Below are 57,671 nucleotides of genomic sequence, written 5' to 3' on the forward strand. Positions count from 1 at the left end.
ACCCGCCGCCAGAAGCAGAATATCGTCAATATTCCAGATCGGGCTCCTGTGGGATGACTGAATTCTACAAAATGACCCGAAATTGCCTCAAGTGTGAGAAATCCGCGTCGATTCTGCCCTGAGCGTCAGCCTCATTCTCACATAGTCTACCTAGGCGGGAAAAGGCTGAGAAAGCCTGCATCCAGAGGCTGTTATCAGCCTGCAGTGCGTTAAGGGCTAACACCTCTTCCGGAATGTTCTTACCTACCAGCACCACACCAAGACCATTGGAATGGGTAAACCAGAAGCAAGGATATTGATGCTTTAGATCCTCGAAAAATCTCCAGACGCCGAAATTATTCTTGATGACGCTCGTGTCATGGAGGATTACGACACCTCGATCGGATAGTTTTGGTCGCCATTTTTCGAAATCGTTTTTAACGGCCTCATAGGTATGAAAACCGTCTATGTGAAGAAGATCGATTGACCCATCAGCAAACCCGTCAAGGGCTTCATCAAACGTGGATCGGATCAGAGTGGAAAAATCTGGAAAATGATTGCTGTTATAGGCATCTACTTCACGGAAGATATGACCGCCATAAAAACCACCATGCTCATCACCTTCCCAAGTGTCGACTGCATAGGTTTTTGTATTTAGTCCAAAATTTTGAACTGCGTGACAAAAGTTAAAATAGGAATTGCCGCGGAATGTCCCTAATTCGACAATAGTTGATGGTTTGAGAGCATTTACCACCCAGTATGCGAAGGGAATATGGCCTGCCCATGGACCAGGATAAGTCACATAATACGAATCCTGCAAGGCAGGCATAAGGTTCAGCAATGGAGCGGCCACAATGTCCTCGCGCGTATGGTGCAATAACTTTTATCCCGAATATATCACACAGAACGCGAGGGAAAGATACCTTCACGTTACAACATTAATTCAAATAACATCTAACATACTACCTGAATATTTCTAATCGAAGCCTGACAGCAGGGACAGGGTGCTCTTTCGCCGTCGACAGACTAGAACATTATAGGCGCAGGTTTCTCTTCTTTGCTCAATTTACTATGTAAGAAACTTAAATCGCTCATTGAGTGGTCCACTCGGTCGTGCTTACTGATATATCTATTTAGTATACATCCATGTAAACACGGAAGATATCCCTCAAGATCTTCCCCTTAGTCCCTAGAACTATTAATTTATTGAATTGATCTCACTGTTGTGATCTGCAGGAGCATGAGAAGAGGGATCGCGTGTTTTTGCTGTCCGAGCGCTTGGTGAAGCGGATTAAGCCGCCATACCAGAGGGTCATGCCCCCCCGGCACGGCGGCGTGGATGACTGGCTTTAGGATTGATTCTCAACTTACGGCAATCGCAAGTTGAGAACAAAGCGGGTCTAATAGGCTATATTTAATGAACTTTTTTCGGCACACGCATGACCTCTCACTGAAATAAATACCCCCTGCCCTCCTAAAGCGTGGAGCTTATGCATCCAAAGCTATGTCCGCTTCCGCCCTCGTTGCGGACGCCGAAGCGCAGTCTTGCGTTTCCTTGAAGCGGACGTCACGACGGCGTGTCGTCAGTTAAGGAGGATGATGATTGAGGCGAACTGCACGGCTGCAAGGAAGGTCGATTTCAGTTTATCGTAGCGGTTTGCGATAGCGCGAAACTGCCTGAGTTTATTGAAGAACCTCTCAACATGGTTCCGTTCGCGGTAGAGAGAAAAATCGGTTTTCCGTCGTGTCGTTCTGTTACGTTTTGACGGGATGACCGGGGTAATCCCGCGCTGTATCAGCCGATCGACCAACCTGTCCGCGTCATACGCCCTGTCAGCAAGGAAAGCATCCGGGCCGATGTTTTCCAGAAGCGGTTCCGCCTGGGTGATGTCGGCATCCTGTCCCGGTGTGATGTCGATCTCCACCGGATTGCCCAGAGCGGCGCAGATGGCATGGATTTTTGTGCTCAATCCGGCTAGTGAGCGTCCGATGGCCTGATCCACCCCCCCCCCTTTTTGAGAGCTCCAGCACTATGCTGACGCGCCCGGACAATTGTGCTGTCGATCATCATGTATTCGTTGTCGTGATCAGCGGCCAGATAACGAAATATCCGTTCGATGATGCCGCTTTCACACCAGCGGCGCAGACGCCGGTGCACATTTTTCCAGCCCCCGAAACGGGCAGGAAGGTCGCGCCATGGAATACCCGCGCGATAGCGATACAGCACCGCCTCCACGAACAGACGGTTGTCCGCAGCTGTGCCGCCGATATGACCTTCACGAGACCGGGAAGAAGGTCCTTTATCCGCTCCCACTGGTCGTCGCGTAAACTATAGCGCCGCATTTGTCTGTCTCCCCCAAAAAACGGGAAAACAGTCAGCACACGCAGATACAAAGTACAACCCTTACATACTACACTCAGGGCTTAACTGACGAGACGCCGTAAATATAGGCTGACAGTTCGCGTAGATTGTGATGCCACAGCACCATACCCAAGTTATCAAAAACATCATATCAATATTTCTTATTTATACCAAAATCTGAAAATAATTCGAAATTACGCATTTTGGCAAAAAACTCACATTCAAATTACTCTCTCTTCTGTAGCAAGCTCACCCATACACTCAGATAAACGGAACCAGAAGGTCAAAAAAAACAATTATACTTAACCTGAATGATCGGTCTATCTGTATGATAAGGCACACAGAGCGCCTCAAGTGAGCGCACATTCATATAGTTTCGATACCGAATCGAATTGTGATGAGGAGAGAGACATGTCTTCACGTATCTGGGGCGGGCGTCTTCTGAAGGCCGCTCTCGTAGCCTGTCTACCCATAACGACCTCAATTGCCATGGCGGCAGTGGAATCCAACGATCCGATCGCCATCGCCCAACATGATTGGGCTGGCAGTGAATTCAGTGCTTTGCTGCTTTCCCGACTGCTGCAGACAGCCGGTTACAACACCAAAATTATTACCATCGATGCCAGTTCCGTGAACACGGCACTGGAAAACGGGGATATCACTTTTCAGCCTGAGGCGTGGACCACAAGCCATCCTGAAATTGAAAAGCTTCTGACCGAGAAGAAGGTAACGGAAGTGGGTGAGAGTGGTCTCGTCGGCATGGACCGTTACTGGTACCCGCTCTACGTCAAGGAAAAATGTCCCGGTCTTCCTTCCTATAAGGCGCTCAACGCCTGCGCAGCTCTGTTTGCCACTCCAGAAACGGGGTCCAAGGGCCGTCTGCTGGTTTACCCGGAAGACTGGGGCGGGAATGATGAAAAGCGCGTCGAGAATCTCGGGCTGAATTTCGAAGTCGTGCACGCGGGCTCTGAAGCGGCGCTGCTGGCGGAGGTAAAGGCGGCCGTTCAGCGCCATCAACCCATTCTCACGTGGCTGTACGAACCTCACTGGGCGCCTGTGGCGTTCAAAGGGGAGTATGTGAAGCTTCCGCCCTATACCAAGGAATGTATCGAAAGCGGCAGTTACGCCTGTGAAAAGCCTAAAGGCCCGATCCTCAAGCTGGCCTATAATGGTGCAAATGCGAAATGGCCTGGCGCCTACAAAATTTTCAAGGCCATGACCCTGAATAACCATGAATATGGGCAGGCGCTTGAGGAAATCAGCCTTGATGGCAAGACATCCGATTCCGTCGTAACCGAGTGGATGGATCACAACAAGGACAGGTGGTCAGCCTGGCTGAAGTGAATTCACGATGTCCGTATCCATGATGTCAACAGAACCAAGCGCTGCGGGCCGGTGGAACGGCCGAACTGTGATCCTTCCAGTCGTTCTGCTGCTGATCGTGACGTTGTGCGCGAATGCGGGAAACATACTCCCGCACTGGCTGGTAGTGTGGCCGCGTGAGGCCATGCTTCCCCTATCGACGGCCATCGGGAACGGGTTGGACAGACTGGCGCGATGGCATGTTTTTGCGGGAATCACCGTCAAGGACATGACACGCGCTCTGGCCGGGCTCATTGCCTGGCCAGCCAATCTTCTGGAAGAAATCCTTGTTGATGGCGTGTCCCGCGGGACTGGCGCCGCGAAAGCAGAGGTGGCGCCCCCGCTGTCGTGGCTGGGTGTGTCGCTGGCGACCGTCTGGTTCGGATGGCGGCGTGGCGGCGTGGCGCTGGCCGGACTGGCTTTGCTGACAGCTCTTTATCTTCTGGGATTGGGACTGTGGCAAAGCGCCATGCAGACACTCGCCCTGCTGGGTGTGGCCGTGCCATTCGGCCTTGCGCTCGGGTTTGGTGCTGGCGTGATTCTGTGGCGTCAGAAACGCGTGCAGGCTCCCGCACTCCTGATACTCGACCAATTACAGACGATCCCGATTTTTGCCTATCTTGTTCCGCTTGTCGGATTTTTCGGGTTGGGATCAGCCACCGCCATTCTAGCGACCGTCATCTTCACAGTGCCGATCATGGCGCGCACGACGGTTTCGGGGCTGACCCGTGCGGAGACCGCATTCGGCGAAGTCTCCGATTCAATGGGGTGCCGCTTCGGGCAGCGACTGTTCCTCATCCTTGTGCCTGCCGCACGCCAAGAACTGCTGACCGGCGTCAACCAGGTCATCATGTTGTCCTTTTCCTGCACGGTGCTCGCTTCGCTCGTGGGAACGGCTGGACTGGGATACAATATCCTGATCGCCCTGCGGCAACTCAACATCGGGCGCGGACTGGAAGCCGGGCTGGGCGTCACCATTCTGGCCATTCTGCTCGACCGCTTCTGTGCGACGCGATCCGTGACGCGCGCCTGTGGCGCGGGCTGGCTTGATCTGGGCATAGCCTCGCTGCTTCTTCTTGTTCCTACCCTCATCGGTTTTCATGAAACCGCGCTCACGCATTTTCCCGATAGCTGGCGCTTGTCCTCGGGCAGTGTGGTCGACAACGCTGTGGAGTGGGTCAACGTCAATCTTTTCTGGCTCACGGATGACATCAAGGCGTGGCTTCTGATTCATGTGCTCATGCCGCTGCGCGATGAAATGCAGACGCTCTCCTGGAGTGGCGTGGTGCTGTTTCTCGCGTTTCTGGGCTACTGCGCGCGCGGCTGGCGCGGGATGCTTCTGGTGGCGGCTCTCGCCACATTTCCAGCGGCTGTCGGGGTGTGGAAGCCCACAATGATGACGGTCTATCTGTGTCTGATTTCAGTAGCGATAGCGACCCTCATCGGACTGCCGGTGGGCATCGTGGCCGGAAAGTATCCACGTTGGGGACGCCTCATCCTGACCACGTGCGATCTTCTGCAGACGCTTCCAGCCTTTGTCTATCTCATACCGGTGATCATGTTTTTTGGCTCCGGTGATTTTTCCGCCTTTGTCGCCGTCGTCGTGTTCGCCATGTGTCCGGTCATTCGTTTCACGGCGCTGGGCATCCGCGAAGTGCCTCTTTCCTTGCAGGAAGCAGGACGTCAGCTCGGCATGACGGAGGGGCAGATGTTGCGCAAGGTCGAACTTCCCATGGCCCACTCGCACATCCTTCTCGGCGTCAATTTTGCCGTGAACATGGCTCTGGCGATGCTTGTCGTAACCGCATTGATCGGCACGCGGGACCTCGGACGTGAAACCGTCAATGCCTTGTCGCATGTCGATCCCGGTCAGGGGCTGACCGCAGGACTGGCCGTCGCCAGCCTTTCACTGATCGCCAATCAGATCATTGGCGGGTTTGCGGGTCGGCAGCCGCAGTAATCATGCATCCAGAAGATGGAACAGACGAATGACTCACACCTATATTGTCGTTGGAGCTGGATCGGCCGGATGTGTTCTGGCTGCACGGCTGAGCGAAGATCCGACCGTCAGCGTACTGCTTCTTGAGGCTGGCTCCCGCGATGCTCATCCGCTGATCCACATACCGGCGGCGCTTCCAGCCGTGGCGCCGCGGGCTTCCCTGAACTGGGGATATTATACGGAACCCGAAGCGGAACTGAACGGCCGCCGACTGTTCTGGCCACGGGGCAAGGTGCTTGGTGGCAGCAGCGCCATCAACGGCATGGTGTATACGCGCGGGAATGCCGGCGATTACGATGCGTGGGAACAGCTTGGTGCGACAGGGTGGAGTTATGAAGATGTACTCCCATATTTTCGCAAGAGTGAGACCAACGTGCGTGGCGCAAGCCGGTATCATGGTGCGCGGGGGCCTCTGCATGTCACGCGGGGTGTGAGAACCTCCGAACTGTGCGATCTTTTTATCGAAGCCGGTCTACAGGCAGGATATCCCTACAATGAGGACTTCAACGCAGCCGATCAGAACGGCTTTGGTGATTTTGACGCCACCGTATGGAAAGGACGGCGCTGGAGCACGGCAACGGCTTTTCTGAAACCTGCTCTCAAACGCCCCAATCTTACGGTTGTCACGGGCGCGACAGTGAGTCGGCTTCTGTGGACCGGAAATCGGGCCGTGGGTGTGGAATATGTGCGTGGACGTGATGTTGTCAGGACTTACTGTGAGGGAGAAGTCATTCTCTCTGGCGGCACCATAAATTCCCCGCAGATTCTTCAGCTTTCGGGAATTGGTCCTGCTGATGTCCTGCGTGGACTTGATATTCCCGTCATGGTGGACAGTCCTGAGGTCGGCAAAAACATGCAGGACCATCTGTGTGTGTGCCTGATGTCGCGGATTACCGCGCCGATCAGTCACTACAAGTGGCTCCAGCCGACGGCGGCGATGAAAGCGGTGTTGCATTATGCGCTTGGGCGCAAGGGAGTTGCTGCTCAGGCTCCTCTGTCAACAGGCGCATTTTTCCGAAGTGCGGAAGATCAGAAATATCCTGATATCCAGCTTCATCTGACACCGGCTCTGGTCACCAGCCATGACAGTGGGTGGCCAAGCGAACATGGTATGACCGTCTATATCAACCATGCTTATCCCGAGAGCCGTGGCGCGATCATGATTTCCAGCAATGATCCGCTGAAACATCCAAAAATCATGGCAAATTACCTGTCGGCATCGGGCGATATTGATATTCTTCGTGATGCAGTAAGAAAGACCCGTGACATTCTTTCCGGTTCAGTATTCGATGGTGTGCGTGGCAGTGCGATTACCCTGCATGACGGGAACGTCACGGACGCCGAAATCGATGCCTTCATTCGGGCAGAAGCCGAAACGGTTTATCATCCGGTTGGAAGCTGCCGCATGGGCAGTGATTCCACTGCGGTCGTCACGCCCGATCTGAAAGTACAGGGCGTGGAAGGCGTGCGTGTCGTTGACGCCTCGGTCATGCCGCGACTTATCAACGGCAACACCAATGCGCCAGCCATCATGATTGCGGAACGCGGCGCCGACTTCATCCGCAAGGGAGGCTGAGACGATGCCGCATGTGTCTGAAACAGACATGCCTTCGGCTCTCGCTCCAAAATTGCAGGTCGGGGAGTTGTGGAAGATTTATGGGACCAACGCAGAGAGGCTGGTCGGCAATCTGAACCGTGCTCCGGATGATGCCTTTCTGGAGAAGCACGGTCTCTTCGGTGCTGTGCGCGGTGTGAACTTTGATGTGATGCCCGGTGAACTGATCACGATCATGGGGCTGTCGGGCAGTGGAAAGTCCACCCTGCTGCGGGCCGTCAGTCGGCTGATAGAGCCTTCTTATGGAACGCTATTGATTGACGGGCAGGATTTTCTGGGGGCCTCGTCGCAGGAACTCATCAACATCCGGCGTCACAGGTTGGGAATGGTGTTTCAGCATTACGCCCTGCTGCCACACCGTACGGTTCTGGAAAATGTGGCGCTTCCCCTTGAAGTCCGGGGAGAAGCTCGGACTTCGCGTCTTGAAAAGGCACGCAAGACCATTGATCTGGTGGGATTGGGAAATCTCATTGACCGCTATCCGTCCCAGTTATCCGGCGGTCAGCAGCAGCGCGTGGGGATTGCACGATCTCTGGTGACAGATCCCGATATCTGGTTTCTGGATGAGCCTTTTTCGGCTCTTGATCCGCTCATTCGTCGCGAACTGCAGCAGGAGCTGCTGCGTCTGCAGAAGATCGTGAACAAGACGATCCTTTTCGTGACTCATGATTTTGACGAGGCCGTGCGTCTGGCCACGCGGATCATCGTGATGGAAGCGGGACGCATCGTGCAGATCGGCACACCCGAAGATATCGTCATGAGACCGAAGAATGCATATATTGAAGCATTTACCCGTAATATTCCAAAAGCAAATGTCGTCACTGTCGGCGCGATCGCGCGCCCTCCAACGGAGGAGGTCCTGGCTGGCATTCTGCCCGCACAGGCGCGGATCGTCGAAGTGGCGTCACGGATCCTTGCGTCATCTGGCACATTTGGAGTCGAGACGGCCGATGGGCATCGGGTTGGGATCATCGGAACGACCGACATCCTGCCATTCCTGTTTTCATCACCTGAAACACATGCAGCCTGAGAGGATATTTTCATCATGATGACACACGATGAATGGAAGAAGCGTGTAGCATCTCTCAAATTTCGCAATCAATGCTGGATTGATGGCAGAGCAGTCGATGCCGTGTCAGGCGCCACATTCCCCTGCGTGAATCCGGCGACGGGCGCAGTACTGACCGAAGTGGCGCGGGGAGGAGCGGCAGATATTGATCTGGCCGTGAACGCCGCGCGCCGGTCGTTTGCCGACCGGCGCTGGTCCGGTTTGCAACCCATCGAACGCAAGGACGTGCTGCTGCGTCTGACTGCCTTGATCCGTGATCATCTTGAAGAATTCGCTCTTCTTGAAACGCTTGATATGGGCAAGCCGATCAGCGACAGCCTGCAGTACGATGCGCCCGGTTCGGCCGCCATCCTGCAATGGCATGCCGAAGCGATCGACAAACTCTATGGGGAAATTGCCCCCACGGGCGCAGCGGATCTGGCGCTGGTTCGACGTGTGCCGCTAGGAGTCGTGGGAGCAGTCGTTCCATGGAACTATCCGCTGGAAATGGCGATATGGAAGATTGCACCGGCTCTGGCGGTGGGAAATTCGGTCGTGCTCAAACCCGCCGAGCAATCTCCTCTCTCTGCACTCCGCCTTGCCGAACTGGCCACTGAAGCGGGCCTGCCTGACGGTGTGCTGAATGTGGTGCCCGGTTTTGGCGAAGATGCCGGTCAGGCGCTTGGACGCCATATGGAAGTGGACTGCATTGCGTTCACAGGCTCGACCGCGATCGGAAAACTGTTCATGCGCTACGCGGGCGAAAGCAACATGAAGATGGTGTGGCCAGAGACGGGCGGGAAAAGCCCGAATGTAATCTTCGCCGATGCCGATCTGGAGGCAGCCGCGGCATCAGCGGCCTTCGGGATATTTTTCAATCAGGGCGAAGTCTGCTCGGCGAATTCCCGCCTTCTGGTCGAACGACCGGTCCTGACGGAGATGCTCGAACGCCTCACTGCGCTTGCCGCGGATTTCCAGCCGGGTGATCCACTGGATCCGCAGACGCATGCGGGGGCGCTTGTTGATGGACGCCACACTGACCGGGTCATGAAATTCATCGATCAGGCCAGAAAAGATGGCCGACTTGTTACAGGCGGCGAGCGGCATGTGATCAATGGTTCGGATGCGTTCGTCACTCCCACGATCTTCACGGATTTGCCAGCCGGGGCGGAACTGCTGCGGGAGGAAGTGTTTGGTCCCGTGCTGACAGTGCAGGCGTTCGATACAGAAGAGGAAGCGGTCTCTCTCGCCAATGATACAGTTTATGGATTGGCTGCTTCCGTATGGACGCGCGACCTGAGCAGGGCGCTACGTATGTCGGACCAACTTGAAGCGGGAACCGTGTCCATCAATACGGTGGATGCTCTTTCGGTGATGACACCATTTGGCGGACTGAAGCAGTCAGGCTTTGGCCGGGATCTCTCCCTGCATTCTTTCGACAAGTATTCGGCCCTCAAGACAAGCTGGATCAAGGTAGGCTGAGAACCACCGCAGACCCTGCAAGCGCGTGCAGGACGCTTGGTGAAGATTCTTGAAAAGACACGTTTCACACGTAAGATATCGTGAGGATTTCCGTAATGAACACATGCGCTGCATCTGCGGAACTGAATGAAAATGTGGCCGCTCCGTTCGACCAGGCGGAAGCGATGCCGGTCGCGGTCTATACATCGCCAGATTTTCTCGAACTGGAACAGTCGCGCATTTTCGCCGGAAGCTGGCTGTGTGCCGGCCGTACAAGTTCACTCCCCACGCCAGGCGACTATCTGACGATGACGATCGCTGATGAGCCTGTTATTGTCCTGCGGGATGCTCAGGGGGAGCTGTGTGCGATGTCGAATGTCTGCCGACATCGCATGTCCCTTCTGTTGGAAGGGAAAGGGCATGTGTCCGTCATCACCTGCCCTTATCACGCATGGAGCTACGGACTTGACGGAGCGCTTCGCGGTGCTCCGGCCATGGATCAGAACAAGAGTTTTTGCAAAGAGAAGTTCCGCCTGCCGCAGATACGTTGTGTGGACTGGCAAGGCTGGATCATGGTGACGCTTGATCCCGATCTCCCGCTACCGCAGGAGCTTTATGCGGATGTGGATCGGCTCGTGGGTTATCTGCACATGCAGGATTATGTCCAGACGTTCAGTGAACAGCATCGCTGGAACACAAACTGGAAGATTCTCGCTGAAAATTTCATGGAAAGCTATCACTTGCCCATGTGCCATTCGGGGACCATAGGAGGGTCCACGAAACTGCGCGAAATGGTGTGTCCTGAAGGTTTCCCGGCGTTCAATTATCACCACATCCTCAAGGATGATAAAGTGCCGCTGGCTCTGGCCCATCCGGAGAACACGACGCTGCAGGGGGATGACCGTCGTCGCACATGGTTGCTGGCGATCTATCCTTCACTGCTCATCACACTGACACCCGGTTACTTCTGGTATCTGTCACTGACTCCGGACGGTGTCGATCATGTGAACATTCTTTACGGCGGCGGCCTGTCTCCCGAATTTATGGCCGACCCTCAGGCGCAGGAGCATTTCGCGTCCCTTAAAACATTGCTTGATGAAGTGAACCAGGAAGATCAGGGCTGCACGGAGCGTGTCTGGAAAGGGCTGCAGAGCCGATTTGCCGTGCCCGGCACGCTCTCGCATCTCGAACGACCAAACTATGAGTTCGCCAGCTGGATTTCTCAGAAAGTCGGCATTTGATCGCAACAACTCACGCAACCTGTGGCGTTGTGTCATTTCCCGAAGCGATCATGGGACCTCTGATAAGGGAGGTTCTCCCAAAGGCAACACACACAGCCTCAGAATTTGCACACACTGTCAGTGATCGTGTGGTGTGTCGATAGCAGCCCAAAATTCCAGGGCGTGTCGTCAGTTAAGCGGGAGGATTATGACGCTTGTACTCCTGCCTGATCTGTGATGTTTTTTCCCTGTTTTTCGGGGAGAGTGTGAATGCGACGGTATGGTCTGAGCGATGGACAGTGGGAGCGGATAAAAGATCTTCTCCCGGGTCGTGAAGGTCATGTCGGCGGGACTGCTGCGGATAACCGTCTGTTTATCGAAGCCGTGTTGTATCGTTATCGCGCAGGCATTCCCTGGCGTGACCTGCCTGTCTGCTTTGGGGAGTGGAAGAACATGCACCGGCGGCTGCGTCGCTGGTGTGAAAGTGGTGTGATCGAACGGATTTTCCGGCATCTGGCTGCTGACCATGACAACGAATACATGATGATCGACAGCACGATTGTCCGCGCTCACCAGCATAGCGCAGGCGCCTAAAAAAGGGGGGCGGATCAGGCCATCGGCCGATCCCGTGGCGGACTGACTACCAAAATCCATGCCATTGTCGATGCTGCGGGAAAGGCTGTGGCTCTTTCCCTGACACCCGGGCAAAGGGCGGACATCACTGAAGCAGAGCCTCTCCTGGATGAAATCGATCCCGAGACCTTCATCGCCGACAAGGCTTATGACGCCGGTCCCCTCATCGAAAAGCTGAAGAGCGGGGGATCACACCGGTTATTCCGTCAAAGAAAAACCAATGCAATCCACGGAAAATCCGTTTTTCAATTTATAAAAAACGAAACATCATTGAACGGTTCTTCGCCACACTGAAGCAGTTCAGAGGCATAGCGACACGCTACGACAAGCTGAAATCAACCTTCATCGCAGCAGTGCAACTCCTCTCCGCTGTCATCGGAGCTAACTGACGACACGCCCTAGAGCCCTCGTGTGGCGGGTGACATCAATACGCCCCAGATTAAACTGGCAAAATTAAAGGGGATGTTCGACTGGCACCATCACGAGCATGAGGACGAACTGTTCCTGGTTGTTTCCGGAACATTGCGCATGCATTCCCTGGATCACGAGGTCGACATCGAGACTGGTGAATTCATCATTGTTCCGCATGGGATCGAGCCTTGCTCCGAGGCTTTAAGCGACGAATGTCATGTTGTTCTGCTAGAGCCCAATACGACGTTTAACACGGGCAATGTGACCACTGACGGGACCGTGCACACGCTGTCGCGGATATAATCTGAGCTCCCACTACTGAGCGTGACAGTATTGTCTCAGAAAACTTACGATTATCTCTGGGTGAAGTGGGCCAAACATATGTCCGTTTCTACCCTCGAATGACCCAAAAGCAGATATTCCGCTCTCCCCTCCCTAACTGTCACTCCAAAAGCCGCGGGAGATCGACGCAAGCAAGCATGCCATCTGACAAAGACTTCTGAAGACACAGAGCCTCTGCCACCGGTGCATTCATCCAAACATCCAGTTCATCTGGTTGCATCAGGATCACTGGCATGGCCTTCGGATGGATCGCGCCCACTTCCCGATTGGCCTCAGTGGTCAGAAAACCGAACAGGTCATCCGTCGTCTCCCCGTCCGCCAGTTTCCGCACCGACGTCCACCGGCACCAGATCCCGGCAAAGAAAGCCAGCGGCTCACCGTCGCTGCGGACAAACCACGCAGGCCGTGATTTGCCATTAGGCAAACGCTCCGGTTCCGAAAAGGCGGTCAGCGGCACTAGACAGCGATGCGCCACCCCTTCCCAGCGCTTCCACCATGTCGAGGTCGGATTGCGGATATTGGTCATACCGCGATCCACTTTATGGCCTTTCAGGTAACCGGGCGGTGTCGGCATGCCCCAGCGCGCCATGACCAGTTCACGGCCATTGTCTCCATTCCGCACAACCGGTGCCATCGTGTTCGGGTAAATCTCGGGCAATGGCTGGAGATTCCCCGTGCGATCCTCGAGGACTTTTGCAACGTCCTTGATCGCCTGTGGGTTGGAAGTCATGGAATAGAGATTGCACATCTGTCTGCTCCCTTACGACCACATGCCGCGCAGACGGGCTGCCATGTCGATCCGCACGGACTGCACCGCCTCCTGCCGGGCCTGCTCTTCCGGTTTCACGACCGGCCAGGCCATGGACTGGAACAAAGGCAGCATGTCCCGGTCGATGAAGCGCGTCCGCGAGGCATAGACATGCCGGTCGCCCCGGCTGTGCTGGCCATGCACGTAAAAACGCTGCGGTACCATGATATCGAGACTGTCCTTCGCCCGTGTCATAGCCACATAGAACAGCCGGCGCTCCTCCTCGATGTCGTCCTTCTCACCAGTGGCCAGATCAGACGGAATGCACCCATCGACCACGTTCATGACGAACACATTCTTCCACTCCTGCCCCTTGGCGGAATGAATGGTGGAGAGGATCAGATAGTCTTCATCCAGCAACGGCACGCCGGCCTGGTCGGATGTGGCATCCGGCGGATCCAGCGTCAGTTCGGTCAGAAACTTCTCTCGTGACGGATACCCCCCGGCGATCTGCTCAAGCTGCACCAGATCGGCCAGCCGCGTGGAGGCGTCCTCATGCAGCCGCTCCAGATGCGGCTCATACCAGTACCGCACAGCCGCGATCTCGCCCGGCCAGCCGACCTGATGGCTGCCGAGAGCTGTCAGCAGATTCACAAACCCCGTCCAGGCCTCGCCACTGCGCTGCGGCGCTTTCACATCCTTCAGCGCCTCGAACGGATGCGCACTCTCGCCCATCGTATCCAGCACGCGTCGGGCCGAACCCGGCCCCACGCCGGGGAGAAGCTGCAACACCCGAAAGCCCGCGATGCGGTCGCGTGGGTTCTGGGCAAAACGCAATAGCGCCAGCACATCTTTCACATGCGCGCTGTCGAGAAATTTGAGGCCACCGAACTTCACGAACGGAATATTGCGCCGGGTCAGTTCCACCTCCAGCGTGCCGCTATGGTGCGAAGCCCGGAACAGCACGGCCTGCTGCTTCATCGGTGTTCCCGCCTCCCGCTCTTCCAGCACCCGATCGGCGATGTAGTTGGCCTGCGCCGTGTCGTCCCAGATGGTGACCAGTCGCGGCTTTTCCTCCGAAGTCCGTTCGGTCCACAGATCCTTGGTGAACCGCTCGGCCGCCTCACCGATCACGGCATTGGCCGCATCCAGAATGGGTTTCGTCGAACGATAGTTCCGATCCAACGTCACGATGCGCGCCGGGGGATCGAAAGACGCTGGAAAATCGAGGATGTTGCGCACGGTCGCGGCCCGGAAGGCATAGATGCTCTGCGCGTCATCACCCACCACCGTCAGGCCTCGACCGTCCGGCTTCATGCCCAACAGGATATCCGCCTGCAGCCGGTTGGTGTCCTGATACTCATCGACCAGCACATGATCCCATTTGCCGCCGATGTCAGTGGCCAGAACGAGGTCGCTAACCATCTGCGCCCAGCACAACAGCAGATCGTCGTAATCCAGCACGCCCTGCTCCTGCTTCGCCGTGACATAGCCGGCGAAGAGCTGTTTCAACTGGGCTTCCCAGCCCGCGCACCACGGATAGTGCTTCATCAGCACATCGGCGAGCGGCACGCCGGAATTCACCACACGGGAATAGATGGCCAGACACGTGCCCTTGCCGGGAAACCGCTTTTCGGTTTTTGAAAACCCGAGATCATGGCGGATCAGATTCATCAGGTCAGCAGAATCTTCCCGGTCATGAATCGAAAACGCCGGATCCATACCGATCTGCTGCGCATATTCCCGCAGCAGCCGCGCACCGATGGAATGAAACGTCCCGGCCCAGGCCAGCACGTCGGCCAGTGGACCGGTCTTGTCGCCCAGCACGGTTTTGCAGATGCGCTCCACCCGTCGCGTCATCTCGACACTGGCGCGCCGGGAGAAGGTCAGCAGCAGGATGCGGCGCGGATCAGCCCCCGAAGCGATCAGATGCGCCACCCGATGTGCGAGCGTGTTGGTCTTGCCCGATCCGGCGCCAGCGATGACCAGCAGCGGAGATGAATCCGCCCCGCCTGCCGAGACTCCGGTCCCATGCGTGACGGCCTGCCGCTGCGCGTCATTCAGACGGGACAGATAATCGTCGTGGTCCAGGACGGGAGAAGTCTCTGAATTCAATTCCTTAAGGTACCTTCACCAATAATTCCGGGTGGTTATGCGCCCTGCATCATGCCTGAGGTGGTGCGAATTTGCATTGACTTCCATCGCCCCATCAGAACAAATCACGAACATATAATCATGAAATCCGCCTGCACAAGGGACATCGAGCCGTGACATGACTGCTGAAACCCATAAAAAACCCGGTCTTGAGACGCTGCGGGCCGCGATCAGCCGTCTCGAAGGACATAGCGACCGACGCCGCAGGATGCTGCCTTTTGGCGTGCGCGAGATCGACAGTCGCCTGCCCGGTGGCGGGCTGGCGCTGGGCGCCCTGCATGAAGTGGCCGGTGGTGGCAATGATGCCCTGCACAGTGCCGCCGCCGGTCAGTTCTGCGCCGGGATTGCGGCCCGCACGCGCGGCAAGGTGCTCTGGATCGTCACCCGTCAGGATGTGTTCGCCCCTTCCCTGAAACAGGTCGGGCTGTCGGCACGGCGAACCATTTTTGTCGAGGCCAGTTCGGACGTCGATGTGCTGGCCTGTTTCGAGGAAGGACTGCGGCATGGCGGCCTTGGGGCCGTGGTCGCGGAAGTAGCCCGCCTGTCCATGACCTCCTCACGTCGCCTGCAACTGGCGGCCGAGACATCTGGCTCTCTGGGCATCGCGATACGCCGCTGGCGACGACAGACGGATGCTGCGGATTTCGGCCAGCCGACTGCCAGTGTGACCCGATGGCGGGTGTCCGTCCTGCCGTCTGTGTCTTTGCCGGTGCCCGGTGTGGGCCGTCCCCGCTGGTTGCTGGAACTGATCCGTGCCCGTGCGGGCGAATGTGCCGATTTTGAAGTGGAGGCCTGTGATGGCAAGGGTCGTCTCTCTTTACCTGCCGCTCTGGCCGACAGACCGGATCAGGAAGCGGCTTGGACCAGACGCGCCCGCGCCTGAAACGCCGCTGGCGCTGGCCGGACGGGAAGGACGACGCCGGGTCGTGCTGTCGGTCGATCTCTCCAGATTCTATTATTGTTTCAATGCAAAAAAATCCTAATTATGTTAACTGCCATTACTTTCTCATGTAGTGTCCAAGATTTCCTCGCGTGATGCATTTAACAGAATAGTTCTCGCCTCACACGCAACCATGGGGACATACATAAAGAAGCGTCCCCATTTCGCTACAAAGCTATCTCGCTAATGAATGAGAAAGAACGTTGCCCACAGAATGGCAACGCTCGAGACTATGAAGGTCACCATACCCCAAGACAGAAAAGGAACACACGCCCGCCCACGGCCGGAGGTGGACGGCAAAACACCCACAGGCTTTATAAGCGCCAAAACATCCGCCAGTAAAAACAGTGTTTTGCGCCCGAATTTGTATTTGGTGAGCGCCCCCGCGGCGACATAACGATCAATTGTTTTCACGTGGCAATGGAGGTGAATTGCCGCCGCCTCCTTCCGGGTAACAAACGCCCCTTTTGGGACCGATATGTCTGTACCGTGCATGATACGCACTCCCAAGCCTGACGGCTGACGGCCAGCCGTCTTGTCGAAACCACCATGCTGAGGAGCATCAGGTGATCGGAGCTGTCTTGGGGAGATGTCGTACTATGACAAAGTTATCTTCGTTGGGAAGGTATGAGGATGACGTGGAAGGGTAGTTAAAGATAAAGCTCCTCAGCAAAATCTCGTTTTGTTCTATCAGAACCCAGCTCTTATTACCAACATAAATTATCAGGAGCGGTTCTTACGCCGCCCGACGCCGCAGGAAACCGCAAACCATAAGATGGGATGCATGATGGGACCAATAAGAAGATGGTCCATAACTATTTGTTTTTATTGGAAAATTTATCACCTGATGGCGGATGGGGTGGGATTCGAACCCACGGAACGCTTGCACGTTCGCCGGTTTTCAAGACCGGTGCCTTCAACCGCTCGGCCACCCATCCAAAGAAGAAACGCCATACGGTGACGGGCTTATGCGACAAAAACCCGTCAAACGCAATAACCAGATCGGAGGCTCATTTTGCCGCGTGAGCCCGGACCTTTTCAGCCGGAAAAAACTTCACTTACCCGGCTGGAAAATCACGAACAATCCCGTTCTGCTTCTCATATCCCGCATCATACAACGAGAATATCAACAAGCGGTATATCTGTCCCCACCACGATCAGAACTTGGCGGAAACATTCAGCGAGCCATAGTTGAACAGACCAGAGCGGGCCGTCGTGAACTCCTGAGTCTGCCAGACCTGACTGTAGGATACTCTCAGACCGTAAAACATGACGGCGACACCGGCATGAATTTCGCCCACATCCCATTTCTTGTTCACATGCGGCGAGTTCTTCCGGAGCGTGTTGCCTTCCAGAGTCGCATCATAAGCAACGGCATTACCGGTCACGCCACCGAAGAAATACCACGCGACAGGGCGCGTCTGCTTGTAGGCATCCGTGCCGTCCGTTCCCGCGCCAATGGTCGGAACACCGAAATCACTGTCGAGTCCCTGACCGAAGCGGAATGTGTCGCCGATGGTGCCCGCGATACGATAATCACCGATACGGGCCGCAGCAGACGGCAGCATGTCGAAAGACAGCCCGTTGGAACCACCAATCGTTCCCAGCGGCAGTCGCCAGGTCCGTCCCGCCTGAACCTGAAAGATGGGCTGGTTGGCGAGCTGATGGTGCCATCCCAGATTGGAGGTGTCGCCAATGGCGCCATGGAACCCGTTCTGGAGCTGTCTGCCCAGTGCGCCCGGTCCCATAATACCCAACTGAATGCCAAACACGCTCCGCGACAGATCCGTGTCGTTGATCATGTTGATGGTGCCAAGCAGCAGCCCGGCATAGGGCCGGTCACGCGGAGAGGGATTCGGGGTCTGCGTGTCGCTTGGCGTGAAGATCAGCTGCTGCACACCCAAGCTCATGCGCTGCATTCCCTCACCGAGAAGCGTTCTGTTGATCAGCGCGAAAGGCCCCGGCAGGTTGTCCGTGCCCGAGGTCCAGTTAATCCTCAGACCACTGGTGTAATACTGGTCGGAAGTCCCCTTCAGGGTCGTGACCGCATCGTTTTCGCCCTGCAACGTCCAGGTGCCCTGCTTGTCCTGAAGCGGTGTCGCGTGAGCGCGGGAGAAACCTGATGCGCCCAGAGCTGTCCCTATCAGAAGCGCAAGAGGTTTCTGAAGAGAAAGACGGCGAGCTGGACGAGAGAGCATATTTCCGATTCTCCGCATGACCGCTCATCGCAAACGGTATGGTTGGGCTTTTCTTCTCCTTGTGTGCCGTGAAAAATGTCAACACAAAAGCCCTCTCAGCTATTTTGCCTCCCGAAACTCACGTTTTCGTGTTTACCTGAGACGCCAACAAAGGCATTTTTCCGGTTTCAGAGCCCCGAAAAGGTCATCGTTGCAAGAAATTCATCCCGAGGAAGGGTAAATTCGCAAAAAGGCAGTAGCATTCGCCTCTGTCCTTATGCTTTTCTTCTTTCTGTTCAGACCGTCTTTCGGCGGTGTGGGCGCCGGACCCAGGATGAGACATCGTACATCAAAACAGAGCACCGTATCTGGCGCGCTGTTTCTCCCGACCCGGTTTTATTCACAGGGCGATTTAAAAAAAATCGCCAGTCAGACCTCGGGATCAAGACCGTTGAGAAGTAACAGGACCGACCGCAGCTCCCGCTCCCCCCGCCGCGGCGGATTTGACGACGATTTCATGAGCGCGCCGTCGCCATATGATCGTGGAAACTCATCCCCCTATGGTGGTGGTGACCGCGGTGGCAACAGTGGTGGTTATGGAGCCCCCCGTCGGGCAGCAGGACCGCAGGTGATCGCATCCGGACCGGAAATTGAAGCCACCGTTAAGTGGTTCAATGGCGAGAAAGGCTTCGGCTTTGTCGAACTCGCCGATGGTTCAGGTGACGTATTCCTCCACGCCAACGCACTTTCACAGGCTGGTCACGACAGTGTCAGCCCCGGCGCCACGCTTCAGGTCCGCATCGGACAGGGCCCCAAGGGCCGTCAGGTTGCTGAAGTGATCTCCGTTGACGAGAGCACGGCCCAGCCAGAGCGTCCGCGTCAGGCCGGCGGTTTCGGCGCCCCGCGTCAGGCTGGTGGTTTCGGTGGTCGCTCCCCGCGTCCGGCTCCCGATCTGTCCAACGCTGAAGACATCCGCGGCATCGTGAAGTGGTACAACGCCACCAAGGGCTTCGGCTTCATCACACCGGAAAGCGGCGGCAAGGACATCTTCGTTCACGCTTCCGCACTGGAGCGCTCAGGCGTTCAGACGCTGAACGAAGGTCAGAGCACCAACGTGAAGGTCGTTCAGGGCCAGAAGGGGCCAGAGGCTGCCGAAGTCTCTTTTGACTGATCCCGAACGGAACGGGCGTCTGTTAAAACAGGCGTCCCTCCATAAAAATACCGCCGCCTCAATGAGTCGGCGGTATTTTTATATCTAAAGGAGAAAATCTCTCAGAAAAGACGCGGAACTCAGTAATCGCGTCCCTTGTTCCGCATAAGCCGCGCCTTGTCGCGCTGCCAGTCACGTTCCGCAATGGCGTGACGCTTGTCCTCTTTCTTCCGTCCCTGCCCGATCCCCAGCGTGATCTTGGCCAGTCCACGAGCATTGAAGTGGATATCCAGCGGCACGAGACTGATACCATCCCGGGCCACCTCTCCCAGCAGACGATCCACCTGCTTGGCGTGCAGAAGCAGCTTGCGCGGAGCACGCGAGTCGAAACGCGACAGCACGCCGCCCTGATATTCCGGAATATAGCTGTTGAAGAGCCAGATCTCGCCGTTGCGTTCACCAGCATAGGCTTCCGTGATCGTCGCCCGACCGAACCGCAGGCTTTTTACTTCCGGTCCCTTCAGAACGATCCCGGCTTCAACCGTGTCGATAATCGTATAATTGAAGCGGCCCTTTTTGTTCTGCGCGGCAATGCCGTGCGAAATCAGACCAGACTTCTTTGCTGCCTTTGCCATAATCAGCCCAGCAGCCCGGCTTCCGTCAGAGCCGCCCGAACTGTGGCGCGTGTCTCATCCGAAACCGGAACAATCGGCAAACGACAGGTCTCGCCTGCCAGCCCAAGCAGAGAGGCGGCGTATTTCACCGGTCCGGGGCTGGTTTCACAGAACATGGCGTCGTGAATCGGAAGCAGGCGGTCCTGAAGCGCCATGGCCTCCTTCACCTGCCCTTCCCGCCACAGACTCTGCACTCTGGAGCAGAAAGCTGGCGCGATATTGGACGACACGCTGATGCAGCCATCGCCACCCGCAGCGAGGAAGGACACAGCCGTGCCGTCTTCACCAGACAACTGGTTGAAATGCCTGTTCGTTACGGCGCGACGCACCTGAAGCGGACGCAGCAGATTGGCTGTCGCGTCCTTCACACCGACGATATTGCCGTGAGCGGCCAGCCGGGCCGTTGTCTCGACAGAGATATCCACCACGGAACGACCGGGAATATTGTAGAGCAGAACCGGAATCGTGATGGCGTTGGCCACGGCCATGAAGTGCCGGTAAAGCCCTTCCTGCGTAGGCTTGTTGTAATAGGGCGAAACCACAAGAACCGCAGACGCGCCAGCGGATTCCGCATGCTTCGCCAGATCGACCGCTTCCGCCGTGCTGTTGGACCCCGCACCCGCGATGACAGGCACGCGACCTGCCGACACATGCACTGTCCGCTCGACAATCTTGTGATGCTCTTCGTGGGAGAGAGTGGGGCTCTCACCGGTGGTGCCGACAGGCACCAGACCGGATATTCCTTCCGCAATCTGCCATTCGACAAGCCGGTCAAAGGCCGGAAGGTCGAGCGAGCCATCGCGATTCATCGGAGTAATGAGGGCTGTAATCGCCCCCGTGAACATGGCTTCGGTCATTGGCTTTTCTTCTTGTCGTCCGACGCTGCAAAACTCAGGTGTGGCGGTCGGTATGCCACGAATAATGAAAACTGTCAGGCCGCCCCGGCTTTCTTCGGCTGCCGGAAAGGCGACTGGGGATAGACCCCGAGAATACGGAAACGTGCGGAAAAGAACTCCAGTTCCGCAAGCGCCTGCTTCAGGTTCGGCCTGTCAGGCCGCCCTTCCACATCAAGCAGGAATTGGGTCGCCGCAAACGATCCGTCAAGCATGTAGCTCTCAAGACGGGTCATGTTGACGCCGTTGGTCGCAAATCCGCCCAACACCTTGTAGAGAGCGCCCGGCTCATTGCGGACATTGAACAGGACCGTGGTCATGATCGGCCTGTCTTCAGGAAGCGGCAAAGGCTCGCGGGCCGCGATGTAGAAACGGGTCGTGTTGTGCTTTGCGTCCTCGACATTGCGCCGCAAAATCGTCAGGCCATGCAGTTCGGCAGCCAGTTCTGACGCCACCGCCACATCTTCAGGCCGTCCCCACTTCGCGACCATCTCGGCCGCCCCGGCCGTATCGAATTCGGCCACCGGCGTCAGATGCAGATCCTTGATGACCCCCCTCACCTGCCCCAGCGCCATGGGATGCGTGTGAACCTTGCGCGCCTGTTCCAGCGTCGCGCCCGGCACACCCATCAGGCAATGTTCCACCCGCTGGAAATGCTCGCCAACAATGTGCAGACCGGCTTCCGGCAGCAGCGCATGAATATCCGGTACACGACCGGCAAGATTGTTCTCGCAGGCCAGCATCGCCAGATCCGCCCGGCCGTCATGCACGGCGGAAATGGCGTCGGCGAACGTCTCACAGGGAACGGTCGTCCAGCCGGGATAGGCCGTGCGACAGGCGAGATCGGAATAGGCTCCGGGCCGCCCCTGAAAGGCAATCCGCCCGTGCGAGTGTCCGGCCGTCACAGCTGCTCTCCCAAAATCCGACGCGCCCTTTCCAGATCCTCCGGCGTATCAACACCGAACGGCGCTTTTTCCACGCGGGAACATCCAATAATCATGCCGTTTTCCAAGGCTCGCAACTGCTCCAGACGCTCTCTTTTTTCCAGCGGTGACTCCGGCAGCGCCACAAAGCGCTCAAGCGCCTGTCGCCGCCAGGCATAAACGCCGATATGATGCCACAACGGTCCTGCGCCCCACGGAATGCAGGACCGGGAAAAATACAGCGCCCGCGTGCTCTGTGTCTGTTCAGAGGCAAACGAGCACGCAACCTTGACCACGGACTCAGCCTGCGCTTCCCGCTCTTCCGTTATCGGCGCGACCAGCGTGCCGATGTCGATCGCTGGGTCCTGCAGCGGGAGCAAGGCCGCCTGAAGCGTCACCGGTTCCAGCCCCGGCAAATCGCCCTGCAGATTGACGATTACATCATGCCGTCCAGTCGGATCGACCTCACACAGGGCCGCATGGACACGATCCGAGCCAGACGCCAGATCAGGGTCGGTCAGCACGGCCTCACCGCCCGCCCGCCTCACCACATCGACAATTTCCTGTTCGGCGGCCGCCACAACCACACGCCCGACCGCCGCTGTTTGAGCGCGTTCGAGGACATGAAGAATCATGGGGCGTCCCGCAATGTCGGCCATCGGTTTACCCGGCAGACGTGAGGACGCCATGCGGGCGGGAATGATGACGATCGGGCTGATCATTGCAGCGTATGGAAACCTGAGAGTGGGAGAAAACGGCGAGCATTCAGCCGACGGCTTCACATGAAGCGGACCGCACTCTAGGAAAGACAGTCGATTGACGCAACTGCGCCCCGAAACGCCTGCCCGGCAGTCTTTTTTCCGGCAGGTTCGGAGCGGCATACAGGGACGCCCACTCACCAATGGACTTCGCGGCAGCCAATCGTGGGGCTTTTGTCATCCTTCTCGTCACGGTGATGATGGGAGCGTCATTGCTCACGGGATCCATGGTGATCCCGGACCGTCTCCCCGCCCGGCCGGTCATTGTCACGGCGGAAGACGATCCAGCCGCACCGTTGCCCGTTGGCAATGTCGAACAAGGCGCCACTCTGGCCAACGCGACCTGCTCCCGCTGCCACAGCTTCACACCCTCTGCTCAGGACTCCGCCGGACCTTCCCTGTTCGGCGTGTATGGCCACCCCATCGGCAGACAGCCGGGCTATGCCTATTCCAGTGGTCTCGCTTCTCTTGGTGGCCAATGGGACGACGCCCGACTGAACGCCTGGCTACGAAATCCTGCCGCCTTCAGCCCCGGCACACGTATGTCATTTCGCGGCCTGCCTGACGTGGCCGGACGCGCCAATATAATCGCGTGGCTCAAAACCCTGCACTGACGGTAGAATTACCCGAATCCTTTCCTCAACCAGAACGGAAACCACCCATGTCCCACGATCTCGACCAGTTTGTCCGAACGGCTCACGCGCTCGCAGACGTGGCCGGGGCTGTCATCCGTCCCTTCTTCCGCTCCCGGCTCACTGCTTCCGACAAAAGCGATGAAAGCCCGGTCACGATCGCCGACCGCATGGCCGAACGCGTGATGCGGGCCCAGCTTGCCGAACTGCATCCCGACCATGCGATTCTGGGAGAGGAATTTGGTCTGCACGGAAGCACTGGCGGTTATCAGTGGACACTCGACCCCATTGACGGCACTCGCGCCTTCATCACGGGACGTCCGACCTTCGGCACACTGATTTCACTGTCCTTCGAGGGCAGGCCGATCATCGGAATCATTGACCAGCCCGTCACCGGCGAGCGCTGGATCGGAGTTGCAGACCGTCCGACGCTGTTTCGCTCCGGATTCGGTCAGCCCTCGGGTTTCACTCCCATCACGACCCGCCCGTGCAGCAGTCTGGCGGAAGCGGATCTCTCCTGCACATCACCTGAAATGCTGGAAGATGCGCTCCGTCCCGTGTGGAGCAGGCTGAAAGCCGCCGCCAAGCGGGTCAGCTGGGGGGGCGATTGCTATGCCTACGGTCTGCTGGCTGGCGGGCATATCGATGTCATTGCGGAGTGCGACATGAAGCCGTGGGACTGGAGCGCCCTGGTCCCGGTCGTGGAAGGCGCCGGCGGCGTCATGACCGACTGGAATGGCCAGACACTACGTCACGATGGCGATGGCACCGTTCTCGCCACTGGTGACAAAGTGCTTCACGAAGCGGCAGTCGCCTGCCTTCGTTCCTGACAACACAGCCTTTTTACGCGCCTTCGGGACGCCCGGGCAGGTTAATTTCCGCTTCGCGGGAAACGTGCTATGAGGGCGCACCCGTTAGGTTGCCTTCCCCGGCAACTTCGTCTGGATGCTTTGTCCGTGAGGATTTCCCATGATCCTGCAGGCAGAAATTAAGCTGCTCCGGGCAATGCCACTCTGGCCGGGGCCGCTTTAACAGCACGAGCGAACTGAATGACACCTCATCTGTCCCTCCCGAAGGACAAAATCCGCATCCTGCTTCTCGAGGGCGTGCACGACAGTGCTGTCGCACTCCTGAAAGCCAGTGGCTATGAGAGCGTCACCCGGCACAAGGGCGCCCTTGAAGGCAACGCCCTTAAAGAAGCCCTTGAGGGTGTGCATGTGGTGGGCATCCGCTCCCGCACACAACTGACCCGCGAAGTTCTCGAAGGCGCGGACCGCCTGTTCGCCATCGGTTGCTTCTGCATCGGAACAAACCAGGTGGACCTCAACGCAGCCCGCGAACTGGCGATTCCCGTGTTCAACGCTCCCTACAGCAACACACGCTCCGTTGCTGAACTGGTGATGGGCGAAATCGTGATGCTGCTGCGCCGGATCTTCCCGCGCTCCGTCGGCTGTCACGAAGGCAAGTGGGACAAGTCCGCCGTCAACAGCTGGGAAGTCCGCGGCAAGACGCTCGGCATCGTCGGCTATGGCTCGATCGGTTCGCAGCTTTCGGTCCTCGCCGAAGCCTTCGGTCTGCGCGTCCTCTATTTCGACGTTGTGGACAAGCTGCCGCACGGCAACGCAACGGCCTGCGACACGCTGGAGACACTTCTGTCCGAGAGCGACATCGTCAGCCTGCATGTTCCGCAACTGCCCAGCACGAAGAACATGATCGGCGCGGAGCAGATCCGTCAGATGAAGCCGGGTTCCTTCCTCATCAACAACGCCCGCGGCAACGTGGTCGATCTTGATGCGGCAGCCGAAGCCCTGAAATCCGGTCACCTTCTGGGAGCCGCCATCGACGTGTTCCCGGTCGAGCCGAAAGTGGCGGGCGAGCAGTTCGTCTCTCCGCTCCGCGGCCTCGACAACGTGATCCTCTCCCCGCACATCGGCGGTTCGACCGTCGAGGCGCAGGAGCGCATCGGTGTGGAAGTCGCCCGCAAGCTGGTCGAATACTCGGATATCGGCTCCACTCTTGGCGCAGTGAACTTCCCGAGCGTGCAGCTGCCGCAGAGCCCGCGCGGCACACGCTTCATGCACGTGCACCACAACCTCCCCGGCGTGATGTCGAAGATCAACGACATCTTCTCTAACGAAGGCTGCAACGTCACGGCGCAGTACCTCCAGACAGACGGCGAGATCGGTTACGTCGTGGTTGACGCCGAAACCGGTGGAAACGACGACAAGGACATGCACCTGCTGTCCCTGCTGCGGGAGCTGAAAGGCACCGTGCGCGCACGACTGCTCTATCAGGGCGCCTGACGCCCTGCCTCGGCGCGTGTTTCCCCGGGAAAGCTGAATGATCAACACACGCGTCCGGGCTTTTGCTTTCTCGGGCATTACGGCCGTTCCGGTCTGGGTGGAAGTCCAGATCGCGAACGGCCTCCCCGCTTTCCTGATTGTCGGACTGCCTGACAAGGCCGTCGGTGAAGCGCGTGAACGTGTCCGCGCCGCCATGACCTCCATGGGTCTGGCCCTTCCCCCCAAGCGAATCCTTGTCAATCTGGTGCCTGCCGATCTTCTCAAGGAAGGCTCGCATTTCGATCTGCCGATTGCCCTCGCCGTGCTGGCGGCCATGGAAATCATCCCGATCGAGGAACTCGGACGTTATGCCGCTCTGGGAGAACTTTCTCTCGATGGCCGCATCAACCGTGTCCCGAACGTCATCTCCGCCTCACTCGGCGCAGCAGAAATGAAGCTCGGTCTGATCTGCCCCGCCGTGCAGGGCAGCGAGGCGCTCTTCGGCGGCAATCCCGATATTCTTGCCGCGTCAGACCTTCTCGGACTGGTCAATCATTTTCGCGGCGAGCAGGTTCTGTCGCCTCCGGTCATTTCCGCCACCGATGAAATCGCCCACCCATTCCCCGACATGGCCGATGTAAAGGGAATGGAGGTCGCAAGGCGCGCACTGGAAATCGCAGCAGCCGGTGGCCACTCCATCCTGATGTCCGGCGCTCCGGGTTCCGGAAAATCCATGCTGGCGGCGCGTCTGCCCGGCCTGCTGCCGGATCTCACACCACTGGAAGCGCTGGAAGTCACCCGTATCTACAGCGCTGCCGGGATCATAAGCGAGGACGGAGGCCCGGTGCGCCGACCGCCCTTCCGTGACCCGCATCACTCGGCCAGCCAACCGGCCCTGATCGGCGGCGGGGCCAAGGCGAAGCCGGGTGAAATCAGCCTCGCGCACCGAGGCGTTCTTTTTCTGGACGAGCTTCCGGAATTCTCAAGACAGGCTCTGGAATCCCTGAGGCAACCGCTCGAAACCGGCCAGACGACAATCGCCCGCGCCGCAGCCCACATCACCTACCCGGCCCGCTTCCAGCTCGTAGCAGCCATGAATCCCTGTCGGTGCGGTTACCTCGGCGACGCCAGCCGGGAATGTCGCAAAGCACCGCGATGCGGAGAAGACTACCTGAATCGTCTCTCCGGCCCTTTGCTGGATCGTATGGATCTGTGGGTCAGTATGCAGCCACTCTCGCCGGTCGACATGATGACCGCACCTGCAGGAGAAAGTTCCGCAACAATCAGGGAACGTGTAGCGGCTGCGAGAAATTTCCAGCATGCACGGGGACAGGCCGTTCGCAACGCGGAAGCCAACCCGGATCAGTTTGAACTGGATAATGACGCCAGAGCCTTGCTGGCCGATGCCGCAAGAAAGCTGCGTCTTTCAGCGCGCGGCTTCACACGGCTTTTGCGTGTATCACGCACAATAGCTGACTTTGAGGCCGCACCCCTCATCGGCAAACAGCACGTCGCCGAGGCTGTCAGCTTCAGGCACCGCAGCCGCCTGTCCTGAAGGCTGTCTGAAGACCCGCCTTCAGACGATCACGCACTGAAGACGGGAAACAGGAGACAATCAGATATCGTTGATAGTCCCTTTGACCTTCCCCTTGATATCTTCACCTTTGCCCTTGAGCTTCTGCACCTTGCCTTCGGCCTCAAGCTCTGGATTGTCCGTCGCCTTGCCAATGCCTTCCTTGACGCTGCCGGCTACCTTGTCGGCTACACCCTGCAGCTTGTCTTTGAACTCACCCATGATGTGCTCCTTTTTCATCTTACCCCCATCATGTGAAAGGGGTGTATTTTTAGAACGCAGCACACCTCAGGAGGTTTCATCCGGACGCCGGAAGGAAACCTCATCGATACCGCCTCCCAAAGGAGGCAGACAGTATCGTCAAGATACGTGACATTTTGATAAGCAACAGAGGGGTAGCCACACTTCCCTCCCGGTGGCAATGTGCGGTAACAGTCCCTGAATACCAGCGTTTCTGATTTCTTCTTCCGGAGACATGTTCACCTCCATGACGGCGTCGCCACGGCCTTCAGCTACGCCCGGAACGAAGAAAGAGCCCTTGCTCGTCGGCACCGGGAAACAGCGGGATACCTCCACAACGAGACACCGTGTTCAGGAAGATGAAACTGACGCGGCGGGTCGTATCGGCCTGCGGCCTGCGTTTATCGCTAAAACCGGCGCTTACCGTAACCTCAAATCAGCAAAAACACCGCTCTCGCCCAGACAGGTCTTCGCGGATCCGGACCTGCTGTTCATTTTTCTGTTTTCCGCACTGCTCCACGCGCTTCTGCTGGCCTTCGCCATCTATATGTCCCTGTATCACTCCCCACGCGGCAATCCGCAGGCGACCGAGACCGGCACTGTAGACATGATGTTTGTCACACCCCCGGCAGAAAGCGGCATGAAAGGCGAGCACTCGGACCAGCAGGCAGGCGGAACCTCCGCGACAAAGTCCTCGCAAAGCAGCGAAACCCAGCCTGAACAGTCTGAAGCGGCCGAAGGCACGGATCGTCCCACTCCGGAAACACCCGCGGCTCCCCCAATGCCGGAAGCCCCCGCGGACGAAAGCTATCCGAAACCGACCAATGAAACGGCTCCGGTCAATCCGGCTTCCAACAAGGCCGGGAAAGCAAGCCGCCAGACAACAAAGCAGTCCACCCCACACAAACAGACCGCCCGACAGACACAGACCCGTCAGCGGGCGCCGTCACCTTTTGACTCCATGACCGACCTGTCACTGGACCAGTCATCAGCGCCGCCCCGCCCACGCCATCACGGCCGTACAGGCGGCTCAGGCGGTCCGATCGATCTGTCTCTCGGACCACTGGTGCAGAACGGTAAGCTGAACACACCCTTCGCCACCCGTAGCACGGTACGTGGCGTCAGCGATGATTACAGCGAGGAAGTCGATCGCTGGATCAGACGGCATATGTATTATCCGGAAGAAGCCGCACAGAACGGCGAGGAAGGCCCCTCTTCCGTCCATGTCGTGCTGGATCGGTCAGGAAACGTGCGATTTGTGCGTCTGACGAACCAGTCAGGCTCCTATCTGCTCGACGCAGCCACGACAGGCATGTTCCGCAACGCCCATCTTCCGCCGATACCGCCGGGAATTACGGGCGATCATTTCGATCTGGATGTGACGGTGAATTACATTCTGATCCGCCATTAAAGGCGGCCCTCAATATCTGGAACCATTGGCCAGGGATCGGGCATCCCCGCCTGCTTCAGATCGAAGAGATCGCGCGCCCTTCATGGCGTCGCAAGAAAGCCGCACAAGGCGGCCATCCTGATTGCAGATTGGTGGGATTACCTGAAACTTCTGATAGGCAACAGACGCTTACATATGCCGCAAACAGAAGACAGAGCAACGCTCTGCGCTTACTTTAACAAACCGGGATCAAAGGGATTGCACCCCTTTACAGGTCCGGGACAAAATCCCGAAAACAGCAGGCAAACCCCATTACAGCCAATTAGCCCCGCGCAAGCGGGGAACACTCAGCGGCAAACGCGTTTGCTGTTATCGGATGCGATATAGGTCTGGGTCGCCGGATCAAAACAGGCGTTCTGCGTGCAGGCTCCGCCATTGGTCAGCGGCTGCGGATAAATCACCTGCCCCATGGCGTTCGCTTCACGTGCGGAGGTTCCGCAAAGCGGCGTGTTGACCGGAGCAGAAGGATCATTCACGAGCGTCTGCCCCTCTGGCGGCGGCGTCTCCGTGACAGTTCCCGGCGGGAATGTCTGCGGAGGAATACGGCCGGGACGGACAGTAGACGGAGCACCAGGATGCTCGGCGCATCCTGAAAGACCAAAGGAAGAAAACACCAGCGCCGCCGCCATCAGACCCACATGAACAGCCTGAAACCGGTTGCGGGATGAAAGATGGGCCATGCAGTCTGCTTCCTCTAGTCTGTCATATCAAACATCTGTCGCAGGGAACGACTGATGGAAATTTTCGTTCCCTGCGTCAGGACAAATCAGGCGTGGCCGACTGTCTGGGATGCTTCGGCGCGACGGGCCTGCCACAGAGCCACAAAGTCGATCGGCTGCAGCACAACCGGCGGGAAACCACCGTCACGCGTGACATCACTCAGAATGTTACGAGCGAACGGGAAGATCAGACGGGGCACTTCAACCAGCAGCAGCGGCTCAACCAGCTCGGCAGGCGGGTTGTTCAGCGTGACAACGGCGGCATAGGTCAGCTCGGCGATAAACACCTTGCGGCCAGCCGGACCACCCTCGGAAGCCGGAGCCTCATCAGCTTCCGCCTTGATCGTCAGGGCGACTTCAAAATGCGGCTGATCGTTCTGAAGACGATTGGCCTGCACGTCGATATTGACGGAAATCTGGGGAGCCGCTGTCAGAGCCGTGAAGATTTCAGGACCATGCGGCACTTCGAAGGACAGGTCCTTCGTGTACTGAAGATTGACGGCAAGAGGGAGAGCCGGCGGGATTCCCTGAGTCGTGGTATCAGACATGATGGTCCTTTTCCTTCATATTCGGACGAATTCGCCCTTGTGTAGTGCCCGGCGGTAGCATGACGAACCCCTTTCGCCAACCATCCGCTTCAGGAGATGTCTGGCGGCACGGTCGGATCAAGTCGGAACCATGAACCGTTCTCAACGCTGCTTCGGGTAAACGCCAGCAAAAACGCCCAGTGAGAGACAACCAGCGTGTCACGCCACATCGGCGATGCCGCCATCTCGGCCCGGAACAGCGCGGCCCGCTCCTCCACGGCCTCCGGAGACTCGATGGCGGAGCTCCACCACATCTCATCCAGTCCCGAGAAATCGATCTTCGGCCAGTTCAGCGCCAGCTCGGCGGGCGGGCTGCCGATGTCGCAGGAGAAAGCAGCTCTCTCCCGGATCAGAGGGTTGATGGTGGGCGTGATGTTCAGCGCGCGCGCAATCGGCTCTGCGGTCTGAAGCGCCCTTGTATAAGGAGAGACAATGATGTGCCTGATCCCCTCGCCCACCAGCGCCTGGACAAGCTCTTCCGCCTGTTTCTCCCCCTTCTCGGAAAGCGGCGGGTCAGCAATGCCGGGATCCTTTCGGGTCGCGGTGAAAAGCCGGTTGAACTCGGACTGACAATGACGAAGAACAATCATGGCTGTTCAGATAGGGGCAACGCCACCCTGTCCGCAATGGCGCACAGGGCAGAAAAACACTCTGCTCCCCCCGTATGAATGTCCCGTTCTCAGAGCAAATATGAACGGGGTCATTGCATGGCGGGAGAGCGGACCTTATTCTAGAAGACTGATTTCCTTTTGCCGGGCGACAACCGCGCCGGCATCCATGTTGGGTGACATTGCTGATGGACGGCTCTCTCGGCCACTTTCCGGTCGATATTGTAATTTTCGCGCTGATTGCAGCCTTTCTAGCTCTGCGCCTGCGCAGCGTTCTCGGCAAGAAAGTCGGCTTCCAGATCGCGCCCGCGCCACCTCCGGCACAGCAAGCTCCCGCAGGACCGGTTATCGACGGCAAGGCCGAACCTGCCCCGGACACGCGTCTCGACATCCCCGCACCCAATACCCGGGTCGGCGCCATTCTCGGTCAGGTCGCCCAGAAAGAATCCGGCTTTGTCCCCCAGCAGTTCATGACGGGCGTCGAAGGCGCTTTTCGTCAGGTCGTGGAAGCCTATGCGGCGGGTAACCGCAATGTGCTCAAAGAGCGCCTGACACCCGACGCCTATGCCGCTTTTGATGCCGCCCTCACGGCGCGTGAACAGGCCGGGGAAACCCAGAAAAGCGAAATTCGCGGGATCGACAGTCTGGCAATCGAGGATGTCCGCCTCAATGACAGCCCCGTCGGAACCGCAGCCTCCATCGATGTGCGCATTGTGTCCGATCAGATCAGCTTTGTGGTGGACAAGGACGGGAAACCCGTTACCGGCACCGACGCCGTGACCGAGTTCTCCGACCTCTGGACATTCGAGAAGCTGCTCGGTGTCGCCGGCTCAAGCTGGCGGCTGGCGGCGGCCCGGAGTGCGTGAAGCGCAAGACTGACGGCGCGTCAGCACGGAAAGCGGAGACTGAAAAAACCTCTCCGCCTCCCCGCACCCGCCGGTATCGCATTGGTCAGCAACAGATCGTTCAGGGAGACTGCCTTCGGGTCCTGAAAAGGATGAAGGCCGAGACAGTTGACGTCGTCATCACCTCTCCTCCCTACAATATCGGTCTGGGTTACCTGTCCTATAAGGACCGCCGCAGCGAGGACGATTACCTCGACTGGATGATGGACGTGGCGCGCGCTGTCCGACGCGTCATGAATCCAGAGGGATCGTTTTTCCTGAATATCGCAGGCACTTCCTCGGAGCCATGGCTTCCGTTCGAACTGGCTGTGCGTCTGCGTGAACTTTTTGTGCTCCAGAATCATATTTCATGGGTCAAGTCGATCGCCGTCGGTGAGACATCGTTCGGCCACTTCAAGCCGGTCAACAGCGGGCGCTACCTCAACCGGAATCATGAGCACCTTTTTCACCTGACATTAAAGGGTGATGTGCCACTGAAACGGCTCGATGCCGGTGTGCCGTTCAAAGACAAGAGCAACATCGCCCGTCGTGGTCATGCCCAGGATCGGCGCTGTCGGGGCGATACATGGTTCATCCCTTATGAAACGGTGCGCGACAGACAGCAGAAATTCAATCATCCGGGCACCTTTCCGATCGCATTGCCCGAACTCTGCATCCGGCTGCATGGACAGCCTGCTCCTGTTGTTCTCGACCCCTTCATGGGCACGGGAACAACCCTTCTGGCCGCAGCCCGCCTGCAGGCGCACGGCATCGGGATCGAAATCGATCCTGCCTACGTGGCGATCGCCCGCCAGAGACTGAAAGATCAGTCCTCCGATTGATCTCGATCATTGATCGATTTTGGCGATGATTTAGACAAATATAATCGTTTTGACAGGATGCAGCCGTATCCTGCACATACGGGTTACAGACATTTAATTCTGGAGAGAGTTGTGAAACGTATCGTCGCAGGACTGATCGGTGCCGGGCTGGTGGCCTATGGCGGGACCGTCGCCTATATTCAGCACTTCGATCATCAGGGAGGACCAACCCTCCCGGCAGAGTCACCAACACTGAAAGACCCGGCAGCAAAAGCCGCCTTCGATGTGCTGCGTGAAGCCCGGTGTGATTACTGTCACACGAAAGGCGCTGACCTGCCCTTCTACTTCAAGCTGCCCATCGCCAGCACGCTGATGCAGCATGATCTGGAACAGGGTCTGCGTCACTTCCGCATGGAGCCGGTGATCGCCGCCTTCCAGAAGGGCGATGTTCCCACCGAGGAGCAGTTGTCCCGCATTGAGGAAGTCATCACGCAGAACCGCATGCCGCCGTCGCTGTATCTGCTGATTCACTGGCACGCCCACCTGAACGAAGACCAGCGCAAAGCCGTCCTGACATGGATCGATGCGGAACGCCGGGCGCATTACGCAGGCAATGGTGTCGCGGCCAAATTCGCAGCCGAACCCGTTCAGCCCATCCCCGAGAGCTGGCCTGTCAACGCCGACAAGGTCGCGCTGGGTGAGAAGCTGTTCTTTGACAAGCGTCTGTCCGGTGACAACACACTGAACTGCGCAAGCTGTCATGGGCTGGACAAGGGCGGCGTGGACAATCTTGTGACGGCAACAGGTATCGGGGGCCAGAAAGGTCCGATCAATGTCCCGACCGTCTACAATTCCGTCTACAATATCGTGCAGTTCTGGAACGGTCGCGCTGCGACACTGGCCGAGCAGGCAGCAGGACCGGTCATGAACCCCGTGGAAATGGGATCGCACGACTGGAAAGACGTCGCCGCCAAGATCATGAACGATCCGGATTACGGCGCGCAGTTCGCCGCCATCTATCCAGACAAGCCGATCGGGCAGGACACCATCACGGATGCGATCGCGGAGTATGAGAAAACCCTCATCACCCCGGACAGCAAATTCGATCTGTATCTGAAGGGTGACGACAAGGCCCTGACGGATCAGGAGAAGCACGGTTACGCGCTCTTCAAGAGCATCGGCTGCTCCGGCTGTCACAGCGGCCCCGACATGGGTGGCGGCGCCATGGAAGTCATGGGTCTCGAACACGACTACTTTGCTGACAGAGGCGGCGCTTTCACAGCTGCCGATAGCGGTCGGGAAGACGTGACCCACGACAAACTGGACAAGTCGCGCTTCCTGGTGCCGACCCTGCGTAACGTCGCCCTGACGGGACCCTGGTTCCATGATGGAAGCGTGAAGACGCTGGAAGATGCTGTCCGCAAGATGGCGTATTATCAGACGCCTGACGCGAAGATCTCCGATCAGGATGTCTCTGACATTACGGCTTTCCTGAAGACGCTGACCGGCAAATACAAAGGCGTGCCGCTGGAGCAGGTCAAAGCTACGCCCTGATCTGAACTTTCCGCCCTTCACCGTGTTCTGGATGAAGAGCCTGCGCCGTACTATCGCCCCTATTCAGGAGCGATAGTATCCGCAGTCTACAGATATCAGAACACACCGTGATCGGGCGCCCCCCGGATCATGTGAACTATTTTAAAACACCATGTCAGAGCATCGCATGATCGGTCAGACCGGACAGATCGTGCTCTGACTGCTCAGGAGGTCCCCATGCGACGGCTTGTTCTTCTTTGTATTGCTCTCACAATGACAGCGACGCTCTCTGCCTGCGCGGACTATGGACACCGGCATCATCACAGGGGCTGGAGTGGCCCGGGCGGCTATAATCGTCCCGGTGGCGGCATGGGCCCCGGCGGAATGAACGGCGGCGGAATGGGACCGGGAGGACCGGGAGGCATGGGCGGCGGTCCACGCGGCTACTGAACCTTCTCACACACAAAACGTCCGGACGCCTTCGGAGAAATCCTTTCTCTCCGAAGGCGTTTTTTTATTGTCAGTAAAACCGGCAACCCAGCAGACGGCACAGAGCGAAGGAAGCTTCAGAACGATTGAGCGTGTAGAAATGAAAGCTCTTTACATCGTTCTTCTTCAGCATCTTGCACATGGCCGACGCCACGGTGGTGGTGACCAGCGACCGCGCTCTGGGATGATCATCCAGTCCTTCGAACAGATCCTGTAGCCATGCCGGCACTTTCGTTCCACAAGCCTTCGCGAATGTCATGGCCTGGGCAATGTTGCCCACTGGCAGAATACCCGGCACGAGATCGACATCGATCCCATGCGCAGCCACACGGTCCCGAAAACGCAGGAACGTCTCAGGTTCAAAGAAGAACTGGGTAATGGCCCGCGTAGCCCCCGCGTCCACCTTCGCTTTCAGATTATCGAGATCCGCTTCAGCGCTGACGGCTTCCGGATGCACTTCGGGATACGCCGCTACGGAAATCTCGAACGGAGCGATATTCTTCAGTCCACGAACCAGATCGGCCGCATTGCGGTAACCTTCGGGATGAGGAACAAAGCCCCCACTTCCCTCCGGTGCATCACCCCTCAGCGCGACGATATGACGAACACCGTTCTCCCAGTATGTCCGGGCGACAGCGTCCACTTCCTCACGACTGGCGCCGACACAGGTCAGATGCCCAGCAATCGGAGAATTCGTTTTGTGAACGAGTTCTTTCGCAATCTCGATCGTGCGCTCCCGGGTAGAGCCCCCTGCCCCGTAAGTGACTGACAGAAAAGCCGGATGACTCTGCGACAGAAGCTGTGCAGCATTCATGAGCGGCTCAGCCGACTGACCTTCCCTTGGAGGAAAGAACTCGAAAGAGACAGAAAGCTCCTCAGCCCCGACTGGTGCTTTCTCATGAAACTCTGACAACATATTTCAATACTTTCGAATATCAGTAACAACCGATGACGACTCACTGCACCGGTCAATAACGGTTTATGGTCCGGCGCGAAGAATGCGGGCAGCCGCGACTTCCTCCCATTTGCGCGGCTTCAGATCGCAGTCCGGATTGATCCATATCTGCTCAGGCTTGAGCCGTTCGCGAGCCGCGTGAAGAAGATCGACCATTTCAGCAACTGTCGGGACACGGGGCGAGTGAATGTCATATACCTCCGGCCCAATCCCCGCCGGATAGGAGCGATTGGCGAACGCATCCAGAGCCGTCTTGAGTTCACGTCGGGCTCCGATACGCGAAAGCCCCAGCGTTGCAACATCCACTGTCATATCAAGTCTCTTTCCAATAGCATTGGACCAGGCTTTACGGATTTTACGCGCGTTCCCTCACCGTGACAGAGCACGCTTGTCCGCCCGGGCACCCCGTCGGTGGAGGTTCGCTGTCATGGCAGGTCTCCTGGCTCGCAGGCCTTCACGACCACGCTGTCTTCCCGGTTGCTTTCGCTTCCAGTGACGAATGATGCGCGCCGCCCGCCGCTTACAGTTGCGGGGACAGCGTTGGTCTCTCACCAACTTCCCTCTTGGCCGCAGCCTGTCTGAAGCAGGACGTGGAACCATGTCAGACGGCTTTCGTAATTGTGCATTTCCACAATGTCAAACTAATTGCATATATAAGGATATTGTTATATATAATGGAAATGAACACCGCTCTTGAACTCTTTCAGGCGCTCGCCGATCCGACGCGCCTGCGAATCTTTGCTCTTCTGCGCGCCATGGAGCTTTCCGTGGGCGAACTTGCGCAGGTGCTGGGACAGAGCCAGCCCCGGGTCTCACGGCATCTGAAAATCATGGATCAGGCCGGACTGATTGCTCGCCGGAAAGAAGGAAACTGGGTGTTTGTCACACTCGGCGCGGACCGGATCGTCAAGCCGGTGCTGACGGCGCTGGACAGTTGGCAGCAGGAATCAGATCCGGAAATGGAAGCCGACCTGACCCGTCTTGCCACAGTCAGATCGGTGCGCGCCAGAGAAGCTGAAGAGTGGTTCGAGCAGAATGCCGCAGGGTGGGACACCATCCGCTCGCTCTATGTGAGCGAACCGACAGTCGAGGCGACCATCAAAATCCTTCTTGGCCCGGAGCCTGTCGGGCGTCTGGTCGATATCGGCACCGGTACGGGACGAATGATCGAACTGCTGGGACCAGCCGCAAAAAGCTGTATCGGAGTTGACCGCAGCCCGGCCATGTTGCGTATGGCGCGAAGCAAGATGAGCGGCAGCCAGAACATACAGGTGGAATGGCGGCAGGGTGATCTCTCAGCGCTGCCTCTGCCTGCCGACAGCATGAACACGGCCATCATGCATCAGGTTCTGCATTATGCGCAGCATCCCGGCGCCGGTCTTGCTGAAGCCGCCCGCGTCCTGAAACCGGGAGGACGATTGCTTGTCGTGGACTTTGCTGCCCATGACAGACGCGAGTTACGCGAAGCCAATGCTCATGCCTGGCTGGGATTTTCAGCCGAACAGATGACTCTCTGGTTCAGGGAGGCAGGTTTCAGCGAACCGGAATGCTATCGTCTGGAGGGAGAGATTGCGGTGTGCCTCTGGCTGGGCTGGAAGATCGGTACCATTGCCGATCATTCTGAAAACAGTTCCAAGAGTCAGACGCATTGAAAAAGGATCTGCGTCGCAATCAAATGATTTCCATTATTGGCGGCCGGTTATGCCAAAAACAAAAAAGCAGGGCCAGCAAAGCCAGCCCTGCCCGGTAAAAGATCGAAGCCTCAGACCTCGTCTTCGTCCTCATCGTCTTCTTCATCATCTTCGATGACAACGGCGACGGTGATTTCAACGCTCTCGTCTTCAGCCTGAAGCTTGTCGGCCGTGTCTTCCGCCACGTCCTCATCTTCGTAAAGCATGGCTTCGTTGGGATCGTCGGTCCACTTTGTCTCAGGGTTCCAGAAAGAGAGATCTCCGTTCTCGGCCTCGCGCTGGATCAGAAAGCCGACAACGACTTCGTCATCAAGGTTGATTTCGTTTTCGCTCATGGGGCAGCCCTTTCGTTGCTCCGTTTGATATGCGAGGCATCGCACATTGTGCAGGCCAGCATAAGGGGCTGTCTGCCTGACTGCGATGATATTTTTACTGCATGAGCTGAAATTACCGAAAGCCCGAATATAATCAGTCGGATGGGCGTCTGCGTCGCTTACAGCTTGCAGTTGTCTTCCCGGCAGGTGATGCTTGTGCGAAGCGGTGTTGCCGCACAGTCGGAGGAGCAACCGGTGCGCCGGAAACGGGGGATCAGCGAAGAAGAGCAGACACTATGGACGTCCTTCGTCCGTGGTGTGAAACCGCTCGCCCTCAACGGACGCTCATCCGGCCTTCCCGCAAAAGCTCGAACCACCGCGCCGGATCAGGTGTTACCTGCCCGCCGCAATGCGGAAGGCGTGCCGAAAATCGACCACTCCGTGCGCGGCTCAGACCCGGAACTTTCCCGCGTTCCTTTTGCGCAGAGTCACATGCGGTCCGCCGCCTTCATGACGGCAGGGGAAATCGCGGTGGCGAACCATCTGCGCGGAAAGGCGGCAAGGAAAAAATCCGCCAATCCTCCGGCCCAGATCGGCACGCGGCAGGCCGGTCTGGATACCGGAAGCTGGAAGCGACTTTCAAAGGGGCACACTGCGGTTGAGCGAAAGCTCGACCTGCATGGCATGACGGCGCAAGCGGCTTTCATGCGGCTGCACGAATTCCTCTTTTCAGCGTACAGTCAGGGCGTCAGATGTGTTGAAATCGTGACCGGGCTTGGCTCCGGCCCTGAGGGGGGCGTCCTACGGCGTGAACTGCCTTTCTGGCTTGGGCGGGATGATCTCGGCCGCATGATTCTGGCTGTCACGCATACGCATGAAGCCAATCGGGGGGCGGTCCGCATTCTGATCAGAAAACGCCGATCTTCTCACTCTGGCAAACGCTGAGAGAGCGTCCCGAGCCGCACAACAGGCGCATTCTGGAGACCATATGTCGTCAGCAGTCTCTGGTTGCTGACGGTTGCGGGGCGAACCTTGTGTCGGGGACCATGAGCATAGACTTTAAGGATTGCTCTCACTCACCGCTCTGCGACACCATGTGATAGGGGACGACCCCCCTCTCCTCTCCTCCCGCATCGATCTGAAAGCCCGCCGCCGGAATGGCGCGATGGCGGCAGTCTGTGCGGATACAGGCACGGCATCCGGGACCGATGGGAATGATCGTGCGTTCATCCGACAGATCAAGACCAGCGGCGTAAACCAGTTCAGAGGCATGAGAGACCGAGCAGCCCAGCACAATCGCCACCCGTCTTGGACGATCGAAATAGGATGTGCCCGCATGACCGACCGTACGGGCGACGTTCAGGAACACGGCATCATCTGTTGTGCGCGAGACCTGCACCTGTAGCTCTCCGGGTGTCGCGAAAGCGCGGAAGACATTCCATAGCGAGCACAGGCCGCCAAAACGGGGAAGACTGAAGCGGGTCGCGCTATAACTCTTGAGAATATTCCCGGCGATATCCGTTTTGATAAAGTAGAATGGCAGCCCTTCATGGCCGGGTCTCTGAAGCGTTGAGAGACGATGGCAGACCTGCTCGAAACTGACCCCGAACTGTCGTTGAAGCTGGTCGAGATCATGCGATTTCGTACGGGCGGACTGCCGGAACCGCGTGTAAGGCAGCAGCAGCGCGCCGGCGAAGTAGTTGCTCATACCGACATGGGCCAGATCACGGGCGTCGGAAGAGGTCAGGCCTGACCGTTTCACGGCCCGGTCCAGCAGACGCCCGTAACCAAGGCGTCCCACGACCTGCGCCATGCAGAACACGCTGCTTTCCGAAGGCACGCCATCCGCCATAAGCAGACGCCGCCCGCGCTTGTCGAAACGCCAGATGACCGAACGACTGTCCAGACTGCTGTCCGTCATGGTTCTGACGCCGTGATGATCGCGCAGATAACGCTCGAGATTGGCGGCCAGAAGACCTTCCGAAAAATCCAGTGTTTCGTAAAGATCTTCGGCTGCACGGTCTATTTCATCAAAATAGTTGCGTTCACGCTGCACCCAGTCCCCTACGGCCTCGTAAGGTGAGACTGTTGTTACCGGCTCCCCCGCCACCGGTATGCCGGACGTATCAATCTGAGGCGCGGAAAGTTCCACTCCTGAAAATGTCTGATTCTGGTGTGGATTTTCCGTATCATTCCGCTCACGGACAATGGTCCGGTAAGCCCGGTAAAGCGTCACAAACCGGTCAGCCAGTGCTGGTGCGGACCTCACCGCGGCCTGAAGTTCCGTTGGTCGGAGGGAGGCCGATTTGAACAAGGGGTCGCCGAGAATTTCTCTCAGAGCCTGAATCTGCCGGATTTCATCACTGTCGCCAAAATAGCCGGGCGATACATCGAACAGGTTGCAAAGTTTTAACATGAGAGGCGGCGGAATGGGCCGCTGGTCGTTTTCAATCTGATTGAGGTAGCTGGGAGACAGACCAAGATCCTTCGCCAGATCCTGCTGTGTTTTTCTGATTCTCCCACGCAACTCCCGAATACGTGATCCAGCGAAGACCTTGCTGAGACGTTTCATGACCTTCGCATCCTTTGCAAAAACAGTCTCATTTCATCGCTTCAATTCGCTTCGTTCACCATAGCTGAAATTCGTGCCCAGGCCATACTCGCAGCAGTTTTCGTGAATGAGGCTGGACATGCAAACCTACGATATCACGGTTCATCCCGAGAAAGACCGCCTGCCCCGCGAGCAGCAGCTTGCCTGGCATATCGCCGAGGTGGCGGCCGATCCGGTGGAAATCGAAGCGCCCGTGACCGAGATGATCATCAACCGTGTGATCGATAACGCCTCGGTCGCCATTGCGTCGGTCAACCGTCACTCCGTCATGAACGCCCGTGCAGAGGCTCTGGCGCATCAGCGTCCGGGTGGCGCGACCATTTTCGGCTGTGGGCCAGACGTTCGTGTTCACGCCGAATGGGCGGCATGGGCCAACGGCACCGCCGTGCGCGAACTGGACTTTCACGACACGTTTCTGGCCGCTGAATATTCGCATCCCGGCGACAACATCCCCGGTATCCTCGCTGTGGCGCAGCAGTGCCAGCGTTCCGGCAGGGATCTGATCCGCGGCATCGCCACGGGCTACGAGATCCAGATCGACCTCGTGCGCGGCATCTGCCTGCACAAACACAAGATCGACCATGTGGCGCATCTCGGCCCGTCAGTAGCGGCAGGCATCGGCACCCTGCTCGGCCTGCCGACCGAGACGATCTATCAGTCCATCCAGCACGCGCTGCATGTGACGACCGCCACGCGCCAGAGCCGCAAGGGCGAGATTTCCTCCTGGAAAGCCTATGCGCCGTCCCATGCGGGCAAGATGGCGGTTGAATCCGTGGATCGCGCCATGCTGGGCGAGACATCGCCAAGCCCGATCTATGAAGGCGAGGATGGCGTGATCGCGTGGATGCTGGACGGCAAGGACGCGCATTACGTCGTGCGTCTTCCCGAGCACGGTGAAGCCAAGCGGGCGATCCTCGACAGCTACACGAAAGAGCACTCCGCCGAGTATCAGAGTCAGGCGCTGATCGACCTCGCCGTCAGGCTGGGCAAGCAGGTGAAAAACTGGGACGACGTGAAGGATGTTCTGATCGAGACCAGCCATCACACGCATTACGTGATCGGCACCGGCTCGAACGACCCGCAGAAGTTCGATCCGAAAGCCTCGCGCGAAACACTTGATCACTCGATCATGTATATCGTTGCAGTCGCGCTTCAGGATGGCTCGTGGCACCACGTCCGCTCCTACTCGCCGGAACGCGCCAACCGTGCCGATACTGTGAGGCTGTGGCAGAAGATTCACACGATCGAGCGTCCGGAATGGACGGAGCGCTACCACTCCATCGATCCGAATGTGAAGGCCTTCGGTGGACGTATCACCATCACGCTGAATGATGGTTCCGTCATCTCCGACGAACTGGCGGTCGCCAATGCCCATCCGCTCGGGGCCACACCGTGGACGCGCCCGGACTACATCCAAAAGTTCCGCACACTGACGGACGGCATCATCACGCCGCAGGAAGCGGACCGGTTCCTTGAAGTGGCCCAACGCCTGCCGGAATTGTCCGCGAAAGAGCTTTGCGAACTGGAAATCACGCTTCCGACTGGCGAGCTCAGGAAGAATCCGAAAGTCGGCATCTTCGGTTTTGGCCAATAACGCAGAGCAACACGGGAGAATGGCTTCAGTCTCATGAAGCCGTTCGCAGCAGACGACAGAACAAGAAAGAGGAGACGCAGACCATGACGCAAACCTCTCACGAAAAACGTCCGAAGAAGTCGGTTGCCCTGTCAGGCGTTACTGCGGGGACAACCGCCCTGTGCACGGTCGGCCAGAGCGGCAACGACCTGCATTACCGTGGCTATGACATCAGGGATCTGGCCGAGCACTGTGAATATGAGGAGGTCGCTCATCTGCTCATTCATGGTCATCTTCCTGATCCGTCGGAACTGGCCGAATACAAGGAAAATCTGCGGTCCATGCGTGGCCTGCCCGAGCAGGTGAAGCGTGTTCTGGAACAGGTTCCGGCTGCCTCGCATCCGATGGATGTCATGCGGACGGGCCTCTCCGCGCTGGGATGCGTGCTGCCGGAACGTCGCGACCAGAACCCGGTCGGCGCGCGGGAGATTGCGGACCGTTGCGTGGCGTCTCTCGGCTCGATCCTGCTCTACTGGTATCACTACGCCACCAACGGGCGTCGGATTGAGGTCGAGACGGACGATGACACGGTCGGTGGCCATTTCCTCCATCTCCTGCACGGCAAGACGCCGTCGGAAGAATGGGTGAAGGCCATGCATGTGTCGCTCATTCTCTACGCAGAACATGAGTTCAATGCGTCAACTTTCACCTGTCGCGTGATCGCCGGCACGGGCTCGGACATGTATTCGGCGCTGTGTGGCGGGATCGGCGCCCTGCGTGGTCCGAAACATGGCGGCGCGAATGAAGTGGCGCTTGAAATCCAGCAGCGTTACCAGACGCCGGACGAGGCGGAGGCCGATATCCGCAGGCGTGTGGACAACCGCGAGGTTGTCATCGGCTTCGGGCATCCGGTTTACACAATCGCTGATCCACGCAACGAGATCATCAAGAACACGGCTTATGCGCTGTCACGCAGGAACGGCTCGATGCGTCTCTACAATGTGGCGGAACGCATTGAAGCGGTCATGGCGGACACCAAGAAGATGTTCCCCAACCTCGATTGGTTCAGCGCCGTTTCCTACAACATGATGCGCATCCCGACGGCGATGTTCACCCCCATCTTCGTCATCGCCCGTTCCGCGGGATGGAGCGCGCATGTGATCGAGCAGCGTGAAAACGGCAAGATCATCCGTCCTTCCGCAGAATATGTCGGACCGGAAGACCGGGCTTTCATTCATATCCATAACCGCAGTGCGCAGGAGAAAGCAGCATGACCTATCTGGTTGGCGCGGAAGCCCCCTCGGAATCAGCAGGCAACCGGTTCCGCAAACTCCTTGACGCTCCGGGAATTTTACAATTACCGGGCGCTCATAACGGTCAGGCCGCGCTGCAGGCGAAGGATGCGGGATTTCAGGCGCTCTATCTCTCTGGCGCGGCCATGACGGCCAGCATGGGGCTGCCGGATCTGGGGATCATCACCATCGATCAGGTGGAGTTCTTCATCCGTCAGATCGTCCGTTCCTCGGCTCTTCCGCTTCTTGTCGATGGTGACACGGGATATGGCGAAACCCTGAACGTGATGAACATGGTTCGCGCGTTCGAGGATGCTGGCGCGGGAGCGTTGCATCTGGAAGACCAGCTTCTGCCGAAGAAGTGCGGACATCTGAACGACAAGAAACTCGCCAGTGCGGATGAGATGGCCATGAAGGTCAGCGCGGCCCGTCGGGCGCGTCGTGATCTGGTCATCGTGGCCCGGACGGACGCCGCCGCCAGCGAAGGCATTGATGGCGCTGTCGCCCGTGCGAAAAAGTATATCGAAGCTGGCGCGGACGCGATCTTTCCGGAAGCGCTGACCAATGCCGAGATGTTCCGCGAATTTGCGAGGCGGATGCCGGGTGTGAAGCTGCTGGCCAACATGACCGAGTTCGGGCGCACGCCGTTCTACACGGCGAAAGAGTTCGAGGAGATGGGCTACAGCATGATCATCTGGCCGGTCAGTTCGCTGCGTGTGGCCAACAGGGCGCAGGCCGATCTGTATGCCACCATCGCCCGTGACGGCAGTACGGAGGCCATGCTTCCGCGCATGCAGACGCGGGAGGAACTGTACAGGACGCTGCGTTATCATGAATACGAGGCGCTGGACCGCAGCATTGTGGAAACCGTTCTGCCGACCATAGCGGCCTGAACACATCACTCTCACATCCAAGGTCACACCATCCGGGCGATTTTACATCGCCCGTTTCCATTCAGGAGAAGAACAGGTGTCCACACCCCAGACCGATCTCGCCATTTGGGATATTGAAAGCGTTGATCCGGACAAGGCGTCGCAGATCAGGGCGATGCGTGAGCAGGTGCAGGCTGATCCTGAAACCTTCTGGCTGGAACAGGCAAGACGTCTTGACTGGGAGCGTTTTCCCTCTGTTGGAAACCGTTCGACTTTTGAGGACGAGGTATCCATCCGCTGGTATGAGGATGGCAGGCTCAATGTCTCGGTCAACTGTCTGGACCGCCATCTGAAAGAGCGTGGAGACCAGACTGCGCTGATCTGGCAGGGAAACGATCCGGGTGTGTCGCGTCAGCTCACCTTCCGCGAACTGCATGCCGAAGTCTGTCGGGTGGCCAACGCCCTGAAAAGTCTGAGGGTGAGGCGCGGTGATCGCGTGGCGATTCATCTGCCCATGACCGTCGAGGTGGTCGCGTGCATGCTGGCCTGCGCCCGTATTGGCGCGGTGCATGTGGTGCTGTTCGGCGGGTTTTCACCGGAGGGTATTGGTGAACGTCTGATCGACAGTGGGGCCGTGGCCGTCATTACCTGTGATGCGGCCAGACGCGGGGCGAAAACCATTCCGCACAAGGCGGTGATCGACGCTGCGCTGAAACATACTGGCTCCATCGGCAGTGTTAAGAACGTCATCGTCGTGAATGTCAGCGATACCAGCACCCCCATGACGCCGGGACGTGATCATGATTATGCAGAACTGGTGTCCGGGCAGTCAGACATCTGCGAACCCGAGATCATGAATGCGGAAGATGTGCTCTTCCTGCTTTACACATCCGGCAGCACGGGAAAACCCAAGGCGATTGTGCATACAACGGGCGGTTATCTCGTCTGGGCGGCTTATACCGTGGATGTCACCTTCCCGGCGGAACGGGGCACAACGCACTGGTGCACGGCCGATGTTGCGTGGATTACGGGTCATACTTTCGTGGTGTACGGACCGCTGGCGAACGGCACAACGACCCTGCTGTTCGAGGGGCTGATGGGATGGCCGCAGGCCGGGCGCTGGTGGGAGATTATCGACCGCTTCAATGTGTCGAGTTTCTTCACGGCTCCCACCGCCATTCGTGCGCTGATGCGGGATGGCGATGACCTGCCTCGCCAGTATTCTCTTGCGTCTCTCCGTCGGCTGGGGTCTGCGGGTGAGCCGATCAGTCCGGATGCGTGGGTGTGGTATTATGAAGTGATCGGACAGAAGAAATGTCCGGTCATCGACATGTGGTGGCAGACGGAAACGGCCGGGCCGATGCTGAGCGCCATCGCCGGGGCGCAGAAGCTGAAACCCGGCTGGGCGACGACGGGTCTGCCCGGAATTGTTCCTTCTCTCACCAATGAGAAAGGTGAAATCATCGAGAACAGGGAAGCGGAAGGCTGCCTGTGCTTCGATGAGTCCTGGCCCGGTCAGACCCGGTCCATCTGGGGAGACCACAAGCGGTTTCGGGAAACCTATTTCACCTTCAGCAAAGGTCGGTATTTTTCCGGGGATGGCGCGCGCCGGGATGCTGATGGCAATCTCATGATCACGGGCCGCATGGATGATGTGATCAATGTGTCAGGACACCGTATTGGCACGGCCGAGATCGAGGATGCTGTCGCGACGGATCACTCCGTGGCGGAGGCGGCGGCTGTCGGTGTCAGTCACGATCTGAAAGGTCAGGGTATTGTCGTGTTTGTGGTAGCGCGCAACACCAAGACGCTGCCGTCCGAAGCGCACCTGAGCAAGGTCATCAGCGAGCGTGTGGGCCGCTATGCCGCACCGGAAAAGATTTACCTGGTCACTGAACTTCCCAAGACACGTTCTGGCAAGATTGTGCGTCGTCTGCTGCGCAAGATTGCTTCCAACGAAACGGACAGCCTTGGTGATCTGTCGTCTCTGGCGGATACGTCCGTTGTGCCTGCCCTGATTACGCTTGTGCAGAAACAGCTTCAGACTGCGTAAAGGAGGCTGTTTATACAGCTTTCCAGATCGATAAACCTCTCGGACGTGGTCTGAGGGGTTTTTCGTCTTTTAATCTTGGCCTGTAGTATATGCAGACCTGGCTTTGCGCAGGTCATTCTGGATACTGGTCTGCTGTCACCGTTGGCGCTGTGGCTGCGCACTCTCAGATATGAACGGAGCGACCTTGCCACTCTTTTCGATTATCGACACATTCCGACGATGCTTTAAACGCCGAGGTGAACTGACAGAAGACTTCATGAAATATGGAATAACAAATATCCATATGAAAAAACAAAACAAGACTTAATATATTCAGACAACATTAAAAGAAATGACTCCAAATTTTTTGGAGTTTCCCTTCGTTACACAGGATTTCACTTCTCGTTAATTGATTCCGACTGAAAATGAAATTGTATCCACATCGGGAGTTCAATCCATGTCCTCTTCAATCTCTTCCATCGGCGGCTCATCGATCGCAAGCCTTTTCAATACGTCGTCTTCGTCAGATACGAGCTCCAGCTCAAGTTCCTCGACGTCATCGACATCCTCTGCCGATACCACGTCAGAGACCATGAACAGCGATGGAACAATGACCATCACGGTTACTGATTCAAGTGGAAATATTGTTTCTCAGACGACTGAGGGAACGCCCCGCAGTTCAACGGCTTCTTCCAGCGATGACGGCGTCGATACTTTTGCCTGATCCTGTTTCAGAATACTGATTTCAATTCGAAAACGAACACATGAAAAAGTTGCCCGAGCAAGTCGGGCAACTTTTTTCTGACCAGTAGTATTCTCTGAAAACGGATATGTTTTCAGAACTGACCAGAAAGCCGATCTCAGGCGCTATGGATGATGTTGTTCAGAACATCATTGAAGGAGCCGCCGATCCAGCCGCCATTGGCCACCGGGAATGAAGACGTGCCGCAACCGCAGTTGTTGGAGGGAGCCGGAGCAGGTGCCGGGCCACAACCGCCGCCATTGCCACCCCAGCTGCTGCCGCCCCATTTATCGAGGCCGGCCAGAGCGCCCAGGACGAGACCACCCAGCAGAAGACAGCAACCACCCGAAACTTCTTCCGTTTCAGCTACATTGAGTTCACGCATTTTTCTCTCCCAATTAAAACATCTTCGAGCGCTCGGGAGGAACAAAAGCATCAGAAAGTAACAAACGTCAATAAAACATTAATATGCATTTGATGTGCCTGTTTTACAGGAATAAATCTTTTTCAAACCGGAAATACTCGGTGCGGATTTCAAATCAGATCCCACGGAATGACAGCATTGCATACCCGCTGCACCGTCACGCCATAGACCGTGGAAACCATATTGTCCGTCAATACGTCTGCGGGCGCTCCCATTGAAACGAGCTTTCCGTCTTTCAGGAGACCCACCCGGTCACAGAAACGGGACGCGAGAGCGAGATCATGCAGAACCACGACGACAGCAACGCCCTTTCGCGACAGGTCATGGAATAGATTCATCACGGATAGAGCGTGCGCAGGATCAAGTGCTGCAATCGGTTCATCCGCCAGCAAAACAGGCGCCCGGACAGCCAGCGCCCGTGAAAGCAGAACGCGCGCACGCTCGCCTCCCGACAGGGCCGTCACAGCCCGATGGGCAAACTCCAGTGTCCGGGTCTGCTGCAATGCTTCTTCTACAGCCAACCTATCTTCGTCAGACTGCCCTTTTCCAAAAGGAATGCGCCCCAACGACACAAGCTCCCGCACTGCCATCGGAGGGAGCGTTTCGGCCTCCTGCGGCAGGAACGCTATTCTGTGAGCTCTCCACAAGGCTGCCTTTTCAGCGAGATTGACCCCTTCCATCTGCACACTCCCCTCATCGGGGGCCTGCAATCCGGCAAGAACACGAAGCAAAGAGCTCTTGCCGGCACCATTCGGGCCTATCAGGCCGAACACTTCCCCGGTGCGGACAGAAAGCGAAACATCCCGGAGAACGGGCGAGTTCCCGTAGAGTAATGTCGCATGATCAGCGCGAAGGATTTCAGGACATGTGTTCATGAACCGTTTTTTCTCAAAACGCTGACCCGCCAGAAGAACAGCGGCGCTCCTGTCAGGGCTGTCAGCACGCCGACATGCAGTTCCGTGTGTGTAGGAATGAACCGCGCACAAATATCGGCCAGCAGGAGAAGAATGGCTCCGCCCAGAAACGATGGGAGCAACAGTCGGCCCGGACGGTGTCCCGTCAGCGGCCTGAGAAGGTGCGGCACGACGAGACCGATAAACCCGATCGCCCCGGCGACAGCGACACCGGAACCAATAGCCAGCGCCGATCCAAGAACGATACGATTCTGGGCGCCCCACATACCTTTCAGCGTAAAGCCGAGACTCTCAGCCACCTCATCGCCAAGCGTCAGCGCATCCAGCACACGCCCGCTCATGGCCATCAGCAGGGAACCCAGAAAAATTCCCGGCAGGCAAAGCCAGACCTGAAGCATGGTACGGTCCGCCAGAGACCCCATCAGCCAGTGCATGATTTCAAAGGAAGCATAGGGGCTCGGCACAAGATTGAGCGTCAGGGCTGTCATGGCGGCGAAAAAGCTTGTCAGCGCGGTTCCGGCCAGCAGCAGACTGACGACACCTCCCTGCCCTGCCAGTCCGAGCAGCAGCACAACCGCCAGCAGGGCTCCGGCCAGTCCTCCAAGCGGCAACGCGAAACTGAAAGCGCCAGCCAGACCGGTATAAAATACCAGCACCGCCCCCAAAGCCGCGCCGCTGGACACGCCGAGCAGACCGGGATCGGCAAGGGGATTACGCAGATACCCTTGCAGGACTGCTCCGGAAAGTCCCAGCGAGCCGCCAATCATGACGGCGAGCAGCGCACGCGGCAGTCTGAGCTGGCCAAGAATAACGGCTCCAACCGTGTCTCGTCCTACCAGAAAATCTTCAAGAGCCGGAAGAAAAGGCAATGCCGTCTCACCACGCACAAGCGCCAGTCCAAACAGCAGGATCAGAACTGAAGTCAGGGTAATCAGCAGGATACGATCAGGGTGGCGTGTCATTTCCCATCCCCCTGCATCATTTTGCGTGCTTTTGACAGCTCCTCGAGCGCATCAAGGGTTTGCGGCAAACCGCACAACCAGAGAGACGCAGGAATATTGACGCGGTGTGTGCCACGGAAAGCGCTCGCCAGCGCCTGATTATCCAGCAATGCCTGTGCCTGCGAGGTGCCCTGCCCCGAGCGGTCAAGGATCAGCAGATCCGGTTGGGCTGCGATCAGTTTTTCCAGCGACATCGCATGCGTCCGTTTCCTGCCTGTGCCTGTGCCTGTCGAGAAATTCCTGAATCCTGCATGATGCAGCACATCGTCCGGCAATGAATTGGTTCCGGTGACAAAGCCGTTGGCTGCGTAAATCACCGCCTCCGGGGCATCCGGAGATAACGGCAATGAAAGACGCGCCAGTCTCTCGTCAAAAGCCTTCACCAGAACCTCGCCACGTTCCGGAACGCCCAGTAGTCTGGCCATTCTGCGTATGGCGGCAGGAATATCCGCGAGCGAATGGGCGGGTCCGAACATTTCGAGGCGCGTGCCAACAGATTTTGCCGCCAGCAGGGTTACAGGCATGGTCGATGTGCCTGTGACAACGAGATCCGGTTTCAGGGACAGGATGGTTTCTGCGTTTGTGCGAAATGCCGGATAATGACGCGCCATGTCGCACATGGGAGCATTGGCGCAGTCGGAGGCCAGTTGGGACAGTCCGACAATGGTCGAAGGGTCAGCCAGCAGCAGGACGAGCTGGTCCGTACAGAGATTGAGAGAGATCACCCGCCCTGGTTTTGCGCCGGACTCTTCACCTGCACTGGCGAGCGGGCAGTGAAGAAGGCCAGTCAGCCAGACTACTGCGACACTTCCCATCACCACACGAAGACAGTGCGTAAATAATCGGTCTCCGGGAAGTGGCATCAGGTCTGTCGCTCGCAGAAAAATCTTCAGGCCGCCAAAGGCGTCCCTCTCGTAGCGTATTCAGACTGGTGACGCACCCACCCGCCTCTCTGCGCATCTCTGGCTCAGCGAGCAGATGCAGACCATGGCATGGTGAGAGAGACACTCTTTCGTACGAAAATTTTACCCTGTACTGGCGATGGCAGAAGCTGAAGATAATTCAGCAGCATGGGTGATGGCTTGTGAGACGCCTGAAGCATTTCACAGGCGTGTATTTTTTCAGCGAAGCTCAGACCGGTTATCCGATCGTCCATATAGTGGGTCACCAGCTGGTCAATCCCGCCACGATAATCTGCAAAGCGGGAAAAGCTGCCGCCAAGCGCGACAAGCTGACGGAAGCGACGATTGCCTACTTCGAAAGAGATCATCAGGGAGTCAGGCCATGTCGTGACCGGCCAGCCAATCAGCAGATCTTCCTGCACAAGCAGGGCGAACTGGGCTTTTGCCGCTTTGGCGACAGATTCCATCAACGCAGCCGCAGCCGCCCCGTAAATCGAGCATCGTCCGGCAAAGCGGATGAGAGCATGGATCGTCGCCTGCTCATTCGCCTCCAGCCAGAGAAGAACCCGGCGGTCCGATCTTTCCACAGGTCTGATCCGGGCGATTTCCCTGCTGATCCGATCGCAACGCGCATTGAACAGCTGATAGACGCCCGTGACGGCCTGATCACAGAGTTCCAGCCACATTCTGGCGTCTGGCTGAATATGCGCCACTGCACGGGCAGTCGGCAGGACGACGTCGATCTCGTTTCTGGAAGTCATGAGCAGCGTGAGAGCGAAACACCAGGCCGTCACCCCTCTGTCCGCCGCCTCTTTCAGCAGCAGGGCAAGATCCTCTCTGTCCGGAATGACCGGCACGACAGCCTTTCTGGGCTGGAAGAAGTGTCGCGCCCCTGCGAAGACAAGCTGGATTGCGGGAAGAAGAGCTTCGATGCTGGCCGTCCGGAGGCCTGAAGTCTCTGACATTTCCTCCAGCACGGCAGATGGAATCGGGCGCGACAGAACATCCGCGGCACGCTCCCACAGCATTTGCGAGGCGCGCCACAACGGGTCCGCCCATTCCGTCTCATCCAGAGGGTCTCTCTCCGGCAGATGCAGCCCGTCGCCCAGTTCAATGAGTTTCGCGACAAGCCGCGCCTGCGGAAAGCAGTTCATGATCCAGATACGCAGCGGTTCCAGCAACGTATCCGGGATGGATCGCACGGAAAGCTCGCTTGATTTCATCCACTCCGTGGACGGAACGATAATCGGCCAGAGAGGACGAAACAGCAGGGTGAAGGAGGTTGCGACTGGTCCTTCAGCAGAAAACTGATCACGCCGGGCCTCGGATAAAGCAGGAAGCGCCATGCTCAGTTCTCCTTGATATCGTAAAGGAGACTCATGTGAATCAGTCTCTCGTTGCGTTCTTCGATGTAGAGGCCGCGATCGACTTCATGCGGCCATGAAGAGAGCGATGGCCTGCTGACATTGGCCAGAGGCGAGCGCACCGCCGACGCATGATTGCTGTGAGACAGAATCTGCACCAGCGACGCCAGATCGGCGAGCATGTGCACAGCACATGGCGCACGGGGAATCTCCTCGAGCATCAGGGCAAAGCGCACCCAGCCATCAAGGGTGGCGACTTCCCTGATCGCCCCCTCGTACGAGACATTGAAATGCGCAAGACGAGCCGGATCGTTGAGAAGTCCTGCGTGCGCTCCATAGAGCGCCTCGATGCGTCGCAGGGCTTCCGTAGCCACCGCGATCACACGCTCCGTCGTCAGGGCGTTTCCCTCAAGGGAATTGAGTGAGGGAGCCAGTCCCCTCAGCGCATTCCGGATAATCGACAGACGGGGTGGAGTGCGCTCGTTGAGTGCGAACGCGCCTCTGCCTGCGCGTATGCATTCCGGAGCAAATCCGAGATGGAAAAAAATATTTTCCAGATAGGCTGACAGGCCAGGATGCAGGTGGATGCCGGTGAGCAGTTCAGACACTTTGCGGTGAATGGCGGCCCGCCTGACGGTTCGTCCGTTGGTTGCGATACGCGCAAGCTTCTGCGTCTCGCGTCCTGCGAATCCTTTGGCCGCAGTGTCGAGAAACCGTTCCCTGACATCCTGTGGCGTCAGCGTCCTGAAGGAGGCCATCTGGCGGATGAGCACCCGATCGAACGCCGTCAGTGTGAAGCCGAGACTGTCCTGCCCCTCCACTCCCGCCACCATCACCCCGGTTCCGAAGGGGTTGGGTACGAGAAGCTGAGGCTGTTCTTCAGGGTAAACCCGGAGAGCCATGCCGCCACAGAGAGGACTGGTCGTTGGGAGAAAAATGGTGATCCCGGTGGAAAGAGAAAGTGTCTGTCGCATCGGGATCGGATCGACGATGAGAGTCTCCATGGGTGGTCCGGCCATGTCCTTTCAAACATCCAGTGTGGTATGAAATACGAAATGCGCTCACTGAAAACGTACTGCTAAAAACCTGTCGGCAGCTAAAAACCCACTGGCACCGACCAGCCTGACGTGCGATGTCCTCGCCAGCCGATATTCACACCGGGAACAATGAACATTCCGTCAAATACTTCGCAGCCCCGCTCCCGCAACGGGTCAAAAAAGACCGCCTCTGCCAAAACAGGGCAGCCCAGAGCACGCCGGTCACGCACGCCAGCCGCGCCGGTTGTGCCCGATCCGACACGGGAAATTGCGTACGACATCGTACGGGGCGTGATCGAAAATCGCCGCATGCTGGAAACGACGCTCGGTCGTTCGCAGGAAGCACGCGAGGCCGAGCCGCGTGACCGTGCGGCCGCCCACCGTCTGGGAGCCGCGACGCTTCGCCATCTGGGAACGCTGTCCACCGTGCTGGAGCCGTTCCTCCGCAAGCAGCCGCCGGAGCCGGTTCGTGTCGCGCTGCTCATCGGGGCCTGCCAGCTACTGTTCCTTGAAACACCGCCGCATGCTGCCGTCGGCACCACGGTCAACCTGCTGCGCCGCCGTGACCTCGCGCCGTTCGCCGGACTGGCGAACGCCGTTCTGCGGAAGGTCGCCACACAGGGCGCGACGCTGCTGGAAGGGCTGGATCAGGAACGGCTCAACATCCCCGGCTGGATGTGGTCTTCGTGGAAATATCTCGGCCCGGGCGTAGCCCGCAAAATCGCCCGTGGTCTGGCGCAGGAAGCGCCGCTCGATCTGACGCTGAAATCTGACGCCCCTCCGATGGAAGAAGGGATTGTCCTTCCCACCGGATCAGTGCGCTTCCCGGCCGGAACCCGCGTTCCCGATCTGCCCGGCTTCGAGGAGGGCACATTCTGGGTGCAGGACGCCGCCGCCGCCCTTCCGGCACGTCTTCTTGCTGCGAAACCGGGTGAGCATGTGGCCGATCTCTGCGCGGCTCCCGGCGGCAAGACGGCGCAGCTCGCCTGCACAGGCGCGCAGGTGACGGCGCTGGAACGCGACCCTGCCCGTCTGGAGCGGCTGAAGGAAAACCTCACACGCCTGAAGCTGGACACCGTCAGGACAGTCTGTGCCGACGCGGCGGCCTGGCAGCCGGAAGCGCCGCTCGACGCCATTCTGCTGGACGCCCCCTGTTCCGCCACCGGCACGGCGCGGCGTCATCCGGATGCCTTGTGGATCAAGCGTCCCCGTGATTTCGCCGCACTGATCGAAGCACAGACGGGTCTTCTTGCGGCTGCGGCACGGATGCTGAAACCGGGCGGTCGTCTTGTTTACGCCGTCTGCTCGCTTCAGCAGGAAGAAGGACCGGATCAGGCCCGCAAGATTGCCGGTCAGTTCGGACTGAGGGCCGATCCGATCAGGCCGGAAGAAATGCAGGATCTTCCCGAGGCCCTGACGGCTGAAGGATGGGTGCGCACCCATCCCGGTCTCTGGCCGGACCTCGGCGGGATGGATGGCTTCTTCGCGGCGCGCTTCATCAAGGAAAGCTGAGGGCTGCAGGGATGGAACCTGCCCGGATAGAGCATATCGACACGCCGGAGGGTCGCATCCTGTGGCGTGAGATGCTGGGTGTTCTTCCGGGGTTGCAGGCCATCCTGAATTTTGTGACCGACAAACAGTCCGCCACCGCTCCCGGCAGGCTGTTCTGGTATCAGACGGAACTGTTCGAACGCTGGTTCTTTCGCATCCCGTCTCCTCATACCGGCTGCATGATTCGTTCCGGCGATTCATGGACGGGCGATCGTCAGGCGACGTTCTTCCGCTTTCCGGATGCGGCGGACGTTGTTCTTGCAAGCTACGGTAGCAGCGAGGGGTTTCCCATCGACGCCTTGCTGTTCACAACGCCGACACCTGGCTGCGTTTCGGGCGTCACTTTCGGCATGCGTGATTTTTCTCCGCTGACGGACGATATTTCAGAGGCGTTTCAGGCTTTTTCAATGCGAGCCGGGCAGAGCGCGCTGCCCCTGTCTTCCGCAACGGCCATTCTGGGGAATTCGCCTTTGGAGACCGCAAGGGCGCACATGCTCGCGAAAGAAATCGCGTCTCTGAAGAACTGGCGGCAACCAGTTACGTTCAGTATTCGGCAGGGCGCGTTAGATCCTTCTTTTCTTCCGGCTGACCTGCCCGTCGCTTTCCACGCGACCTCGTTTCCGGATAATCGCGCGGGGCATGTTTCTTTCTGCGTTTAGCGCCGTGGAACATCTGATGCTGGAAATTGTTCTGGTGACCGCCTGACGCGTTCTACAATGAGTCCGATTAAATAAAATTCATCATCCTCTTTTAAATGAGCTTTGTTTTCAGACTTTTACGTCAGCGATAGTCCGTTGATCCTTAATGCCAATCAATCTTATCGAGCTGCTTTTTTGCCATACCATTGAGCGTTACGTTCATGAACTGACAACCTGGCCGACATATTCTTGATCAGTCCATTCGATGCGCCATCTTAATGACTGATTGTGCGTTATCATCAGGTTTCCGAAAACTGTTCTATTTGTAACAAAAAAGAAGACAACCAAGACCAGCTTCACTGAATTTTATGCAAAAGCCGCCAGAACACCTGTTGCGCCCCTGCCAATGTTTGCCGATAACGAGGCCATGACCAGTATTTCTTCTCCTCTGATTGCACCGAGCATTCTGGCCGCCGACTTCGCCCGACTGGGCGAGGAGGTCGCCGCCATAGAAAAAGCCGGCGCCGACTGGGTCCATCTGGATGTGATGGACGGTCATTTCGTGCCGAATATTTCTTTCGGACCGACCATCGTAAAAGCGCTTCGTCCGCATTCGAAGCTGCCGTTCGACGTGCATCTCATGATCGAGCCTGTCGATCCTTTTCTGGAGGCCTTCGCCAGCGCCGGAGCCGACCACATTACGGTTCATGCCGAGGCCGGGCCGCATCTGCACCGTTCACTGCAGGCCATCAAGGCGCTGGGCGTAAAGGCAGGTGTTTCACTGTGTCCGGCCACACCGCCGGAAGCCCTGTCGGAAGTGCTTGATCTGGTGGACATCATTCTTGTGATGTCCGTCAATCCGGGGTTTGGGGGGCAGAAGTTCCTGCATGGCCAGACACGAAAAATCAAAACTTTGCGTGATATGATAAAGTCATGCGGCAGACCGGTCAGGCTGGCGGTCGATGGCGGCATTGATCCGGAAACGGCTCCTCTGGCTGTCGCCGCGGGTGCGGACGTTCTGATTGCAGGCAGTGCGGTTTACGGGCGTGAAGATTATGCGGCGGCCATCAGGGCGCTACGGAACAGCAACTAGAAACTGTTGTCGTGCGTTTCTGACGAGATGGGTTGAGGAGGAGCTTGAGTATGGGTCTGGGCCGATGGTGGCGTGATGCGCGACTTTCTTTTGCGCTGCTCGGCCCTCTGGGTGGTCTGAGGTCCATCCCCTCCACTCCGGCGCAGACTGTTCGTGACCTCTGGCCCGGTGACGCGGGCAACGGCGAGTTGCTCGTACGCGGGACGGCCTCTCACGGCGGCGAAACCATCTCGATCCGTAAAGGTGTCTGGTCCGACGATAACTGGTCGCCCCTGTTTCGGGACTGGTTCCAGAGCTTTGAATGGTTGCGGGATCTGAGGGAACTCGGGTCCGAGTCTGCGCGCGCTCAGGCCCGTGCTCTCGTTGCGGACTGGATTGCCCAGCCCATCGGCATGACCCCTCTGGAAGATTCCTCGACGACCGGAGCCCGTATCGCCGCGTGGCTGGCGCAATATGATTTTTTCGCGGCCTCCGCCGACGAGGACTATCGGCGGGCGCTTCTCCAGAGGATCGTTCTCGAAGCCCGGACGCTAGCCGCCATTCTGCCGACGGAACACCATGACTGGACCGCGCTTCGCGGTCTGAAAGGTCTGCTGGCGACTGCTGTCGCCATTCCGGAACAGAAAGCCTTTCTTGCCCGCTATATGCGGCTGATCGACCCTGAACTGGAAATGCAGATCCTGCCGGATGGCTGTCATGCCTCCCGAAGTCCCGGCGCGCAGCTTCTCGTGTTGCGGGAACTGGCCGAGATGCGGCTGATGCTTCAGTCGGCCCGCATTCCGATGCCAACCACGCTCGCCTCCGCGCTTGACCGCATGGCTCCGGTGCTCCGCGCCTTTCGCCATGGGGATGGTCGTCTCGCCCTGTTCAACGGCACATGGTCGCATGAGCCGACGCTGATTGATCTGATTATCGCCCGCGCCATGCCGCGAGGAAACATCCTCGCCCGCAACATGCGTGATGGCCGTTTTGTAAGGGCGACTTCCGGCAATACAGTGCTGTTCGTCGATGCCGGAGGCCCTCCGCCTCCCGGGTTCGACGCCCTCGCCCATGGTGGGCTCATGTCGATGGAACTGTCTTCCGGACGCTCACAGATTGTCGTCAATTGCGGCGCCAGCCCTCGTTCCGGCTGGCATGAAGCCCTGCGGGACGCCCCGGCTCACTCCGTCCTTTCGATCCCGGCCTGTCCTCCTGTGCTCTGGCGACGGGATGGCTCTGTGGATGTGCGTCCTGATGTGACGTGGGAACACTCTGTCTCCGGCATCGACCATATGATCGAGCTGGCGTCAGACTGCTATCGTCCGGTCGGTTGCGGATCATACCGGAGACGCATGTTTCTCTCGGGAGAAGGGACGGATCTGCGAGGAGAAGACAGGCTTGATACGGCCGGTGATCCGCCGGAGTTCGTCCTGCGCTTTCATCTTCATCCCTCCGTGCGCGTCGAACTGGAAGAGACCGACATCCTGCTGCATGCCGGAGATGAAGTCTGGAAGTTCCGGAGCGACGGTTATTCCACGATAGAAGACAGCATTTACTTCGGGTTCAAGGAGCCGACTCCCACCCAGCAGATTGTCGTCCGGCCATCAGAAGTCAGTCCTGTCGTCCCTGCTGTTCCTGCGGACAGCCAGTCGGAAAGTTCTTCCTCTCACCCTGCCGCCAAACAGGATGAGCAGACCGCAACCGGTGCGACAAACCAGCCTTCCGAGGTGCGCGTTTCAGAGTCTGCTCAGGACGAAAAAGAGCAGATCCCTCTGGCTAAAGCCATTGAGGAAGCACAGGAAGCTGATGGTGCAGCCGATCAGGAGAAAGATCGCGCACCTCTTGATGACAATGCGGCGTCAGAAGACGGCCAGGTCAACGATCAGGAAAATCTCTCAGCCGAAAGCGACAGCGGAAGAATGGACGAGGTTTCGGATCTGGAACGCCCTGTCCAGCCGCCTGTGCCTCCGGTTCTGGCAAATGCCATCCGTTGGGCCTTCACGCGGCTTGATGCCTGAA

General features: G+C 57.9%; 51 protein-coding genes, 1 tRNA gene, 3 pseudogenes and 1 riboswitch. Of the genes and pseudogenes, 29 read left to right on the forward strand and 26 right to left on the reverse strand.

All coding sequences use genetic code 11. The features are described from left to right. Positions 1–64 precede the first annotated feature (64 nt). Together GVI59_RS02580 and GVI59_RS02585 are read right to left on the reverse strand one after the other, a co-directional pair. The gene (locus GVI59_RS02580) at positions 65–781 is read right to left on the reverse strand and encodes a class I SAM-dependent methyltransferase (protein ID WP_206752362.1); all 717 of its coding nucleotides are present in this window, start codon (positions 779–781) and stop codon (positions 65–67) included. Between the two features lie 781 nt (positions 782–1,562). Next, positions 1,563–2,322, reverse strand: a pseudogene (locus tag GVI59_RS02585) (IS5 family transposase). A 430-nt stretch (positions 2,323–2,752) separates the two neighbouring features. On the opposite strand from GVI59_RS02585, the gene GVI59_RS02590 reads away from it, so the two are divergent. The 8 genes and pseudogenes from GVI59_RS02590 to GVI59_RS02625 all read left to right on the forward strand — a co-directional run bounded on the left by GVI59_RS02590 (position 2,753) and on the right by GVI59_RS02625 (position 12,393). Beyond that, a complete protein-coding gene (locus GVI59_RS02590; protein WP_173572764.1) occupies positions 2,753–3,685 on the forward strand; it encodes an ABC transporter substrate-binding protein in 933 nt (310 codons plus the stop codon). Positions 3,686–3,704: 19 nt separating this feature from the next. Further along, a complete protein-coding gene (locus GVI59_RS02595) occupies positions 3,705–5,663 on the forward strand; it encodes an ABC transporter permease subunit (protein WP_173572765.1) in 1,959 nt (652 codons plus the stop codon). Between the two features lie 28 nt (positions 5,664–5,691). Further along, a complete protein-coding gene (locus GVI59_RS02600) occupies positions 5,692–7,278 on the forward strand; it encodes a choline dehydrogenase (protein ID WP_173572766.1) in 1,587 nt (528 codons plus the stop codon). Between the two features lie 4 nt (positions 7,279–7,282). After that, positions 7,283–8,347, forward strand: coding sequence for a quaternary amine ABC transporter ATP-binding protein (locus tag GVI59_RS02605; RefSeq protein WP_198912143.1), 1,065 nt, complete (start codon positions 7,283–7,285; stop codon positions 8,345–8,347). Between the two features lie 15 nt (positions 8,348–8,362). Next, complete coding sequence (locus GVI59_RS02610) at positions 8,363–9,847, forward strand: aldehyde dehydrogenase (RefSeq protein ID WP_173572767.1); 1,485 nt, start codon at positions 8,363–8,365, stop codon at positions 9,845–9,847. Positions 9,848–9,942: 95 nt separating this feature from the next. Beyond that, positions 9,943–11,067: an aromatic ring-hydroxylating oxygenase subunit alpha gene (locus GVI59_RS02615; protein ID WP_173572768.1), complete on the forward strand. Its 1,125-nt coding sequence runs from the start codon at positions 9,943–9,945 to the stop codon at positions 11,065–11,067. 249 nt (positions 11,068–11,316) lie between these two features. Then, positions 11,317–12,068 (forward strand): annotated as a pseudogene (locus tag GVI59_RS02620) (IS5 family transposase). A 22-nt stretch (positions 12,069–12,090) separates the two neighbouring features. Next, the gene (locus GVI59_RS02625) at positions 12,091–12,393 is read left to right on the forward strand and encodes a cupin domain-containing protein (RefSeq protein WP_338422052.1); all 303 of its coding nucleotides are present in this window, start codon (positions 12,091–12,093) and stop codon (positions 12,391–12,393) included. A 139-nt stretch (positions 12,394–12,532) separates the two neighbouring features. Here the strand turns inward: GVI59_RS02625 and GVI59_RS02630 are convergent, their stop codons facing one another. Together GVI59_RS02630 and GVI59_RS02635 are read right to left on the reverse strand one after the other, a co-directional pair. Next, positions 12,533–13,180, reverse strand: a complete 648-nt coding sequence (locus GVI59_RS02630) for an SOS response-associated peptidase (RefSeq protein WP_173572769.1) — start codon at positions 13,178–13,180, stop codon at positions 12,533–12,535. A gap of 12 nt (positions 13,181–13,192) precedes the next feature. After that, positions 13,193–15,295, reverse strand: coding sequence for an ATP-dependent helicase (locus GVI59_RS02635; protein WP_242012910.1), 2,103 nt, complete (start codon positions 15,293–15,295; stop codon positions 13,193–13,195). Between the two features lie 157 nt (positions 15,296–15,452). Between GVI59_RS02635 and GVI59_RS02640 the strand changes: the two genes are divergently transcribed. After that, the gene (locus GVI59_RS02640; RefSeq protein ID WP_173572770.1) at positions 15,453–16,217 is read left to right on the forward strand and encodes an ImuA family protein; all 765 of its coding nucleotides are present in this window, start codon (positions 15,453–15,455) and stop codon (positions 16,215–16,217) included. A gap of 240 nt (positions 16,218–16,457) precedes the next feature. Here GVI59_RS02640 and GVI59_RS02645 read toward each other — a convergent pair whose 3' ends face one another. The 3 genes from GVI59_RS02645 to GVI59_RS02655 all read right to left on the reverse strand — a co-directional run bounded on the left by GVI59_RS02645 (position 16,458) and on the right by GVI59_RS02655 (position 18,472). Continuing rightward, positions 16,458–16,769, reverse strand: coding sequence for a helix-turn-helix domain-containing protein (locus tag GVI59_RS02645; protein ID WP_173572771.1), 312 nt, complete (start codon positions 16,767–16,769; stop codon positions 16,458–16,460). Between the two features lie 353 nt (positions 16,770–17,122). Beyond that, a tRNA-Ser gene (locus GVI59_RS02650) sits at positions 17,123–17,212 on the reverse strand. Between the two features lie 219 nt (positions 17,213–17,431). Next, positions 17,432–18,472 carry a lipid A deacylase LpxR family protein gene (locus GVI59_RS02655; RefSeq protein WP_173572772.1) on the reverse strand — a complete coding sequence of 347 codons (1,041 nt, stop codon included), beginning with the start codon at positions 18,470–18,472 and terminating at the stop codon, positions 17,432–17,434. 430 nt (positions 18,473–18,902) lie between these two features. Between GVI59_RS02655 and GVI59_RS19265 the strand changes: the two genes are divergently transcribed. Next, positions 18,903–19,622 (forward strand): cold-shock protein, encoded by a 720-nt coding sequence (locus GVI59_RS19265; RefSeq protein WP_173572773.1) that lies wholly within the window; start codon positions 18,903–18,905, stop codon positions 19,620–19,622. Positions 19,623–19,741: 119 nt separating this feature from the next. Here the strand turns inward: GVI59_RS19265 and smpB are convergent, their stop codons facing one another. The 4 genes from smpB to GVI59_RS02680 all read right to left on the reverse strand — a co-directional run bounded on the left by smpB (position 19,742) and on the right by GVI59_RS02680 (position 22,813). Continuing rightward, positions 19,742–20,236 (reverse strand): SsrA-binding protein SmpB, encoded by a 495-nt coding sequence (gene smpB, locus GVI59_RS02665; RefSeq protein WP_173572774.1) that lies wholly within the window; start codon positions 20,234–20,236, stop codon positions 19,742–19,744. A 2-nt stretch (positions 20,237–20,238) separates the two neighbouring features. Beyond that, entirely contained in the window at positions 20,239–21,132 is an 894-nt protein-coding gene (gene dapA / locus GVI59_RS02670; RefSeq protein WP_173572775.1) for a 4-hydroxy-tetrahydrodipicolinate synthase, read from the reverse strand. A gap of 74 nt (positions 21,133–21,206) precedes the next feature. Beyond that, entirely contained in the window at positions 21,207–22,073 is an 867-nt protein-coding gene (locus GVI59_RS02675) for a prephenate dehydratase (RefSeq protein WP_173572776.1), read from the reverse strand. After that, the gene (locus GVI59_RS02680) at positions 22,070–22,813 is read right to left on the reverse strand and encodes a 3-deoxy-manno-octulosonate cytidylyltransferase (RefSeq protein ID WP_173572777.1); all 744 of its coding nucleotides are present in this window, start codon (positions 22,811–22,813) and stop codon (positions 22,070–22,072) included. Before GVI59_RS02680 ends, GVI59_RS02675 begins: the two co-directional genes overlap by 4 nt. A 179-nt stretch (positions 22,814–22,992) precedes the next feature. Here GVI59_RS02680 and GVI59_RS02685 point away from each other — a divergent pair, with 179 nt between their 5' ends. The 4 genes from GVI59_RS02685 to GVI59_RS02700 all read left to right on the forward strand — a co-directional run bounded on the left by GVI59_RS02685 (position 22,993) and on the right by GVI59_RS02700 (position 27,318). Next, on the forward strand, positions 22,993–23,463 hold the full coding sequence (locus GVI59_RS02685; RefSeq protein WP_173572778.1) for a c-type cytochrome: 471 nt from the start codon (positions 22,993–22,995) through the stop codon (positions 23,461–23,463). A 47-nt stretch (positions 23,464–23,510) separates the two neighbouring features. After that, entirely contained in the window at positions 23,511–24,311 is an 801-nt protein-coding gene (locus tag GVI59_RS02690; RefSeq protein ID WP_173572779.1) for an inositol monophosphatase family protein, read from the forward strand. A gap of 219 nt (positions 24,312–24,530) precedes the next feature. After that, positions 24,531–25,784, forward strand: coding sequence for a phosphoglycerate dehydrogenase (gene serA, locus GVI59_RS02695; RefSeq protein ID WP_173572780.1), 1,254 nt, complete (start codon positions 24,531–24,533; stop codon positions 25,782–25,784). 37 nt (positions 25,785–25,821) lie between these two features. Next, positions 25,822–27,318: a YifB family Mg chelatase-like AAA ATPase gene (locus GVI59_RS02700; RefSeq protein WP_173572781.1), complete on the forward strand. Its 1,497-nt coding sequence runs from the start codon at positions 25,822–25,824 to the stop codon at positions 27,316–27,318. A 60-nt stretch (positions 27,319–27,378) separates the two neighbouring features. Here the strand turns inward: GVI59_RS02700 and GVI59_RS02705 are convergent, their stop codons facing one another. Next, positions 27,379–27,558: a CsbD family protein gene (locus GVI59_RS02705; RefSeq protein WP_173572782.1), complete on the reverse strand. Its 180-nt coding sequence runs from the start codon at positions 27,556–27,558 to the stop codon at positions 27,379–27,381. Positions 27,559–27,811: 253 nt separating this feature from the next. Here GVI59_RS02705 and GVI59_RS02710 point away from each other — a divergent pair, with 253 nt between their 5' ends. Beyond that, a complete protein-coding gene (locus GVI59_RS02710) occupies positions 27,812–28,987 on the forward strand; it encodes an energy transducer TonB (RefSeq protein WP_242012911.1) in 1,176 nt (391 codons plus the stop codon). Positions 28,988–29,313: 326 nt separating this feature from the next. Here the strand turns inward: GVI59_RS02710 and GVI59_RS02715 are convergent, their stop codons facing one another. From GVI59_RS02715 to GVI59_RS02725, 3 genes are all read right to left on the reverse strand, one after another. After that, positions 29,314–29,706: a hypothetical protein gene (locus tag GVI59_RS02715; protein WP_173572783.1), complete on the reverse strand. Its 393-nt coding sequence runs from the start codon at positions 29,704–29,706 to the stop codon at positions 29,314–29,316. An 86-nt stretch (positions 29,707–29,792) separates the two neighbouring features. After that, on the reverse strand, positions 29,793–30,293 hold the full coding sequence (gene secB, locus GVI59_RS02720) for a protein-export chaperone SecB (protein ID WP_173572784.1): 501 nt from the start codon (positions 30,291–30,293) through the stop codon (positions 29,793–29,795). 89 nt (positions 30,294–30,382) lie between these two features. Next, positions 30,383–30,922 (reverse strand): histidine phosphatase family protein, encoded by a 540-nt coding sequence (locus GVI59_RS02725; protein ID WP_173572785.1) that lies wholly within the window; start codon positions 30,920–30,922, stop codon positions 30,383–30,385. A gap of 206 nt (positions 30,923–31,128) precedes the next feature. Here GVI59_RS02725 and GVI59_RS02730 point away from each other — a divergent pair, with 206 nt between their 5' ends. The 4 genes from GVI59_RS02730 to GVI59_RS02745 all read left to right on the forward strand — a co-directional run bounded on the left by GVI59_RS02730 (position 31,129) and on the right by GVI59_RS02745 (position 34,628). Next, positions 31,129–31,806: a Tim44/TimA family putative adaptor protein gene (locus tag GVI59_RS02730; RefSeq protein WP_173572786.1), complete on the forward strand. Its 678-nt coding sequence runs from the start codon at positions 31,129–31,131 to the stop codon at positions 31,804–31,806. A 131-nt stretch (positions 31,807–31,937) separates the two neighbouring features. Beyond that, positions 31,938–32,666, forward strand: coding sequence for a DNA-methyltransferase (locus GVI59_RS02735; protein WP_242012931.1), 729 nt, complete (start codon positions 31,938–31,940; stop codon positions 32,664–32,666). Between the two features lie 111 nt (positions 32,667–32,777). Further along, positions 32,778–34,199, forward strand: coding sequence for a cytochrome-c peroxidase (locus tag GVI59_RS02740; protein WP_173572788.1), 1,422 nt, complete (start codon positions 32,778–32,780; stop codon positions 34,197–34,199). A gap of 216 nt (positions 34,200–34,415) precedes the next feature. Then, entirely contained in the window at positions 34,416–34,628 is a 213-nt protein-coding gene (locus tag GVI59_RS02745) for a hypothetical protein (RefSeq protein WP_173572789.1), read from the forward strand. A 70-nt stretch (positions 34,629–34,698) separates the two neighbouring features. On the opposite strand, the gene metF is transcribed toward GVI59_RS02745, so the two are convergent. Then, entirely contained in the window at positions 34,699–35,583 is an 885-nt protein-coding gene (metF, locus tag GVI59_RS02750) for a methylenetetrahydrofolate reductase [NAD(P)H] (RefSeq protein WP_173572790.1), read from the reverse strand. A 63-nt stretch (positions 35,584–35,646) separates the two neighbouring features. Further along, complete coding sequence (locus GVI59_RS02755; protein WP_173572791.1) at positions 35,647–35,934, reverse strand: hypothetical protein; 288 nt, start codon at positions 35,932–35,934, stop codon at positions 35,647–35,649. A 100-nt stretch (positions 35,935–36,034) separates the two neighbouring features. Continuing rightward, positions 36,035–36,238, reverse strand: a riboswitch (cobalamin riboswitch). 58 nt (positions 36,239–36,296) lie between these two features. Here GVI59_RS02755 and GVI59_RS02760 point away from each other — a divergent pair. After that, positions 36,297–37,274 carry an ArsR/SmtB family transcription factor gene (locus tag GVI59_RS02760; protein WP_242012912.1) on the forward strand — a complete coding sequence of 326 codons (978 nt, stop codon included), beginning with the start codon at positions 36,297–36,299 and terminating at the stop codon, positions 37,272–37,274. A gap of 110 nt (positions 37,275–37,384) precedes the next feature. Here the strand turns inward: GVI59_RS02760 and GVI59_RS02765 are convergent, their stop codons facing one another. Then, on the reverse strand, positions 37,385–37,648 hold the full coding sequence (locus GVI59_RS02765) for a hypothetical protein (protein WP_173572792.1): 264 nt from the start codon (positions 37,646–37,648) through the stop codon (positions 37,385–37,387). 234 nt (positions 37,649–37,882) lie between these two features. On the opposite strand from GVI59_RS02765, the gene GVI59_RS19350 reads away from it, so the two are divergent. Beyond that, positions 37,883–38,572, forward strand: coding sequence for a Smr/MutS family protein (locus GVI59_RS19350; RefSeq protein WP_338422053.1), 690 nt, complete (start codon positions 37,883–37,885; stop codon positions 38,570–38,572). 127 nt (positions 38,573–38,699) lie between these two features. Here the strand turns inward: GVI59_RS19350 and GVI59_RS02775 are convergent, their stop codons facing one another. Beyond that, positions 38,700–40,199, reverse strand: coding sequence for a helix-turn-helix domain-containing protein (locus GVI59_RS02775; protein WP_173572793.1), 1,500 nt, complete (start codon positions 40,197–40,199; stop codon positions 38,700–38,702). Positions 40,200–40,317: 118 nt separating this feature from the next. Between GVI59_RS02775 and GVI59_RS02780 the strand changes: the two genes are divergently transcribed. The 4 genes from GVI59_RS02780 to acs all read left to right on the forward strand — a co-directional run bounded on the left by GVI59_RS02780 (position 40,318) and on the right by acs (position 46,028). Further along, positions 40,318–41,832: an MmgE/PrpD family protein gene (locus GVI59_RS02780; RefSeq protein WP_173572794.1), complete on the forward strand. Its 1,515-nt coding sequence runs from the start codon at positions 40,318–40,320 to the stop codon at positions 41,830–41,832. Positions 41,833–41,915: 83 nt separating this feature from the next. Next, positions 41,916–43,085 carry a bifunctional 2-methylcitrate synthase/citrate synthase gene (prpC, locus tag GVI59_RS02785; RefSeq protein ID WP_173572795.1) on the forward strand — a complete coding sequence of 390 codons (1,170 nt, stop codon included), beginning with the start codon at positions 41,916–41,918 and terminating at the stop codon, positions 43,083–43,085. Next, positions 43,082–43,996, forward strand: a complete 915-nt coding sequence (gene prpB, locus GVI59_RS02790) for a methylisocitrate lyase (RefSeq protein ID WP_173572796.1) — start codon at positions 43,082–43,084, stop codon at positions 43,994–43,996. Before prpC ends, prpB begins: the two co-directional genes overlap by 4 nt. Positions 43,997–44,072: 76 nt before the next feature. Beyond that, the gene (gene acs / locus GVI59_RS02795) at positions 44,073–46,028 is read left to right on the forward strand and encodes an acetate--CoA ligase (protein ID WP_173572797.1); all 1,956 of its coding nucleotides are present in this window, start codon (positions 44,073–44,075) and stop codon (positions 46,026–46,028) included. 429 nt (positions 46,029–46,457) lie between these two features. Here acs and GVI59_RS02800 read toward each other — a convergent pair whose 3' ends face one another. From GVI59_RS02800 to GVI59_RS02830, 7 genes and pseudogenes are all read right to left on the reverse strand, one after another. Further along, positions 46,458–46,628 (reverse strand): hypothetical protein, encoded by a 171-nt coding sequence (locus GVI59_RS02800; protein WP_173572798.1) that lies wholly within the window; start codon positions 46,626–46,628, stop codon positions 46,458–46,460. Between the two features lie 239 nt (positions 46,629–46,867). Then, positions 46,868–47,134: a hypothetical protein gene (locus GVI59_RS02805; RefSeq protein ID WP_173572799.1), complete on the reverse strand. Its 267-nt coding sequence runs from the start codon at positions 47,132–47,134 to the stop codon at positions 46,868–46,870. A gap of 149 nt (positions 47,135–47,283) precedes the next feature. Beyond that, positions 47,284–47,970 (reverse strand): annotated as a pseudogene (locus tag GVI59_RS02810) (ABC transporter ATP-binding protein); the annotation flags it as partial. A 74-nt stretch (positions 47,971–48,044) separates the two neighbouring features. Further along, complete coding sequence (locus GVI59_RS02815) at positions 48,045–49,049, reverse strand: FecCD family ABC transporter permease (protein ID WP_173572801.1); 1,005 nt, start codon at positions 49,047–49,049, stop codon at positions 48,045–48,047. Next, the gene (locus GVI59_RS02820) at positions 49,046–49,903 is read right to left on the reverse strand and encodes an ABC transporter substrate-binding protein (RefSeq protein ID WP_173573042.1); all 858 of its coding nucleotides are present in this window, start codon (positions 49,901–49,903) and stop codon (positions 49,046–49,048) included. The genes GVI59_RS02815 and GVI59_RS02820 overlap by 4 nt, the downstream gene beginning before the upstream one ends. Positions 49,904–50,055: 152 nt before the next feature. Then, a complete protein-coding gene (locus GVI59_RS02825) occupies positions 50,056–51,336 on the reverse strand; it encodes a hypothetical protein (RefSeq protein ID WP_173572802.1) in 1,281 nt (426 codons plus the stop codon). 2 nt (positions 51,337–51,338) lie between these two features. Continuing rightward, positions 51,339–52,373, reverse strand: coding sequence for a hypothetical protein (locus GVI59_RS02830; RefSeq protein ID WP_173572803.1), 1,035 nt, complete (start codon positions 52,371–52,373; stop codon positions 51,339–51,341). Between the two features lie 147 nt (positions 52,374–52,520). Here GVI59_RS02830 and GVI59_RS02835 point away from each other — a divergent pair, with 147 nt between their 5' ends. The 4 genes from GVI59_RS02835 to GVI59_RS02850 all read left to right on the forward strand — a co-directional run bounded on the left by GVI59_RS02835 (position 52,521) and on the right by GVI59_RS02850 (position 57,670). After that, positions 52,521–53,903, forward strand: a complete 1,383-nt coding sequence (locus GVI59_RS02835; protein ID WP_173572804.1) for an RsmB/NOP family class I SAM-dependent RNA methyltransferase — start codon at positions 52,521–52,523, stop codon at positions 53,901–53,903. An 11-nt stretch (positions 53,904–53,914) separates the two neighbouring features. Then, positions 53,915–54,601 carry a hypothetical protein gene (locus GVI59_RS02840; RefSeq protein WP_173572805.1) on the forward strand — a complete coding sequence of 229 codons (687 nt, stop codon included), beginning with the start codon at positions 53,915–53,917 and terminating at the stop codon, positions 54,599–54,601. Positions 54,602–55,007: 406 nt separating this feature from the next. After that, positions 55,008–55,673, forward strand: coding sequence for a ribulose-phosphate 3-epimerase (gene rpe / locus GVI59_RS02845; protein ID WP_173572806.1), 666 nt, complete (start codon positions 55,008–55,010; stop codon positions 55,671–55,673). A 50-nt stretch (positions 55,674–55,723) separates the two neighbouring features. Beyond that, a complete protein-coding gene (locus GVI59_RS02850) occupies positions 55,724–57,670 on the forward strand; it encodes a heparinase II/III family protein (protein WP_173572807.1) in 1,947 nt (648 codons plus the stop codon). The last annotated feature ends 1 nt before the right edge of the window (position 57,671 follow it).

The sequence above is a fragment of the Acetobacter sicerae genome, from assembly GCF_011516765.1.
Lineage (GTDB): Bacteria > Pseudomonadota > Alphaproteobacteria > Acetobacterales > Acetobacteraceae > Acetobacter > Acetobacter sicerae.

Excerpts from the sequence above, each read along its gene's own strand:
- GVI59_RS02590 (WP_173572764.1), top strand. The coding sequence starts at position 2,753 with ATGTCTTCACGTATCTGGGGCGGGCGTCTTCTGAAGGCCGCTCTCGTA.
- GVI59_RS02595 (WP_173572765.1), top strand. The coding sequence starts at position 3,705 with ATGATGTCAACAGAACCAAGCGCTGCGGGCCGGTGGAACGGCCGAACT.
- GVI59_RS02600 (WP_173572766.1), top strand. The coding sequence starts at position 5,692 with ATGACTCACACCTATATTGTCGTTGGAGCTGGATCGGCCGGATGTGTT.
- GVI59_RS02605 (WP_198912143.1), top strand. The coding sequence starts at position 7,283 with ATGCCGCATGTGTCTGAAACAGACATGCCTTCGGCTCTCGCTCCAAAA.
- GVI59_RS02610 (WP_173572767.1), top strand. The coding sequence starts at position 8,363 with ATGATGACACACGATGAATGGAAGAAGCGTGTAGCATCTCTCAAATTT.
- GVI59_RS02615 (WP_173572768.1), top strand. The coding sequence starts at position 9,943 with ATGAACACATGCGCTGCATCTGCGGAACTGAATGAAAATGTGGCCGCT.
- GVI59_RS02630 (WP_173572769.1), bottom strand. The coding sequence starts at position 13,180 with ATGTGCAATCTCTATTCCATGACTTCCAACCCACAGGCGATCAAGGAC.
- GVI59_RS02640 (WP_173572770.1), top strand. The coding sequence starts at position 15,453 with ATGACTGCTGAAACCCATAAAAAACCCGGTCTTGAGACGCTGCGGGCC.
- GVI59_RS02645 (WP_173572771.1), bottom strand. The coding sequence starts at position 16,769 with ATGCACGGTACAGACATATCGGTCCCAAAAGGGGCGTTTGTTACCCGG.
- GVI59_RS02655 (WP_173572772.1), bottom strand. The coding sequence starts at position 18,472 with ATGCTCTCTCGTCCAGCTCGCCGTCTTTCTCTTCAGAAACCTCTTGCG.
- smpB (WP_173572774.1), bottom strand. The coding sequence starts at position 20,236 with ATGGCAAAGGCAGCAAAGAAGTCTGGTCTGATTTCGCACGGCATTGCC.
- dapA (WP_173572775.1), bottom strand. The coding sequence starts at position 21,132 with ATGACCGAAGCCATGTTCACGGGGGCGATTACAGCCCTCATTACTCCG.
- GVI59_RS02680 (WP_173572777.1), bottom strand. The coding sequence starts at position 22,813 with ATGATCAGCCCGATCGTCATCATTCCCGCCCGCATGGCGTCCTCACGT.
- GVI59_RS02685 (WP_173572778.1), top strand. The coding sequence starts at position 22,993 with ATGGACTTCGCGGCAGCCAATCGTGGGGCTTTTGTCATCCTTCTCGTC.
- GVI59_RS02690 (WP_173572779.1), top strand. The coding sequence starts at position 23,511 with ATGTCCCACGATCTCGACCAGTTTGTCCGAACGGCTCACGCGCTCGCA.
- serA (WP_173572780.1), top strand. The coding sequence starts at position 24,531 with ATGACACCTCATCTGTCCCTCCCGAAGGACAAAATCCGCATCCTGCTT.
- GVI59_RS02700 (WP_173572781.1), top strand. The coding sequence starts at position 25,822 with ATGATCAACACACGCGTCCGGGCTTTTGCTTTCTCGGGCATTACGGCC.
- GVI59_RS02705 (WP_173572782.1), bottom strand. The coding sequence starts at position 27,558 with ATGGGTGAGTTCAAAGACAAGCTGCAGGGTGTAGCCGACAAGGTAGCC.
- GVI59_RS02710 (WP_242012911.1), top strand. The coding sequence starts at position 27,812 with ATGTTCACCTCCATGACGGCGTCGCCACGGCCTTCAGCTACGCCCGGA.
- GVI59_RS02715 (WP_173572783.1), bottom strand. The coding sequence starts at position 29,706 with ATGGCCCATCTTTCATCCCGCAACCGGTTTCAGGCTGTTCATGTGGGT.
- secB (WP_173572784.1), bottom strand. The coding sequence starts at position 30,293 with ATGTCTGATACCACGACTCAGGGAATCCCGCCGGCTCTCCCTCTTGCC.
- GVI59_RS02725 (WP_173572785.1), bottom strand. The coding sequence starts at position 30,922 with ATGATTGTTCTTCGTCATTGTCAGTCCGAGTTCAACCGGCTTTTCACC.
- GVI59_RS02730 (WP_173572786.1), top strand. The coding sequence starts at position 31,129 with ATGGACGGCTCTCTCGGCCACTTTCCGGTCGATATTGTAATTTTCGCG.
- GVI59_RS02735 (WP_242012931.1), top strand. The coding sequence starts at position 31,938 with ATGAAGGCCGAGACAGTTGACGTCGTCATCACCTCTCCTCCCTACAAT.
- GVI59_RS02745 (WP_173572789.1), top strand. The coding sequence starts at position 34,416 with ATGCGACGGCTTGTTCTTCTTTGTATTGCTCTCACAATGACAGCGACG.
- metF (WP_173572790.1), bottom strand. The coding sequence starts at position 35,583 with ATGTTGTCAGAGTTTCATGAGAAAGCACCAGTCGGGGCTGAGGAGCTT.
- GVI59_RS02755 (WP_173572791.1), bottom strand. The coding sequence starts at position 35,934 with ATGACAGTGGATGTTGCAACGCTGGGGCTTTCGCGTATCGGAGCCCGA.
- GVI59_RS02760 (WP_242012912.1), top strand. The coding sequence starts at position 36,297 with ATGGAAATGAACACCGCTCTTGAACTCTTTCAGGCGCTCGCCGATCCG.
- GVI59_RS02765 (WP_173572792.1), bottom strand. The coding sequence starts at position 37,648 with ATGAGCGAAAACGAAATCAACCTTGATGACGAAGTCGTTGTCGGCTTT.
- GVI59_RS02775 (WP_173572793.1), bottom strand. The coding sequence starts at position 40,199 with ATGAAACGTCTCAGCAAGGTCTTCGCTGGATCACGTATTCGGGAGTTG.
- GVI59_RS02780 (WP_173572794.1), top strand. The coding sequence starts at position 40,318 with ATGCAAACCTACGATATCACGGTTCATCCCGAGAAAGACCGCCTGCCC.
- prpC (WP_173572795.1), top strand. The coding sequence starts at position 41,916 with ATGACGCAAACCTCTCACGAAAAACGTCCGAAGAAGTCGGTTGCCCTG.
- prpB (WP_173572796.1), top strand. The coding sequence starts at position 43,082 with ATGACCTATCTGGTTGGCGCGGAAGCCCCCTCGGAATCAGCAGGCAAC.
- GVI59_RS02805 (WP_173572799.1), bottom strand. The coding sequence starts at position 47,134 with ATGCGTGAACTCAATGTAGCTGAAACGGAAGAAGTTTCGGGTGGTTGC.
- GVI59_RS02815 (WP_173572801.1), bottom strand. The coding sequence starts at position 49,049 with ATGACACGCCACCCTGATCGTATCCTGCTGATTACCCTGACTTCAGTT.
- GVI59_RS02820 (WP_173573042.1), bottom strand. The coding sequence starts at position 49,903 with ATGGGAAGTGTCGCAGTAGTCTGGCTGACTGGCCTTCTTCACTGCCCG.
- GVI59_RS02825 (WP_173572802.1), bottom strand. The coding sequence starts at position 51,336 with ATGGCGCTTCCTGCTTTATCCGAGGCCCGGCGTGATCAGTTTTCTGCT.
- GVI59_RS02830 (WP_173572803.1), bottom strand. The coding sequence starts at position 52,373 with ATGGCCGGACCACCCATGGAGACTCTCATCGTCGATCCGATCCCGATG.
- GVI59_RS02835 (WP_173572804.1), top strand. The coding sequence starts at position 52,521 with ATGAACATTCCGTCAAATACTTCGCAGCCCCGCTCCCGCAACGGGTCA.
- GVI59_RS02840 (WP_173572805.1), top strand. The coding sequence starts at position 53,915 with ATGGAACCTGCCCGGATAGAGCATATCGACACGCCGGAGGGTCGCATC.
- rpe (WP_173572806.1), top strand. The coding sequence starts at position 55,008 with ATGACCAGTATTTCTTCTCCTCTGATTGCACCGAGCATTCTGGCCGCC.
- GVI59_RS02850 (WP_173572807.1), top strand. The coding sequence starts at position 55,724 with ATGGGTCTGGGCCGATGGTGGCGTGATGCGCGACTTTCTTTTGCGCTG.